Raw genomic sequence first — 54,489 nt, forward strand, 5'->3', positions numbered from 1 at the left:
GCGGTAATAGCGCTTGAGGATCGGCCGGCTGACTTCTGTCAGCCGGCGCGCCAAATCCACAAACTCCGCGGGTACGCTCTCGCGATGGCTCAAGATCTTACTGCGGCAGCGGAACCGGGCTGTCGCTCTGGTCCCTGAGCCAGCGAAGCAGATTGGCGCGGTCCTGCGGCTTGGGCAGGCCCGGGAAGGCCATCTTGGTGCCCGGCGCGAATTTCTTCGGCCCGGCGATGAACTTGTCCAGGTTGGCGAAGTCCCAGGTGATCTTCAGGTTCTTGATCGCGTCGTCGTAGTTGAAGTCTTCCTTATGCGCGCTCGGACCGCCGACCACGCCCCAGAGATTCGGGCCGACCTTGTTGGGCCCGCCCTTGCTGAAGTCGTGGCAGGCCTTGCACTTGGCGGCGACCTTCTCGCCCGCGGCCGGATCGGCCGCAGCGATCAGCGCGACGGCATCGGCGCCAGCCGCGGGGGCGGCGGCGGGCGCCGCAGCACCTTCGGCCGGGGCGGCAGCTTCCGCGGGGGCCGCAGCTTCCGCCGGCGCGGCGGCCTCGGGCTGAGCGGCTGCAGCCGCTTCGCCGGCAGGCGCGGCGCCTTCGGCCGGTGCTTCCGCCGACTTCCCGGCATCCTCCGCCGCTTTGATCTCGTCGGGCGTCGGCAAAGCCAGCGGGCTGTCGGCCTTGGTCCGCAGGAAGGCGATCACGTTGGCGCGGTCCTGGGCCTTGGGCAGGCCGGGGAAACTCATCTTGGTGCCCGGCGCGAAGCTTTTCGGGCTGGCGATGAAGTGATTGAGGTTCTCGTAGGTCCAGGTGGTCTTCAGGTCCTTGATCGCGGCGTCGTAGTTGAAGTCTTCCTTATGCGCGGTCGGGCCGCCGACCACGCCATAGAGGTTCGGGCCGACCTTGTTCGCCTCGCCCTTGCCGAAGGTGTGACAGGCCGCGCATTTCGCGGCGGTCTTCTCGCCGGCCGCGACGTCGGCACTGGCCAACAGGCCGCTGATCGGCTCGACCGCGGTCGGCTTGGCCGCGGGCGCGGGCGCGGCCGGGGCCGCCGCCTCGCCGCCGCCGGCGGCCGCGTGCTCTCCGCCGCCTTCATGGCCGCCGCCATAGATCATGTTGGCGATCAGTCCGCTGCTCAGCGTCAGCATGCCGCCAACCAGGATGGCGGCGGCGATCTTGTTGGCTTCCAAAGACATGCAGGCAACCCCTCGTGGCAGGACCGGGCACTGGCTTCGATGAGCCGGGCCGGCAATCGGCGCGGAATTTAGCGACTTCCGCCCGCCCTGTCCAACAGCCCGTCACAGCGGTTAACTGCCGTTCCCAACAGACATTTCCCTCCGCCTTTCCGGCTGGCCTTTACCTTTCGAGCGGCATAATGTCGCGGGCCTTTCGATCCAAAAGCCGAGATGATCGCCCGATGAACCCGGTGGTCCTGATTCCCGCCCGCCTCGCTTCCACGCGCTTACCCGACAAGCCTCTGGCCGACATCGCGGGCAAGCCGATGATCGTCCATGTTTGGAGCCGCGCCAGGGAGGCCGGGGTCGGCCCGGTCTATGTCGCCGCCGCCGAGCCCGAGATCTGCGAAGCAGTGAAGGCGGCGGGCGGCGAGGCGGTGCTGACCCGCCCGGACCACCCTTCAGGCTCGGACCGCATATTCGAGGCCCTGGGCAAGATCGATCCGGATAAGCGCTTCGACGTCATCGTCAACGTCCAGGGCGATCTCCCGACCCTGGACCCCAAGGTCGTCCGCCGCGCCCTGGAGCCGCTCGCCAATCCCAACGTGGATATCGCCACCCTCTGCGTCGAGATCAGCCGCGAGGCCGAGCGCCACGATCCCAATGTGGTGAAGGCGGTGGCGGCCCTGGCCCCGCACGAAGGCCGCTCCATCGCCCGCGCGCTCTATTTCAGCCGCGCCACCGTGCCGGCGAATGCCGGGCCGCATTACCATCATGTCGGCCTCTACGCCTATCGCCGCGCGGCGCTGGAGCGCTTCGTGTCGCTGCCGCCGGGCCTGCTCGAGCAGCGCGAGAAGCTGGAGCAGCTGCGCGCGCTCGAGGCCGGCATGCGGATCGACGTGGCGCTCGTTGACACTGTTCCGCTCGGTGTCGATACTCCGGCCGAACTCGAACGCGCCCGCGCCGCGCTCGCCTCCTGAATCGAGCCCCTCTTCGTGAGATCTGTCCCGTGAACAACGTCATCGCCTTCCAGGGCCGGCCCGGCGCCTATTCGAATCTCGCCTGCCGCGGCGCCTATCCCGAGATGCAGACCCTGCCCTGCGAATCCTTCGAGGACATGTTCGCGGCGGTACGCGACGACAAGGCTTCGCTGGCGATGGTGCCGATCGAGAACTCGGTCGCCGGCCGGGTCGCCGACATCCACCACCTGATGCCGGAATCCGGCCTGCACATCATCGCCGAGAAGTTCCAGCGGGTGAATCATCAGCTGATGGCGGTGAAGGGTGCGACCCTGAAGGACCTGAAGACCGTGCGCAGCCATGTGCAGGCGCTGGCGCAATGCCGCAACACGCTCCGCAACATGAACCTGACGCCGATCATCCGTCCCGATACTGCCGGCTCGGCGGCGGAGGTCGCGGAACTGGGCGACAAGTCGATCGGTGCGATCGCCTCTTCGCTGGCGGCGGAGATCTACGGCCTCGATATCCTGAAATCCGACATGGAGGACGCCGAGCACAACACGACGCGCTTCGTCGTGATGTCGCGCGAGCCGATCGACCCGGACCCGGCCGCCGGCACGGTGGTGACCAGCTTCGTCTTCAAGGTGCGCTCGGTACCGGCCGCGCTCTACAAGGCGCTCGGCGGCTTCGCCACCAACGGCATCAACATCACCAAGCTCGAAAGCTATATCCTCGACGGCGCCTTCACCAACGCGCAGTTCTATGCCGATATCGAAGGCCATCCCGACCAGCGCTCGGTGAAGCTGGCGCTGGAAGAGCTGTCGTTCTTCTCGCGCGAAGTCCGCATCCTCGGCGTCTACCCCGCCGACCCCTTCCGCCACAATCCGAAGTAACCTGTCCCAAGGCCCGTCACCCGTGGACTTGATCCGCGGGTCACGTGCCGAGTTCGCACGGCAGGCGACGGGCTCAGCGCCCGTTCACTTCGTAGATCCGGTAATGCGGCGAGAGGTCCATCGGCAGCTCGATGCGCGTGAGCCAGCTCGGCACATGCGCGCGGCCGAGATCGGCGTAGAAGTTGAAGTGGTCCGGCGTGTAGAGCCGCGGGATCACCACGTCGATGCAGCGGATCACCAGCGAGACCTGGCGCTTCTCCAGGATCGCCCGCGCGGTCTCGCCGCCTTGATCGCGCATCGCGTCCGCGGTGTCGAAGATCGCCTGCGGATTGCGGTGATAGGGCCCGGCGACGAAGCGATAGGGCGTGCGGAAGGCGAGCTCCGGCGCGTAGGAGATATCGTCGGTCATGATGATCGGCGCCCCGCCGCCGGCTGGCCACTTGCCGGGCCGCGCGCTGTTCAGCCATTCCGCCAGCATCGGCGTGGGACAGCCGGCGCCCTGCGGTACCGGGGGCAGGAATTGCGCGGCGAACAGCGGTCCGCAAGTCAGCCCGACCGCGACCAGCACCAGCGCCGGGGTGCGCAGGAGCCGCGGCGTTGCTCTCATCTTCGTCTCGGCCAGGAAGAAAAAGCCGGCACAGATGATGGCGACGCTCGGCGCCAGTTCCACGCCGAGCCGCGCATGCAGGAGCGCGCCGATCAGCATGAAGCCGAACGCCATGGTGAGCAGCAGCGCCGACCAGCGGCGCTGCTCGCCCCAAGCGCGGAAGGCGAAGGGCAGCAGCACGATTGCGATCACCGACTGCCCGACCAGCGGCAGGAAGTTGCGCAACCGGTCGATGCCGGTCGGCCAGAGCGGCTGCATCTCGTTGACGCTGTCGAGGAAGTCGGCCTTCAAGCGCGGATCGACGCCGAGCGGCCCGAGCAGCAGGTCCGGGTAGAGCAGCAGCAGCACCGCAAGACCGATGACGCCCAATCCCGCCCCGGCGAGGCTGCGCAGCACCACGCCGCCGCGCACCCTTTGCGCCAGCAGGAACACCGCCGCCCAGAGCAGCGGCAGCACCAGATAGGGGATCGAGACCTTGTCGTATTCAGGCGTCAGCCAGCGCGAGGGCGGATGCTCGATCGGGATCGACACCAGGATGACGGCGGCCATCGCCAGCGAGAAGGCGGCGCCGAGTGCCGCCCAGTCGCGCTCCGCCTCGCCGGCGAGCCGGTGCTTGTCCAGCGGCGCATCGAGCCAGAACAGGCCCAGAGTCACGATGACGGGCACGATCGGCACCATCATCTCCGGGCTGACCCAGACGCCGAACCCGGCATAGAGACCGGCGACCCCCGCCCAACGGCGTTCCCCGGGCTGCTGTTGCCGCGGGGTCATGCCCGCCAGCGCCGCGCGCAGCATCGCGCCCAGCATCAGGGCGGTCAGCAGCAGCAGCAAGGTGTGATGGTCGGGGCGGCCGACCATGCCGTAGCCGAAAGCGGCGGCGTTGGTCAGCAGGATCACGGCCGCGAAGCGATAGCCGGGCTTCGGCCAGAGCGGCTTCGCGGCCCAGGCCGCGGCAAAGCAGGCGGCGATGTGGCCGGCCGAGGAGAATCCGGCGCCGATCCAGTAGACCGCGCGATCGACCGGCGCGCCGAACAGATGGGCGAGCAGGGCCGGCAGCAGGATCAGAACGTCGACCGGCCGGGTCCAATGCAGCGACAGGCCTTCCGGCGCCCCCAGCCTGGCGGTCACGGTGTCGTACCAGCCGCCGCCGTTGTAGAGGTCCATGATCCGCAGCACGCGCATGTAGCCGTCGGTGTCGCCGAGCCCGTGCTCGCGCACCACCACGCCGTTCTTGAAGGCGAAGAGGATGTGCAGCCCGATGGCGAAGACCAGGAACAGACCGGCCAGGAACCAGCCGATCGCGCGTGACGAGGCCGTGGGCTTGGCCGCGATGGCGGTTTCCGCCCCGCTCATGACCCGGTCTTCCGCTCGAACACCATGGTCTTCGAGGTCCAGAAGTTGATCGCCATCCCGGCGATCGCGCCCAGGGCGACGCCGATCACCGGTTGCCGGTGCACGGGCTCGGACAATGCCACCGCCGCCGCATAGATCCCGTAATTCACCAGGCCTCCGATCACCATCAGCCCGAGATAGGCCAGCCATTCGCCGGCCGGGTGTTTGCCGGAAGGACTGTCGCGGCGAAAGGTGAAGGATCGGTTGAGAATCCAGGTCGCGGTCGCGGCTGCCAGGAAGGAAAAGACGCGGCCGCTGTAAGGGTCGAGGCTCCAGGCCAACATGAGGTAAAGAACACCGGTATCGACCAGGAAGCCGATGCCGCCGACGATGCCGAAGCGCAGCATCTGTCCCACGAGCTTGCCTTCGGGAGCCTTGCCGTCGGGCCGAGCGGCGCGCGCCATGTCAGAATTTCAACCGCAGCCAGTCTTCGATCAGCCGCCGCGAGATCGAATCCTTGCGCGGCAGCTTGAAGGTCTCGTCCTCCGGCGAGTCGAGCAGCTCCTGCCGCGTCATCCAGCGCGCGGATTCGAGCTCGTCCTGATCGACCCGGAACTGGTCGCTGGTCGCCTCGGCGCTGAAGCCGAGCATCAGCGACGAGGGAAACGGCCAGGGTTGGGAGCTGAAATACTTGATGCGGGTGAGCCGCAGGCCGACCTCTTCATAGACTTCGCGGGCGACCGCGTCCTCGAGGCTCTCGCCCGGCTCGACGAAGCCGGCCAGGACCGAATGCATGCCCTGGGGCCAGACCGCCTGGCGCGCCATCAGGATCTTGTCGCCATGGGTGATCCGCATGATGACCGCGGGATCGGTGCGGGGAAACTGTACCGCGCTGCAATCCGGGTTGGTGCATTGCCGCTGGTGCCCGGCGGATTTCGGCTCGGTCGGCGATCCGCAGACGCCGCAGAATTTGTGCCGGTCGTGCCAATAGGTCAGTCCGCGGGCATAGGCGAGCAGCGCGCCCTCGCGCTGCGGCATCAGCGCGCCGACCGCCCGCAGGTCGACCGCATGGCCGAGCGCCTGGGCCTCGGATTCCTCGAGATGGGAGATATCGATCAGGAAATGGGCGGTCTCCTCCTCGGTCCCGAGCAACACCACATTGCGGGCCGCTTCGATGAAGTCGGCGCGCAGCTTGGGGTCGAGGACCAGCGCCCGCGGCGCCTCCGGATCGGACACATAATTCCGCAGCCGCCATATGGGATATAGGCGGGAGGCCGGGTCTGCCAGCTTTTCCCGGATCCAGGCCACATCTTCCCGGCGCTCCACCGCCCGGTTGAATTCCCCGGTGGCGTAGAAATTGACGCGTCTAGCCATTACATTGAGGGCTGTTTTGAGAACAGTCTGAGTACGTCCATGCGTGAAGCGCCATCATGGTGACCGAATCGACCTCGCGGCAAGCCTCATTCTCGCTCCTCCTGAATCCCAGGGGGTGGGTTGTGCGTGCGGCGGGAGCCATCCTGCTGACGCTGGCGCTGGCTTTGCCTTTCGGCCGCGCCGCTCGGGCCGAGGGCGCCCCTGCCGGCATCTATATCTACACGATCATTCGCGAAGGCGAGCCGGTCGGGCAGCAGCGCATGGAGTTCGTCAACGACGGCGAGCGGCTGCGCGTGCTCAGCCACATGGAGCTCAGTGTGACCCTGTTGGGGATGACCCTTTATGCCTTCGACCAGCAAGTCGAGGAAGTGCATGAGGACGGTCGGATCACCTCGCTGACTTCGGAAGCCGATGACGACGGCAAGGATCGCAAGGTCAATCTCACGCTGCAGGGCGATCTCCTGAAGGGCGAATACAACGGCGGCGCGCGCGCGGTCGAGCCGACGCTGGTGACCAGCCTGTTCTGGCAGAAACCTGCACTGGGCCAGACGCAGGTACTCGACACGGTGCGCGGCAAGGTCCGCGACGTCACGGTGAAGGATCTCGGCGTCGAGACGCTGAGCCTGCCGGTCGGCCGGATCGAGACGCATCACTATCAGCTGAGCGGCGAGTGGAAGCGCGACCTCTGGTATGACGCGAACGGCATCCTGGTGGCCGGGCAGCGCAGCGATTCCCCCGACGGCAGCGTCGTGCGGCTCGAATTGCAGCAGCGGCCGTAGCAGCGGAAGATCCATGCACAAATCGCTCGCCCTCCTGGCCGCCTGCGGCCTGCTGCTGCTGAGCGCCGGCGCGGTCGCGGCGCAGGAGGTGCCGGCCTGGCCCGGCCGGCTCGGCGCCTATGTCTTCGAGGTCACGCGCGACGGCGATCCGATCGGCACCCAGACGGTGACGCTGAAACAGGACGGCGACCAGCTCATCGTCACCACCGAGAGCGCGATCGAGGTGAGGCTGCTGGGAATCACCGTCTACCGCATGCATCAGGTGCTGACCGACATTTATCAAGGCAACCGGCTGGTTGCCGTTGCGGCGGAAACCAAGGATCCCGACGGCCTGCGCGTGGGCAAGCTCACGCGCGAGGGTGATCGCTGGACCGGCAAGATCGGCAAGCAGAGCCGCGATTTCGAATGCGACTGCCAGTCCTCCAGCACGATGTGGCAGATGGCCGGCCTCAAGGGCACGGCGATCATCGAAGCCTCGCCGCTGCAGCTGCGCACTATCAGCATCGAGGACAAGGGGATCGAGACCTTGGATCTCCCGGAAGGCCGGGTCGAGGCCCGCCGCTTCGCGGTCAAGGGCGAGATCGAGCGCGAGGTCTGGTACGATTCCGCCGGTAACCTGGTCTCCGCGCGGCAGCGCGGCAGCGACGGATCCTTGATCCAGCAGAACCTGATCAGCGACCCGCAGGCCAGCCGCGAGGCCGGCTCCGAGGCCAGTGAATAGCCTTCGTTTCGTTGCGACAATCGCGTCTGACCGGGGGCTTGCCAGCGCGCTTCCGATCGCCGATATAGTGCCCCGGGAGGTTGGCGATGGACGGGCGTCTCGCCAACCCGGTCAGGTCCGGAAGGAAGCAGCCGTAACGAGTTTCCGCTCGGGTCGTTGTCCAGCCTCCCACCTCTCCCCGCATATCTTAAGTCTCTGATAGAGAAGCACTATCCGCGCACTGGTATTGCGCGTCGGGATTCGCTACCAAGGGCGCATGCCCAATGACAGTGCGCCTCGCGATTCTGCGGCAGCCGTTGCCCCCTACCGGGTGCTGGCCCGGAAATACCGGCCGAGCGACTTCGCCGGGCTGATCGGCCAGGAGGCGCTGGTGCGCACCCTGACCAATGCGATCGCGCAGGGCCGCCTGGCGCATGCCTTCATGCTGACCGGCGTGCGCGGCGTCGGCAAGACCACCACCGCCCGCATCCTGGCGCGCGCCTTCAACTGCATCGGCCCGGACGGCAAAGGCGGCCCGACCGCCAGCCCTTGCGGCCAATGCGAGCATTGCACCGCGATCGCCGAGGACCGCCATGTCGATGTGATCGAAATGGACGCGGCGAGCCGCACCGGCGTCAACGACATCCGCGAATTGATCGAAGGCGTGCGCTATCGCCCGGTCAGCGCGCGCTTCAAGATCTACATCATCGACGAAGTCCACATGCTCTCGTCCAGCGCCTTCAACGCGCTGCTGAAGACGCTGGAAGAGCCGCCCGAGCATGTGAAGTTCATCTTCGCCACCACCGAGATCCGCAAGGTGCCGGTGACCGTGCTCTCGCGCTGCCAGCGCTTCGACCTGCGGCGCATCGAGGCCGACAAGCTGGCGCAGCATCTGGGTTCGATCGCTGCGGCCGAAGGTGCCAAGCTCGCCGCGAACGCGCTGGCGCTGATCGCCCGCGCCGCCGACGGCTCGGCCCGCGACGGTCTCTCGCTCTTGGACCAGGCGATTACCCTGGCCGAGCCCGGCCAGGAAGTGAGCGAGGAGCAGGTCCGTGCGATGCTCGGCATCGCCGACCGGACGCAGCTCTTCGAGCTCTATGAATCGGTGATGGCGGGCAACGCGGCCGAGGCGCTGGGCCAGCTCCGCCGCATGTACGAGGCCGGCGCCGACCCGATCGTCGTGCTGCAGGATCTGCTCGACCTGACGCACTGGCTGACCCGCTGCAAGCTGACGCCGGACGTGCTCAACCAGCCGGCGGTGCCCGAAGCCGAGCGCAAGCGCGGCGGCGCGCTGGCGAAGGATCTCTCGCTCCCGGTCCTGGCCCGCGCCTGGCAGATGCTGCTGAAGGGTCTCGGCGAGGCACAATACGCGCCGCAGCCTTTGGCCGCGGTCGAGATGGCGCTCATTCGCCTGATGCATGTGGCCGATCTGCCGACGCCGGGCGATCTGGTGAAACAGCTGGTCGGTCAAGCCGGCGCATCGGCACCGGCGCCCACGCCATCGCCGCGCGGCTCGAGCAACGGCCCGACCAATTTCGGCGGCCCCGTCACCAGCGCGATCTCCACGCAGCAGGTGGCGCGCGATCCGGCCGCTCAAGCTGCGCCGGTACAGGCCGCGCTGCCGAAGATCGAGACTTTCGACGCCATGGTCGAGCTCTTCAAGGAGAAGAAGGAAGGCATCCTTCTCACCCATCTCATCAACGACGTGCATCTGGTGCGTTTCGAGGCGGGCCGGATCGAGCTCAGGCCGACACCCAGGGCGCCGGCCGATCTGCCGAACCGTGTCGCCGCCTGCTTGCTGAAATGGACCGGCGCCCGCTGGCTGATCAGCGTCTCCGGCGACCTCGGCGCGCCGACTTTGAAGGAGCAGGCCCAGGCCGTGGAGGCCGAGCTCCGCCGCCGCGCCGCCGAGCATCCGCTGGTGAAGGCGGTGCTCGACGCCTTCCCGGGCGCCACGATCGATGCCGTGCGCGATCTCAAAGTGACCGAAGAATCCGCTGCTGAAGACGAGGCGGCGCCATTACCTGAGGAAGACCAATGAAGAATCTCGGCCAGATGATGAAGCAGGCGCAGCAGATGCAGGCCAAGATGGCCGAGCTGCAGGCGGCGCTGGATCAGGCCGAAGTCACCGGCCAGTCGGGCGGCGGCATGGTCACGATCACGACCTCGGCCAAGGGCGACCCGAAGAGGGTCAAGATCGATCCGTCCTTGATCAATCCCAGCGAGGCCGAGGTGCTGGAAGACCTGATCGTCGCTGCGCTGCGCGACGCGCGCCAGAAGGGCGAGGCGATGGTCCAGGAGGAGATGGGCAAGCTGACCGGCGGCCTCTCCCTCCCGCCGGGCTTCAAGCTGCCGTTCTGATGCCGCTCTCCGAGATCGACAAGCTGATCCAGCTGCTCTCGAAGCTGCCCGGCCTGGGTCCCCGTTCCGGCCGGCGCGCCGCGCTCGCCCTGATGAAGCGCCGCGACGCCATGCTGCTGCCGCTGATCGACGCCTTGGAGCGGGTCGCCGACACGGTGCGGGCCTGCTCGATTTGCGGCAATCTCGATGACGCCGATCCCTGCGCGATCTGCCGCGACACGCGGCGCGATCCGGCTTCTGTCTGCGTGGTTGCCGATGTGGCCGATCTCTGGGCGCTCGAGCGCGCCAACGCCTTCAAGGGTCGCTACCACGTGCTGGGCGGCGTCCTCTCGGCGCTGGACGGCGTCGGGCCGGAGCAGCTCAGCATCGGCCCGCTGCTGCGCAGGGTCGAAGCCGGCGATGTCAAGGAGGTGATCCTGGCGCTCGGTGCCACGGTCGATGGCCAGACCACCGGCCACTATCTGGCCGACCGCCTGCATGATTTCGACGTGGCGATCTCGCGCCTCGCCCACGGTGTTCCGGTCGGGGGCGAACTCGACTATCTCGACGACGGCACGCTGATCCAGGCCCTGAAGGCGCGGCAGAAGGTGTGAGGTCATGAACGAGCTCAGCAAGACCCAGACCACGCATCTCTCGCCGCTCTCGCGCGACCACGCCTATATCCAGAAGAATCCGGCGCCGGCCTATTGGGCCCTGTCGCCCTATCTCCTGCATCAGCACACCGACTGCTCCTGCTCGCTGGCGACGGCGACCATGCTGCTCAATGGCGCCCGCGCCATGGAGGGGCATGCGCGGATCGGCGAGTTCATCAGCGAGCGCGGATTGCTCGCGCGCATGGCGGATGCGGAATGGGAGAAGGGCATCACGCCGCCGGATGGCGGCGGGGCCTCGCTGGCCGAGCTTCGTGACAAGCTGGAGCGCGCCCTCGCGCTCTACGCGCTTTCCGGCTGGTCGGTCGAGCATTGCGCCATCGCCGCCGACGATGCGGCGACCGCCGAAGCCTTCCGCAACCAGTTGGTCGCGATGGAACAGGCGGGGGACCGGCTGCTCGCAGGCAACTATCACCTCGCGACCACCTATGGTGATCAGTGGGACATCGGCCATTTTTCGCCGATCGGCGCCTATGACGCCGCGACCGATCGCGTCCTCCTGCTCGATGTCTGGAAGGCGGATTACGAGCCCTATTGGGTCGACCGGATGCGTCTCGTGAAGGGCATGGTGCCGATCTCGCCGATCAGCGGCAGCCCGCGCGGCTATCTCGTCCTCAGACGCGGCTGACATGCCGCCGCCGCGCCCGGTCTCGGCGGAAGATCTGGCGGCGGCGCATCTTTCCGATCTCCGGAAACCGCTGATCGTGTTCGACGGCATCTGCCATCTCTGCACCGGCTTCGTGCGCTTCGTGATCCGCCGGGACCGCGACGCGCTGTTCCAGTTCCTCCCCGCGCAATCGCCGCGCGGCGAAGCGCTCTATGCGCGCCTGGGCTTGAAGAGCGGCGATTGGGATTCCAACCTGCTGGTGCTGGAGGGAAGGGTCTACACCGAGCTCGACGCCTTCATCGAGATCGCGCGCCGCTTCTGCGGCCTGTGGCGCATGATGCCGATCCTCTACGCGATCCCGCGCCCGCTGCGCGACTGGCTCTACAACCGCCTTGCCCGCAACCGCTACAACTGGTTCGGCAAGCGCGATGTCTGCTATCTGCCGACGCCGGATCTCGCGCCGCGATTCCTCGATTGATCTCGCGCGGCCCCTGACGAAGATCATTGATCTTCGTCAGGCATGTCCCGGTTCCGCGGCGATACGCCACGTCGGGCTGTGAAGGCAAACCTATTCACCTTAAATAAAGCCCGGGTGCCTATCTTTCTGGAGATGGGGGCCCATGGTCGTTGTGAGGCAAGATAGTCGTGCTGATCCGGAACACACCGCTGCGCAACGCCATTCCGGCAGCACTCCTTCTTGTCGTCATCTCCGGTGCCGCGGCCTACGTGGCCGTGACCAAGCATCACGCCAGCATCACCCTCGAAGCACAGCATTATGCCGCCACGACCGACCAGGCCTTCCGGACCTTCGAGAGCCGGCTGGCGCAGCGCGTGAGCGGGCTGCAGCTCATCGCGAAGATGGCCCAGGACGGTGAGATCGACGACGAAGCGAGTTTCGACATTGCCGCCGCGGCGACGCATCAGAATGCTTCGGGATATCTGGCCATAAATCTCATCGATGCCGATCGTGTGATCGTTCGCGTCTGGCCGCGCGAGAGCAACGCCGCCTCGCTCGGCAAGATCGCCGGACAGAAGTCGGAGACGCGGGCGCTGATCCTGAGTGCACGGGCGACCAATCTGCCGCAGGCGACCGGTCTGGTCGATCTGTTCCAGGGCGGCAAGGGCGTTGCGACGTATTTTCCGATCTGGCGCGGCGGCAGCTTCAGAGGCTACATAAACGGCGTCTTCCGCATCGATGGCTTGCAGAGCCTGCTCGATGGCACCGAGCAAACCGGAATCGCCGCCAGCTTCGACGTCGTGGATGCCGATGATGAGCAGATGCGGGTCCGAAATCCCGCGGACCGTATGGTGCCCTTTCTCAACAAATGGGTCGTCGTCCGCTTTCCGGAGTTCACGCCGCACCATTCGAACGCCGATGAGTTCGTCATCTTCGGCATAGGCCTCGCGCTCGCTGTGGTTTCCTCGCTGATGCTCTTCGTCGGTCTTTCGGTCCGCAGCCGGTCGATGCGCAATGCAACCCTGCTTTCCAACATTCTGACGGCGGCGCCCGACGCGGTGCTGACCGTGGATGAGCGCGATCGCATCCGAGTCTTCAACCCCGCCGCAGAAGCAATGTTCGGCCACAAGGCGGAGGAGGTGCTCGGCAAGGAGATCAGCCTGCTCTTGCCTGCGATCTCTCTCGATGGTCGAGACCGCTCCGGCAACGCTCTGGCAAAGGCCGAGATCGGGGCCGGGATCGCCGCCAATCATCCCTACGTCCGGGGGCTCCGCGCCGATGGCAGCCAGTTTCCGGTCATGGCCTCGACCAGCAAATTCATGTTCGAGGGGAAGCGGCTCTTGACGGCGGTGCTGCGGGACATGACGGAAGTCGAGTTGATGAACGACGAGCTCATCCGCCTCGCCGAAGAGAGTGCCCGGGTCGCCAAGGAGGCCGAGAATGCCTCCCACGCGAAGTCCATGTTCCTTGCGAGCGTGAGCCACGAGCTGCGGACGCCGCTGAATGCGATCATTGGCTTCTCGCAGTTGATCTCAAGCGAGCCGTTGGGTCCGCTCGGACATGCCAAGTACCGCGAGTACCTCGAAGACATCCAGGGCAGTGGCGAGCATCTTCTGACGATCATCAACGACGTTCTCGACATCACCAAGATCGAGGTCGGCTCATACGACTTGGTGCCGGAGCTGTTTGATCTCGCCGATTTGATCCGGCAGACCGCTAGCACCGTATTTCCGCTGGCTTGCGAGAAGGGTCAGACTGTCAAGCAGGACGTCTTGCCGACGCTGGTGGCTTTTGCGGACAAGCGCGCAACCCGCCAGATCATTTTCAACCTGCTTTCCAACGCGATCAAGTTCACCGCCAAGGGCGGCGAGATCAGGATCGGCTGTCAACGCTCGAGCAGCGACCGCTCTGCCGTGTTCTGGATTGCCGACAACGGCCCCGGCATTCCAGGCCATATCCTGGAAAAGCTCGGCAGCCCATTCGTGCAGGAGCGGCATCCTCACCACTCCGGCGTCGCCGGCACCGGACTGGGCGTGTCGATCAGCAAAGCACTGGCGGCCGGCATGCGCGGAAGCCTGAATGTGACATCGTCCATCGGGATCGGCACCACCGTCACGGTAACCCTGCCGGGCGATGCCATCCGAGGGGCGGGCGAGCAGGAGAGCCTGGCGCTGGCCGGTTAGCTCCCAACAATCCGCATCGGCCAGACGCTACCGATGTCGATCGGTGGCCCAGCAGGCGTTGGGTCTGCTATCTATTCGGATCTCGATCTCCGATTCCGTGAGTGAGCGTGCGTCGCATCCTGATCCTCGGTGGCTATGGCACCTTCGGCAGCCGGATCGTTCGGTTGCTCGCCCGGCACAAGCGTTGGTCGCTTCTGGTCGCCGGCCGGTCCAGGGAAAGGGCGGAGGCCTTCGTCCATTCGCTCGATGACGGGAACATCGCCGCCGTCGCGCTCGACCGCGAGGCAATCACGGCGGCCAAGCTCAAGTCCCTCGGCCTCTGGCTGGTGATCGATGCCTCCGGCCCGTTCCAGGGCGACGAGTCGCTGGACTATCCGGTGGTGCGCGCCGCGCTCGAATCCGGCCTGCATTACATCGACCTCGCCGATGCGCGGCGCTTTGTCCACGACATCGGCCGCTTCGACGCCGAGGCGAAGACCCGCGGCCTCACCGTGATCGCCGGCGCCAGCAGCGTCCCGACCTTGTCCTCCGCCGTGGTCGCCGAACTGACCAAAGACCTGGTCGAGCCGCTCGAGGTCGAGATCGCGATCAGCTCCAGCAATCAGGCGACGCTTGGTCGCTCCGTGCATGCGGCCTTGCTCTCTTATGCCGGCCGGCCGATCCGGGTCCGCCGCTTCGGCGCGTGGCGCGAGATCGCCGGCCTGCAGAATTGGCATTCAACGGACATCGCCGTTCCCGGCCATGCGCCGCTGCGCCGGCTCGTCGCGCCCTGCGCGGTACCCGATCTCGACCTTCTGCCCGCGCGCTATCCCACTTTGCGCAAGGCGCTCTTCCGCGCCGGCACCGAGCTTGCGATTCTCAACCGCGGCGCCGGCCTGCTGTCCCGCCTGGTCTCGGCGCGGCTCCTGAAATCGTTGACGCCCTTTACCGCGCTCGCCGGCAGCGCCTTCGCCCTGCTGCGCGGCTTCGGCAGCACGCGTTCCGGCATGCTGGTGACGGTGACCGGCCGCAATGGCGCGACCTGGGAGCGCCGCCGTTGGAGCGTCATCGCCGAGGCGGGCGACGGCCTCTGGGTCCCGGCGCTCGCGGCCGCCCTGCTGGCCGAGAAGCTGGATCGCGGCGAGATCACCGCCGGCGCGCGGCCCGGGATCGACGTGCTGACTCTCGCCGAGTTCCGCAGCGCCTTCGCCGCCTTCAAGATCGAGGATGCCAGTGCGGCGGAACGCCTGCCGCCATCGCCCTTCCGCCGCTGGCTTGGCGCTGCCGTCGAGTCCCTCCCGCCGGCGATCCGCGCTATGCACGACGATCCGCTGGAGCGCAGCGCCTCCGGCACGGTCGCCGTCACCCGCGGCACTCACCCGCTCGCGGTCCTGATGTGCAAGCTCCTCGGCTTCCCGCCCAGCGGTGCGGACCTGCCGCTCACCGTCGAGTTCGAACCGCAGGGAGACGGCGAGATCTGGCGCCGCGTCTTCCCGACCAGCACCTTCAGAAGCCATCTCAAGCCCTGGCCCGGCCGCACCGGCGCAATGCGCGAATGCGTCGGTCCCTTGGCCTATGGCTTCCGCGTCGAGACCGGCGAGCAAGGCCTGCGCATGGTGTTCGAGCGCTGGTGGCTCTGCGGCTTGCCGCTGCCCCGCGCGCTCGGCCCGCGCGTCGCCGCGACGCAATGGCAGGAGGGCGAGGATTATGGCTTCTCGGTCGAGGTCTCGGCGCTCGGCCTGGGGCGCGTCATCGCCTATCGCGGCCGCCTGCGGCTCAACCAACCCGGCAGGTCAGTGGAGGGTCCTTGAGCCTTCGATCCAGGTCGAGCGCAGCAGCGTGCCGATGCGCTTGGCCTCGTCGTGACCGACCTGGAACAGCTGGCGGGCGATCATCTCGACATAATCGGCCAGGATGACCGGCTTCGTCATCTCTTCCGCGGCGCGTTGGCGCTCGTCGCCGATCTGATCGGGAAACATCAGGCCGCAGGCCGTGACGACGCAAATCGGAATGCCGTCCAGCTCCGGCTTCGATCCGATGATCGCGATCGTCTCCCATCCCGAGAGGAACGGCAGCTGGATGTCCATCTGGATGAGGTCGGGCCGGTTGGATTCCAGGAAGGCCAGCGCCGATTGCCCGTCCTTTGCAGCATGCACCCTGCAGCCGAATGCACCTTCGAGGACGGTCTTGAAGTACTTCCTGCAGAGCTCGTTGTCTTCAACAAGCAGGATGAGCTTGGGCTGATCCATCGCGGCGCCGGATTGTCGATTCCCCGGGCCAGTCCGCCATTGGTTGCAGATCTTGTCAATCGGCGCGGTCGGCCTTAACCACGCGGACGGTCCGCCCGGCGGGCTCGCGCCCCGGCCGCCTCAGGTCAGGGACTGCCCGCCATCGACCACGATCGTCTGTCCGGTGATCCAGGCGGCTAGATCGCTGGCGAGGAACAGGGCGACATGGGCGATCTCCTCGGGCGCCCCGAGCCGGCCCCAGGGAATACCGTCCAGGATGCTCTGGTAGAGCCCGGGGTCTGAGGTCTTGCGCTCTTCCCAGAGCCCCCCGGGAAACTCGATCGAGCCCGGCGCGATGCAATTGACCCGGATTCGCTTCGGCGCCAGCGCCAGCCCCTGGCTCATCGTATAGTTGATCAGCGCCGCCTTGACCGCGGCATAGGCAACGGAACGCGCCGAAGCCATCAGGCCCGAGATCGAGGAGATGTTGATGACGTTGCCTTTCGACTGTTCGAGGTAGGGAAGGGCGGTCCGCGTCGCACGGGCCGTGCCCAGGAGATCGACGTTGATGCTGGCCTGCCAGCCGCTCTCATCGTCCTTCAGGCCCAGGCCGGAGGCATTGTTGACCAGCACGTCAAGCCCGCCCAGCGCCGCGGCGGCCCCCTTCACCATGGCGGTCACCTGCTTCTCGTCGCCGAGATCGCAGGCCGTGCCGAAGACCTGGTTTCCATACCGCTTCAGCTCGGCTTCGGCGGCGCGCACACCGGTTTCACCCCGCGCGCAGATCGCCACATCGGCACCGCTCGCGGCGAAGGCCAGCGCGATCGACCTTCCGATCCCGCGGCTGCCCCCGGCAACCAGCACCTTCCTGCCCTTGAACGAAAGCTCCATGAGATTTCCCCGTATGATGCTTCTTCGGCGCGCTAGAGTGGCGCCGGCAGGGAGTCGTTGTAACAGCCCGGGGCGCAAGAATGAACACGGCATCGCCGCTCGCCGATATCGGTTTGTGGTCCTTGGTGCAGCGGCTGCGCGGGCAGCGCTGGGTCGATCTCACCCACACCTTCTCCTCCACCACGCCGCATCATCCCAGCTTTCCGCCGGCGGAGCTCAGGAAGACGGTCGACCACGAGGACCTGATCGATGGCCAGCGCGCCGGGTTCATGACCCATGAATACCGTTTCGCCGGGCAGTGGGGCACGCATGTCGATCCCCCGGTGCATTACCATGCCGGCCTCCGCTATCAGGACGAGATCCCGGTCGTGGAGATGCTGCTGCCGCTCGTGGTGCTCGATATCTCGCCCCGTGCCGCCGCCGACCCCGACAGCTGTGTGACGCTCGCCGACGTCGCGGCCTGGGAGGCGCGCTGGGGCCGGATTCCCGAGGGCGCTTTCGTCGCCTTGCGCAGCGACTGGTCGAAGCGCTGGCCGGACCAGGCGCGGATGATGAATCCCGACAGCGAAGGCATCAGCCATTTCCCCGGCTGGTCGCTGCCGGTCTTGAAGCTGCTGTTCGAGGAGCGCGCCATCTGCGCCTGCGGCCACGAGACCACCGACACCGATCCCGGCTTCGCCTCCAGCCGCGGCGACTATGCTCTGGAGCGCTACGTGCTCGGCCGCAACTGCTGGCAGATCGAGATGCTGGCCAACCTCGACCAGGTGCCGGCGGCCGGCGCCTTGGTCGTCGCGACCTGGCCCAAGGCCGAGCGAAGCTCCGGCTTCCCCGCCCGCGTCTTCGCGATCTGCCCGGCGGGGTGAACTAGCCGAGCCGGACCGAGAGCTCGACGTCGCCGCCGAATGGCGTGGACATGTAGCCTTTCGCCGCCGAGCGGACATGCGCCAGGTAATCCGGGCTGTAATCGGCATTGTCGGCGATGATGAAGGCGCCTGGCCGCAGCCGGCCTTCCACCAGGCCGAGGATCTCCGGGTAGAGCGCCTTGGCGCCGTCGAGCAGCAGCAGGTCGATAGCTTCGGGGAGGTCGCGGCCCAAAGTCTCGAGCGCATCGCCTTCGCGGATCTCCACCAGGTCGATGAGCCCGCCGGCGGTCAGGTTCTCGCGCGCCCGGGCCACCTTGGATGGCTCAAACTCGCTGGTGATCAGGTGCCCGCCGCCGTTGTCCCGCAGTGCCGCGGCGAGATGCAGGGTCGAAATCCCGAACGAGGTGCCGAACTCGACGATCGCGCAGGCGCGGCTGCTGCGCGCCAGCATGTAGAGCAGCCGCCCGGTCTCGCGCGAGACCGCGAGCGGGAAGTCCTTCAAGGCGCCGTAGAAGTCGCGGTACTCGGTCTTGCTGCGCATCAGTCTCCCGCGCTCCTCGGCGGGGACATGGGCGAAGGCGGGGCTGGTCGCCGGCGAGGAGGCCTCGGCCTCGTCGAACAAGCGGTCGAGGAGGAGGGCGAAGGGATAGCTGGTGAGCGTGGTCATGGCGATCTCCGGTGACGGATGGCGCGGTGTTGCGCTGCCGAAGAAATACGAATAACCCTTCATGTTTCCAATTCGCATTGGCCGAGGCCGTCATGCCCACCCGCCGAAACCCGCGGATTTCCTCGCGAAAGCAGCCGCAGCAGGCCCGCTCCGCAGACCTGGTCGCGGCGATCCTGGAAGCCGCGGTTCAGGTTCTGGCGAAGGAGGGAGCGGCCCGCTTCACCACCGTCCGGGTCGCGGAGAAGGCCGGTGTCAGCGTCGGCTCGCTCTACCAGTACTTCCCCAACAAGGCGGCGATCCTGTTCCGGCTGCAAAGCGACGAATGGCGCCAGACCACCGACCTGCTGCGCCGCATTCTCGAAGACGACAGCCGGCCGCCGCTGCAGCGGCTGCGCGTCCTGGTGCGCGAGTTCATCCGTTCGGAATGCGCGGAGGCAGCGGTGCGTGTGGCGCTCGACGACGCGGCGCCGCTTTACCGCGACGCGCCGGAAGCGAAAGCGGCGAAAGCTTCGGGCGAGCGGGCGATCCAGCTTTTCATGAAGGAAGCGGTGCCCAGGGCCTCCGCCGCCACGCGGGCGATGGCCGCGGAGCTGATCAAGACCACACTCAGCACGGTCGGCAAGGAGTTCTCGGAAACGCCGCGCAAGGCGGCGGAGATCGATGCCTATGCCGACGCCATGGCCGATATGTTCTGCGCCTATCTCGGTAGCCTCAAGCGCGCCGCTCGGGCGCGGCCGGCGCCACAAAAGAGTCAGGCGCCGGCTTGATCCGCCGGCGCCCCGCACGCCTTCAGTCGAGTGAAGAGCGTCCTCCCAGACTGCCCCGCTTCTTGACGGCGGGGCCTGCCGAAACTCCGGCCTAGTTGCTGGCCATGATCTTGGCTTCGAGCTCCTTGGCTTCGGTGCAGCTGCCGCAGGCCTTCTTCAGCACGGCGAGGCGCTCCTTGGCCTCGGCCGGCATCTTCATCTCCATATAGAGCTCGCCGAGATACTCGTTGGCGCCGAGATGGTCCGGCTCCATGGCGAGCGCCTGGTTGTAATAGTCGAGCGCGGTCTTCTGGTCGCCGCTCTTGCGATAGGAATAGCCGAGCAGGTTCAAGGCATCGGCATAGGCGCCCTTGTCCTTGATCAGCTTCTGCAGGATCGGGATCGCGTCCGAGTATTCCTCGTCGTCGATCAGCTCCTTCGCCTTCTTGTAGGGATCGGGCTGCGCGGCGTCGTCATCCGAGCTGCCCATCGCCCAAGCCTGTCCCAAATGGGCTGAGCCGGTAATCAGCAGAACGGCGGCGAAGCCGGCGATAGCCGTGATTATTTTGCGTGTCATGTCTTGCTCCTTCATTTGAAGATTCCCGATCTCGATTCAAATCACTTATCCGTAACGTTGCTCGGTCCACGGGTCGCCGTGATTGTGATAGCCGCGCTCTTCCCAGAAGCCCGGCCGGTCGGCGGCATGAAGCTCGACGCGCTTCACCCATTTGGCGCTTTTCCAGAAGTAGAGCTGCGGCACCACCGCCCGCATCGGCCCGCCATGCTCGATGGTCAATGGCGCATCGTTCCAATGGGTCGCCAGCAGCGTGTCTTCGCCCGCGAACGCGTCCAGCGGCAGGTTGGTCGTATAGGTATCGAAGCTGTGCAGGGTGACGAACCGCGCCTCGGGCTTCGGCTTCACCTGTGCCAGGAGATCACGGACCGCGACCCCGCGCCAGCGGTTGTCGAAGCGCGACCAGGAGGTCACGCAATGGATGTCGCTCTGGAAATCCGTCTGCGGCAGGCCCTGGAACGCGGCCCAGTCCAGCCGCATCGGCTGCTCGACCAGCCCATCGACCTGGAGCCGCCAGCGATCGAGCGGGATGTTCGGCTTCACGCCGAGATCGAGCACCGGCCAGTCGGCGGTCTTGCGCTGGCCCGGCGGCAGCCGGTCTTCCTCGCGTCTGGAGGGGCGCCCGGTCAGCAGCCGGCCTTCCTCGGCCCAGCGCTGCTTGGTCGCGATCAGCTTTTCCTTGATCCCGCCCTGGGTACCCTGGGGAGAGCCGCCGTCGTTCATGCTGTCGTCCATTCTGCTTGTCGAAGTATTTGGAATCCCGCTGCAAAGGCCAAGGCTTGCAACCTGACATCAAGTGGAATTGAGATACCCCCGGCCGGCGTGGTTTATACATACTCTTATTGTTATTTTAACTGCCGGACTTTCCTTGCCTTTCCGGAACTCAGCCGGTAGAATCGAATCGGACCGCAGCGGCTATTTACGCTCGCCTGCCTGTAATTAGTGACGTGGTTGTGATGTCCGAACTTCGCCTGGCGCACGGACTGCGCTTCGAGGATCTCTACGAGCCTGCCGGCCTCGCGGCGATCGACGGCCATTTTCTCTCCGGCCTGAAAGCCGGCGACGCGGGTCTCGCCGGCCGTCTGCTGGCGGCGCGCGCCGATCCGGGCGCGCTCGACCAGAAGGCGGAGTCCCAACTGATCCTCGACCTTGCCGGTCATGTCGAGGATTTCGTCGGCGAACTCTTCGGCATCCAGAGCGAGCTGAAGGAGCTGCAGGCGCGACACAACGACCTCGCGCCCTTATTCTCGGTGAAGCGACTGTTCGTGCAGCGCCGCGCCCTGAAGGCGCATCGCGAGGCGGAGGCCGAGGGCTTCGACGCCGACGCCTTGCGCGCCGCGCTGACCACGGCCTTCGGCGGCCAGTTCGACGAACTGACCTTCGCGCGTCATGTCGATCGCTGGCTGGCGAACGAAGCCGACCATGGGAAGGAACTCGACCTGGCGACCCGCTACGCCGCCTGGGCGGCGCAGAGCGAGGCGGGGAAGAAGCTCCACAAGAAGGGCGTCCTGTTCAAGGCGCCGCGCAAGATCGACCCCATGCACCTGGTGCATCTGGAGACCGAGCTCCGCCATGGCGTGCCGATGTACAAGCTGGCCGACGCGGATCTTCGCCGCCGCGAAGGCTTCGCTTTGACCGATATCGGCACCGATCTCAAAGGCGCGCTCGATCAGGCCAACTACTGCATCTGGTGCCACAACCAGGGCAAGGACAGCTGCTCGCGCGGCCTGACCGAGAAGGACGGCGCCTACAAGAAGAGCGTGTTCGGCGTGACCCTCGCCGGCTGCCCCTTGGACGAGAAGATCTCCGAGATGCACACCGCGAAGGCGAACGGCCAGCCCTTGGGCGCCGTCGCCATCATCGCCATCGACAACCCGATGATGGCGGCGACTGGGCATCGCATCTGCAACGACTGCATGAAGGCCTGCATCTACCAGAAGCAGGAACCGGTCGACATCCCGCAGGCGGAAACCCGCAGTTTGAAGGACGTGCTCAACCTGCCCTGGGGCTTCGAGATCTACGGCCTGCTGACCCGCTGGAATCCGCTCAACATCCGCCAGCCGGTCGCGAAGCCGGCCAGCGGCCGTCGTGTGCTGGTGGTGGGCCTCGGTCCTGCCGGCTACACCTTGGCGCATTACCTGCTGAACCAGGGCCATACCGTGGTGGCGATCGACGGGTTGAAGATCGAGCCGCTGCCGGTCGCGATCTCCGGCGTCGACGCGCATGGCAAGCGCGGGCCGTTTCAGCCGATCCGCAGCTTCTCCGATCTCCAGGAGGATCTCGGCAACCGCGTGATGGCGGGCTTCGGCGGCGTCGCCGAATATGGCATCACCGTCCGCTGGGACAAGAATTTCCTCAAGGTCGTCCGCCTGCTGCTGGAGCGGCGGAACAGCTTCTCGATGTTCGGCGGCGTGCGCTTCGGCGGTACCCTCACCCTCGACCAGGCCTTCGAGCTCGGCTTCGACCATGTGGCCTTGGCGCTCGGCGCGGGCAAGCCGACCCTGCTCGACCTGCCGAACGGCTTGGCGCGCGGCGTGCGCATGGCCTCGGACTTCCTGATGGCGCTGCAGCTGACCGGCGCGGCGAAGACCGATTCCATCGCCAACCTGCAGCTCCGCCTGCCCGCGGTGGTGATCGGCGGCGGCCTGACCGCGATCGACACCGCGACCGAGGCGATGGCCTATTACCCGATCCAGGTCGAGAAATTCCTGCATCGCTACGAGACTCTGACCGCCGAGATCGGCGAACCGGCTTTGCGCAGCGAATGGTCCAAGGCCGAGACCGAGATCGCCGACGAGTTCATCAACCATGCCCGCGCCATCCGCATGGAACGCGACCGCGCCAAGATGGCGGGCGAAAAGCCGAAGCTCTCCGATCTCATCAATGACTGGGGCGGCGTCACCCTGGCCTATCGCCGCCGCCTGATCGACTCGCCCTCCTACACCTTGAACCACGAGGAGGTGGAGAAGGCGCTGGAGGAGGGGATCCGCTTCGCCGAGACGCTGACCCCCAGCGTGATCGACGTCGACCAGATGGGCCATGTCGAGGCGATCCGCCTCAAGGATGCCGAGGGCAAGCTGCATGTGCTCCCGGCGCGCGCCGTGCTGGTCGCGGCCGGCACCAAGCCGAACACCGTGCTGGCGCGCGAGGACGCGGAGAACTTCCCGCTCGACGGCCAGTATTTCCAGGCCGTGAACGACGCGAACGAAGTGGTGAAGCCGGAACGCGTGGCCAAGCCCGACGAGGTCCGGGTCATCACCCGCTACCGCGACGACGGCCGCGCCATCAGCTTCTTCGGCGATCTCCATCCCTCCTTCGCCGGCAATGTGGTGAAGGCCATGGGCAGCGCCAAGCAGGGCTGGCCGGTGATCCAGGCGGCGCTGGAGCGCCTGCCCGCGGCGAAATCGGCCGATCATTCGGCCTTCCTCGCAGCGCTCAATCAGCGACTGCGTGCGAAGGTGCGCGCGGTCAACCGCCTGACGCCCACCATCGTCGAGATCGTGGTCGAGGCGCCGCAGGCCGCGGCCAATTTCGCGCCGGGCGAGTTCTATCGCCTGCAGAATTTCGAGACCCTGTCGCAGCGCACCGCGGACACCACCCTCACCATGGAGGGCCTGGCGTTGACCGGCGCCTGGACCGACATCGACCAGGGGCTGGTGGGCTTGATCGTGCTCGAGATGGGCGGCTCCTCGGATCTCTGCGCCTGGCTGAAGCCCGGCGAGCCGGTGATCCTGATGGGTCCGACCGGCACGCCGACCGAAACGCCGTCCGGCGAGACCGTGCTGCTCGCGGGTGGCGGCCTCGGCAACGCGGTGCTGTTCTCGATCGGCCGCGCGCTCCGTGCGGCGGGATCGAAGGTGCTCTACTTCGCCGGCTACAAGAAGCTGGTCGACCGCTACAAGGTGGCCGAGATCGAGGCCGCGGCGGACGTCGTGGTCTGGACCTGCGACGAGGCGCCGGGCTTCGCGCCGGCGCGGCCGCAGGACAAGATGTTCGTCGGCAACATCGTCGAGACCATGCTGGCCTACGCGGAAGGCCGGCTCGGCCCGACCGAGATCAAGATGCAGGATGTCGACCGCATCATCGCCATCGGCTCCGACGGCATGATGGCGGCGGTGGCGCGGGCGCGCCACGGCGTGCTGCAGGAATATTTGAAGCCGCATCACCACGCGGTCGGCTCGATCAACTCGCCGATGCAGTGCATGATGAAGGAAATCTGCGCCCAGTGCCTGCAGACCCACCGCGACCCGATGACCGGCAAGGAGACCGTGGTCTTCTCCTGCTTCAACCAGGACCAGAACCTGGACGCGGTCAACTTCGAGGCTTTGCGCTCCCGGCTGCAGCAGAACCGGGTGCAGGAAAAGCTGACCGTCGCCTGGATCCGCCATGCCTTGAAGGACGTCGCCAAGAGCGAGCGCAAGACCGCTTAGAGATCAGGTCCATCGGCATGGGGGACTCGCACCCCCACCCTAACCCGCCCCCGATTCGGGGGCGGGGACTGCACCGCGCTCCGTCATCTTCCCCCTCCCCCGAATCGGGGGAGGGCCGGGGTGGGGGTACGAAATACCGTCAATCGAGTGAAATCCCTCCATCGATCCGACTCGCCAACGTCGCTGCCATCAATCGACCCAGTCGATGACTATGTCCCAGAAAGCCCATTGGACCGCTTCGCTGCCGGGGCGCAGCATATCCCCAGGTTCAAACGCGGACTGCAAAGGGAGATTGTCATGGCGGCGGAACGGAAATGTCCGATGGGGCACGGCGCGCGTGCCCATACCAACACCGATTGGTGGCCGAACCAGCTGAAGCTCAACGTGCTGCATCAGCATTCCGCCCGGGCCAATCCGCTCGGCGAGGCCTTCGACTACGCGGCCGCGTTCAAGACCCTCGATCTCGATGCGCTGATCAAGGACCTGCACGCGCTGATGACCGACAGCCAGGATTGGTGGCCGGCGGATTTCGGGCACTATGGCCCCTTCTTCATCCGCATGGCCTGGCACAGCGCCGGCACCTATCGCGTCCAGGACGGCCGCGGCGGCGCCGGGGCCGGCGACCAGCGCTTCGCGCCGCTGAACTCCTGGCCCGACAACGTCAACCTCGACAAGGCGCGGCGCCTGCTCTGGCCGATCAAGCAGAAATACGGCCAGAAGATCTCCTGGGCCGACCTCCTGATCCTCACCGGCAACGTTGCGCTGGAATCGATGGGCTTCAAGACCTTCGGCTTCGCCGGCGGCCGGGTCGATACCTGGGAGCCGGGCGAGGACATCTATTGGGGTCCCGAGGGCAAGTGGCTGGCCGATGAGCGCTACAGCGGCGAGCGCTCGCTCGAGAATCCGCTGGCTGCGGTGCAGATGGGCCTCATCTACGTGAACCCGGAAGGCCCGAACGGCAATCCCGATCCGCTCGCCGCGGCCCGCGACATCCGCGACACCTTCGCCCGCATGGCGATGGACGACGAGGAGACCGTGGCGCTGATCGCCGGCGGCCACACCTTCGGCAAGACCCATGGCGCCGCCGATCCCGGCAAGTATGTCGGGCCGGAGCCCGAGGGCGCCGAGATCGAGCAGATGGGCCTCGGCTGGAAAAACACGTTCGGCAAGGGCCATGGCGCCGACACGATCGGCAGCGGCCTCGAAGTCACCTGGACCACGACGCCGACCAAGTGGAGCAACAACTTCTTCTGGAACCTGTTCGGCTATGAATGGGAGCTGACCAAGAGCCCGGCCGGTGCCCACCAGTGGAAGCCGAAGCATGACATGGGTGCCAACACGGTGCCGGATGCCCATGATGCGGCGAAGAAGCACGCGCCGCAGATGCTGACCACCGACTTGGCACTCCGCTTCGATCCCGCCTATGAGAAGATCTCACGGCGCTTCATGGAGAATCCCGACCAGTTCGCCGATGCCTTTGCCCGCGCTTGGTACAAGCTCACCCACCGCGACATGGGCCCGGTCGCGCTGCATCTCGGGCCGCTGAAGCCGAAGGAAGTGCTGATCTGGCAGGATCCGATCCCGGCCGCCGACCACCCGCTGATCGACGCCAAGGACATCGACTCCTTGAAGGCGAAGCTGCTGGGCTCCGGCCTCTCGATCGCGCAGCTCGCGACCACCGCTTGGGCTTCGGCCTCGACCTTCCGCGGCTCCGACAAGCGCGGCGGCGCCAATGGGGCGCGAATCCGCCTGGCCCCGCAGAAGGACTGGGCGGTCAACCAGCCGGCCGAGCTCCAGAAGGTGCTGGCAAAGCTGGAAGCGATCCGGAAGGAGTTCAACGCCGGTGCCGGCGGCGGCAAGAAGGTATCGCTGGCCGATTTGATCGTCCTCGGCGGCTCCGCCGCGGTCGAGGCGGCGGCGAAGAAGGGCGGCGTCAACGTGACGGTGCCGTTCACGCCGGGCCGGACCGATGCCTCGCAGGACCAGACCGACATCGACTCCTTCAAATGGCTGGAGCCGACTGCCGACGGCTTCCGCAACTATCTCCGCGGACCGCAGCGCACCTCGCCGGAAGAGCTGCTGGTCGATCGCGCGCAGCTCCTCACCCTCTCGGCGCCGGAAATGACGGTGCTGCTGGGCGGGCTGCGCGCGCTCAACGTCGGCCAGCCGGCACAAGGCATCTTCACCAGCCGCCCGGAGACCTTGAGCAACGACTTCTTCGTGAACCTGCTCGACATGGGCACCGAGTGGCAGAAGTCGTCGGTCGAGGGCATCTATGAAGGCCGCGACCGCAAGACCGGCGCGGTGAAATGGACGGGGACACGCGTCGATCTCATCTTCGGCTCGCATTCCCAGCTCCGCGCCTTGGCTGAGGTCTATGCCGCGTCCGACGCGAAGGAGAAGTTCGTGATGGATTTCGTCGCGGCCTGGGCCAAGGTCATGAACCTCGACCGCTTCGATCTGAAGCGATAGGTGCCGCTCCACCCGGCGGAGTGAACGTTGACCAATTGAGAAAAACGCCTAACCTCCGCGCAGACAGTGGAGGTTAGGCGATGCTCAAATTTTTCTTCGGCCCGCAATCCTGCGCCCTTGCTTCGCACATCGCGCTGGAGGAAGCCGGCGCCGACTATGAAGCCGTCAAACTCGATCTCCGGGCCGGCGATCAGCGCAAGCCGGAATACCTCAAGGTCAACCCCAAGGGCCGGGTGCCTGCGCTGGTCACCGATCGCGGCATCCTCACCGAAAATCCGGCGATCCTCGCCTATATCGCGCAGACCCATCCGGCGAAGCAGCTGGCGCCGCTCGGCGATGCCTTTGCCTTTGGGAAGATCCAGGCGTTCAACGCTTACCTCTGCGCCACCGTCCACGTCGCTCATGCCCATAAGCTCCGCGGTTATCGCTGGGCCGACCAGCAGTCCTCCTTCGACGACATGAAGCAGAAGGTGCCGGAAACCGTGGCCGCTTGCTTCGAGCTGATCGAGCACGAGATGCTGGAAGGTCCCTGGGTCGCGGGCGCCGATTTCTCGATCGCCGACCCCTATCTCTTCACCCTCTCGAGCTGGCTGGAAGGCGACGGCGTCGATCCCAAGCGCTTCCCCAAGGTGCTCGACCACCGCAACCGCATGGCCCAGCGCCCGGCGGTGCACAAGGTCCTGCCGCTGCACGCCTAATCAGTTGAAAAATATAGAAATATGTCGAAGCGGCGGGCCGGGGCCTTATAAGCATCCGTTATATCGCGATGCAAAAAGAATGGTTTGAATGCGACGCCCGAGCCCACATGATAAGCGCTGGAGTTAGCGGGGTTTAGGGCCGGTCGCGGATCGGCTAGGCCCCGTCGCGGGCGTCGCAGTCCGGACAATTGCGCGCCGCTAGCAATAGACCGCCTGAACCCGAGGATGCCGCCGTGGCCGAAGCCACCAAAAACCTGGGCGCCAAACCCAACCTGCTGATCGCCTGCGGCGCCCTCGCCCAGGAGATCGTGGCGTTGCAGCGGCTGAACCATTGGGAAAGCCGGCTCGAGGTCACCTGCCTGCCGGCAATCTGGCACAACACCCCGGACAAGATCCCCGAAGGCGTGCGGCAGAAGATCAAGGCCGGCAAGCAAAAGTACGAGCGCATCTTCGTCGCCTATGGCGACTGCGGCACCGGCGGCATGCTCGACGAGGTCCTCAAGGAAGAGGGCGCGGAGCGGATCGACGGCCCGCATTGCTACGAGTTCTATACCGGCAAGGCGGTGTTCGACCGGATGATGGACGAGGAGCTCGGCACCTTCTTCCTGACCGATTATCTCTGCCGGCATTTCGACCGGCTGATCTGGAAAGGCTTCGGCCTCGACCGCCGGCCCGACATGAAGGACATGGTATTCGAGCACTACAAGAAGCTGGTGTTTCTCGCGCAGATCGAAGACCCGGCTTTGACCGCGAAGGCGCAGGAAATCGCGCAGCGGCTGGGTCTCGCCTTCGAATATCGCCTGACCGGCTACGGCGAGCTGGCCACGTTCATGGCGGAAGCCGCCAAAGCCCACTGAGGATTGAGAGAATGGCGCAGTTGATTGTCGTCTACTGGCGGGACATCCCGGCCCAGGTGATCGTGAAGAAGGGCCGCGACGCCGCGAAGATCCAATTGAACGAGCGCTTCGAGAAGGCGATCGACCGCGCGGCCATGAAGGCCAACCTGCGCGACACCGACTCCTACCTCGGTGAGTGGCGTCGCGCGGCGCCGGTCGAGGTCGGAGACGATCTCCAGGCGATTGCGGATGCCAAGGCCAAGGAAATCGAGGCCGAGTTCGACGACGCGAAGCTGAACGCCCTCGTCAATGCCGGCGGCCTTGCTGCAGAGAAAGCGAGCTAACCTCCATGTATGCCGTCCGCCTCTGGTCGGTCCGCCACGCCCGTGGCCTCAACCGCTTCTACACCGCCTTCGAGAAGGCGCTGGTGGCGCTGCACCCGCTCTGGAACAAGATCGGCTACGACAAGCTCGAAGTCCCGTTCCAGAAGCTGGAGAAGGCCTCGAAGGGTTTCTTGTTCGACTGCCAGATGTGCGGGCAATGCGCGCTCTCCTCGACCGGGATGTCCTGCCCGATGAACTGCCCGAAGACCCTCAGGAACGGCCCCTGCGGCGGCGTCCGTCCGAACGGCCATTGCGAGGTGAAGCCCGAGATGAAATGCGTCTGGGTGCAGGGCTGGCAGGGCGCTGCCCGCATGGACGACGGCCTCGAAAAGATCCGTAACGTCCAGCACGCCGTCGATAACAGCATCAAGGGCAAGTCGGCCTGGCTCCGGGTCGTGCGCATGACCAAGAAGGTGGGCGAGTTCGCGCCGAAGCCGGTGAAGGCGCCGGCGGCGAAACCGGCGGCGCCGAAGACCGAAGCTCCCAAGGCGGAGAAAGCGGCATGAATCCCGATCTGCCGCCACATTACGATCCGGGTGCACCGCTCCCCAATCTGCCCGGGCATTCCTCTGGCGGCCGGCTGGAGCGCATCCTGCGTTCCGGCCGCTTCGCCGTGACCGCCGAATTGAACCCGCCGGATTCCGCCGATCCGCGCGACGTCTACGACCGCGCCCTGGTGCTCTCCGAAGTCTGCGACGCGATCAACGCCACCGATGCCAGCGGCGCCAACTGCCATATGTCCTCGGTCGGCATCTGCTCGCTGCTGACCCGCGCCGGCTACGCCGTGATCATGCAGATTTCCTGCCGCGACCGGAACCGGATCGCGATCCAGGGCGACGTGCTGGGCGCCGCCGCCATGGGGGTGCAGAACATCCTTTGCCTGACCGGCGACGGCGTGCAGGCGGGCGACCAGCCCCAGGCCAAGCCGGTCTTCGACTTCGATTCGACCTCGCTCCTGAACTGCATCACCACGATGCGGGACAAGGGCCAGTTCCTCTCGGGGCGCAAGCTCACCACAAGGCCGCAGGTTTTTTTGGGCGCCGCCGCCAACCCCTTCGTGCCGCCTTTCGAATGGCGCGGCGACCATATCGGCAAGAAGATTGCGGCCGGGGCGCAGTTTATCCAGACCCAGTATTGCTACGACGTGCCGCTCCTGCGCCAGTTCATGGAAAAAGTGCGCGAGAACAAATTGCACGAAAAAGCGTTCTTCCTGATCGGCGTCGGGCCTTTGCCATCGGCCAAGACCGGGCGCTGGATGAAGAACAACGTCCCGGGGGTGCATATTCCGGAACCCGTCCTGGAACGGATCGAGAAGGCCAAGGACCAGAAGGCCGAGGGCAAGCAGCTCTGCATCGATCTCATTCAGGAGATCTCCGAGATCGAGGGCGTCGCCGGGATCCACGTCATGGCCTACCGCCAGGAGGAGTTCGTGAACGAGATCATCCACGCCTCCGGCGTCATGAAGAATCGCAAGCCGCGGCGCGCCCCGCGGCCTGCCGAAAACGAATCGGCGCTTGTCGCCACCGCCAGTTAAGAGAGAAGGATTTCGACCCCATGACCGACACCGTCATCAGCTCGGCCACCAAGGAAGTGGTCATCGGCTTCGAGCGGCCGTTCTGCGTGATCGGCGAGCGCATCAACCCGACGGGCCGCAAGCTGCTGGCCGCGGAGATGGCCGCCGGCGATTACAGCCGCGTCAAGGCCGACACCATCGCCCAGGTGGAGGCCGGCGCGCATATGCTGGACGTCAATGCCGGCATTCCGCTGGCCGACGAGCCGAAGATCCTGGCCGAGACCATCCAGCTGGTGCAGTCGCTGACCGACGTCCCGCTCTCGATCGACTCCTCGATCGTCGCCGCCTTGGAAGCCGGCCTCGCGGTCTACAAGGGCAAGGCGCTGCTGAACTCGGTGACCGGCGAGGAGGAGCGGCTCGAGGTCGTGCTGCCGCTGGTGAAGAAATACGATTGCGCGGTGATCGCGATCTCCAACGACGAGACCGGCATCTCGGAAGATCCCGACGTGCGTTTCGAGGTGGCGAAGAAGATCGTCCACCGTGCCGCCGATTACGGCATCCACTATTCCAACATCGTGGTCGATCCGCTGGTGATGCCGATCGGCGCCCTTGGCAATGCTGGCCAGGCGGCCTTCAAGCTGATCCGCCGCCTGCATGACGAGCTCAAGGTCAACACCAGCTGCGGCGCCTCGAACATCAGCTTCGGCCTGCCGAACCGCCACGGCCTCAACCAGGCCTTCCTGGCGATGGCGATCGGCGCCGGCATGACCAGCGCTATCATGAACCCGCTGCATGCCGAGGAGATGACCGGCGTCATGGGCGCCGACACCCTGATGGGCCACGACGCCCACTGCGCCGCCTGGATCAAGAAGTTCCGCGAGCCGGCACCCGAAGGCGACGTCGCGGGCGCTCGCGGCCGCCGCGAACGCACCGGCCGCCGCGGCGGCGGCGGCGCCGCCCCGGCTTCCACTGAGGGCGCTTCGGCGTAGGACAGTTTGAGGTTGGCTGTGATACGTACCCCCACCCTAACCCGCCCCCGATTCGGGGGCGGGGACTAGACCGCGTTCTTTCTTCTCCCTCCCCCGAATCGGGGGAGGGTCGGGGAGGGGGTACGAAACACCGAGTGGGTATATGGAACAAGCGACGACCGAGAAGAACGGCACCACGAACGGCAACGGCAACGGCCAGGATCACCCGCTGATCGTTTTCATGCCGTCGGGCCGGCGCGGCCGCTTCGCGGTCGGGACGCCGATCCTGCAGGCGGCGCGTTCCCTCGGCGTCGATATCGATTCGGTCTGCGGCGGGCGCGGGATCTGCGGCCGCTGCCAGGTCGTGGTCTCCGAAGGCGAGTTCGCCAAGCTCGGCGTCACCTCGAAATCCGATCACATGTCCGACTTCTCCGCGGTCGAGCAGCGCTACGGCGACAAGCGCGGGCTGAAGCCCGGGCGGCGGCTCTCCTGCTCGGCTCAGGTGCTGGGCGATCTCGTCATCGACGTGCCCTCGGACAGCCAGGTGCACAAGCAGGTCGTGCGCAAGCGCGCCGAGATGCGCACCATTGAACTGGACCCGGTCGTCACCCTGCATTACGTCGAGGTCGCCGAGCCCGACATGCACGACCCGACCGGTGACCTGCAGCGCCTGATGCAGGCGCTGAAGGAACAATGGAAGCTCGAGAATCTCGATTGCGACATCCGCGCCATCCAGGGCCTGCAGCAGGCGCTGCGCAAGGGCGAGTGGAAGGTGACGGTCGCGGTCCATCTCGGCAAGCAGATCACCGCGGTCTGGCCGGGCTTTAACGACAAGGTCTACGGCCTGGCCGTGGACGTCGGCTCGACCACCATCGCCGGCCATCTCTGCGACCTGGCGACCGGTGATGTCGTGGCGTCTTCGGGCCTGATGAACCCGCAGATCCGCTTCGGCGAAGACCTGATGAGCCGGGTCTCTTATGTGATGATGAATCCCGGCGGCGACGTCGAGATGACCAAGGCGGTGCGCGAGGCGCTGAACGATCTCGCCGCCAACGTGGCGAAGGAGGCCGGCTGCTCGGTGGATTCGATCCTCGAATGCACCTTCGTCGGCAACCCGATCATGCACCATCTCTTGCTCGGCATTAACCCGATCGAGCTCGGCGGCGCGCCCTTTGCCTTGGCCACGGACGGGCCGGTGCAGATCTGGGCCAGCGAGATCGACCTCAAGATCCATCCCAACGCGCGGATCTATGTGCTGCCCTGCATCGCCGGCCATGTCGGCGCGGACACGGCGGGTGTGATCCTCTCCGAGAGCCCGCATGAATCCGACGAGATGACCTTGATCGTCGATGTCGGCACCAATGCCGAGATCGTGCTCGGCAACAAATCGAAGCTGCTGGCGGCTTCCTCGCCGACCGGCCCGGCTTTCGAAGGCGCGCAGATCTCCTGCGGCCAGCGCGCCGCGCCGGGTGCCATCGAGCGGGTCCGCGTCGACCGCGCCACCCTGGAGCCCCGCTTCAAGGTGATCGGCTGCGACCTCTGGTCCGACCATCCGGATTTCAAGGCCAAGACCGAGGGCCTCGGCGTCACCGGCGTCTGCGGCTCCGGCATCATCGAATGCCTCGCCGAGATGTATCTCTGCGGCATCATCACCCAGGACGGCGTGATCGACGGCGCCATGGCGGCGCAGTCGCCGCGGGTGCAGCAGGAAGGCCGCACCTTCAGCTACCTGCTGCATGACGGCGAGCCTCAGCTGAAGATCACCCAGAACGACGTCCGCGCCATCCAGCTGGCGAAAGCGGCACTCTATGCCGGCGCGCGGCTGCTGATGGACCGCATGGGCATCGACAAGTTGGACCGTATTACTTTGGCCGGAGCGTTCGGCAGCCATATCGACGTCAAATACGCGATGGTCCTCGGCATGATCCCGGATTGCGATCTTGCTAAGGTGACCTCCGCCGGCAACGCCGCCGGCACCGGCGCCCGCATCGCGCTGCTCAATCGCGCCTCGCGCGACGAGATCGCGCGGGTGGTGAAGCAGGTCGAGAAGGTCGAGACCGCGGTCGAGCCGAAGTTCCAGGAACACTTCGTCGGCGCCATGGCAATCCCGCACAAGACCGCGCCCTATCCGCATCTCGCCAAGGCGGTGAACCTGCCCGTGCCGAAGGAAGCGGCGCCGGTCGATGCCGGCGATGGCGCACGCCGCCGGAGACGGCGCGGGTAATTCTCCAAGGCGGCCTGCCTCCCGAAGCGCGCGGAGCGCAGGGAGGGCAACAAATTCCTATCGCGCCACGGCATGTCACTTGCGTTGCCGCAAGCGCGCACCGTGATCCCGGTCAATCACATTTTCGCCGGATGACAAGGGCTTGGCGCGTATCGGCCTTGGAGCCGTGCCGTTCGCTCTCCGACCCATGGGCAGATTCTGCCGCTGCCCGGCAGAATCTGCCCGATCATCGGGAGCCGCGGCCGATCACGCGTTGAAAGGATGCCGCCCGTGTCCACTGGTCCCGATCTCGCCGTCCCAACCCGCGCGAAAGGCATGGCGCATGCCTACCGGTTGATGGTCGATGCCGTGCAGGCGGGCGACCTCGCCGCCGCGAGCCAGGCCTATGGCAGCATGATGGAGGACTTGAGCCGCGTCGGCGTCGGTGCGGATGACACACTGGCGAAGATCGGTGTCTGCCTGCGCCAGGGCGATCTCGAAACCGCCAAGCAAGTGCTCGACCGCCTGGAGAGCCGGGCGCTGCGCGTGCTGCGGGGCTTGCGCGAGCATGCCGACTTCGCGCGCCAAGATGCGGCGCTGCAGCCGCTCGGCAAGCTGAACTGAAATCGATCAGTTGGGCGTGAAGGTCACGTGGAGCGACATCGGCGCCCGGAACTCCCAGCCGCGGAACACCGGTTCCTTGCCCGGTACCAGTTTCATATCCGGCAGTCGCTCCAGCAGCGGGCGCAGCAGCAATGGCATCAGGCGCTGCGCGAACCAGCGCCCGGCGCAGAAATGGCTGCCGAAGCCATAGGCGGCATGGCCGGTCGATCCGCGGCGGATGTCGAACGCATCCGGATCGGCATAGCGGCTCTCGTCGCGGCTGGCCGATGAGAGCACCGAGGCCACCGGCGAATCCGCGGGGATGGTGACGCCGCCCAGCGTGACCGGCTCGGTGGTCTGGCGCATCTGGGTGCCGATCGGCGCCACCCAGCGGATGCCTTCGTCCACGGCTTTCGGCAGCCAGCCGTCGAGATCGGCCTGCACGTCGCGCATCTGCGCGGGATGGGTCAGCAGCCCGACCAGCACCGACCCGGCACCATGCCCCGGCTCCTGCATGCCGCCCAGCAGCGCCACCTTGATCGAGGGCAGCAGGAAATCCCGCGCCCGCGTCTGCCCCGGCGGCATGCCGTCATGCAGCATATGCGAAAGCGCGGAGCCGTCCGGCGCGCGCTCCAGCCGCTCGAAGACCGGCAGGATCGCGGCATCGATCTCGGCACCGGCCAGGGCGGCGATCGCCTGTTTCTTCGGGTCGTTCTCGTAATTCGCGGCGCCGATCGAAAGCCCGTGGAACCAGCGCAGCAGGGTCGCGGGATCGGTCTCGCCGAAGCCGAGCGAGCGTGCCGTCGCGACGCTCGAGGCGGGCTCGAAATACTCCGACATCAGCTCGGCGCTGCCCTTGGCGGCGATGCGCTCGAGCTGCGCGGCGACGATCGGCTTGGCGAGGTCGTCGATATATTCGGCGACCGCGCGCGGCTTGTATTTCACGTCGAAGCCGCGCCTGAGCTCGCCATGGGCCGGGCCGTCGCAGGTGAGGATGGTGGGCGAGCCCATGGTGCGGTCGACCGGCGAGGTCGGCACCTCGGCCGCGAACAGCTTGGCGTTCTTGCTGACGAACTCGACGTCGGCCCAACGGGTCACGAACCAGACATTGGCCGCCGGCACAAAGGCGACCGGCGCCTCGCGCCGCAGCCGCGCATAGATCGGATAGGGATCCGCCTCCAGCGCCTCGACCGTGATCTCGTCGGCAAAAGCCATCGCATCCTCCCAGGCGGGCTCTTGCCGGCCCGTGGCGGAGAGCGTAGCAAATCGTTCGATTTAGAACAATTCCCCGCGGAACAATCGATCGGCTACTGCGGCCATTGCTTCAGCTTGTCTTGCAGGCTGGCCGGCCATTGCTCCTGGGCCGGATAGAGCCGCGGCGCCTCGCCGCCGTCCTGCATCGCCACAAACACTCTCTTGCTGGCGGGATCGATGCCGATCAGCAGGTTGGTGGAATCCTCGGCGGAATCATCGAAACAATCGCCGACAATGATGCCCTCCGGCGTCGCGTCCATCGGATCGCCCTTGCCGAAATAGCTGGTGAAGGTCTGGTAGTCCGGCCCCAGCAGCGTCTTGAAGGCGGCGAGGACATCGCCATTATCCAGCGCTTCCCAGGGATACTTGCCGATCAGCTCGTTTGCGTTCGCCCAGCTGGTGCCCGCCTTGGGCTGGAACGGCTCCGCCGCAGGCGGCTCCAGCCCCTTGGCGAAGGACCAGCGATAAACCGTGCCGTCGCGCCCGCCGATCGGCGGGAAACGCACGGTGATGATGCCCTGCTCGGCGCTGGTCTCGGCATTGTCCGAGCAAGTGCCGAAGGGTTCCGTTGCGGCTGCCTTTCCGTCGTCCACCGAAATCACCACGTAATTTCCGGGGCAGCCGTTGCCGCCGTCGGAAACCAGCAGCACGGCGGCGCCTCGGCTGCCGTCGTCGAAGGAAGTCTCGACGTCGATATAGGCATCCTCTTCCAGGATCTCGCCGTCGATCTTCGCCTGCATGCGCGATTCGCCGGTGGTCACCAGCTCCAACACCTTGCCGCCCAGGCTGGTCGTCGGCTGGTCTTGTTGCGCCAGCGCCGGCGCGGCGGCGAGCAGGCAGAGAAGCGGTGCGACTGAGATTGCACGCATGAAGGGCCCTTGGAAACAATCCATGGCCGATTCTCACCGAACCGCCGGTCCGGGACAACCGAGATAAAAGGTCTAGACGGCCCGGCTGTGACGGCCTCGTCCATCCATCGGCCCGGCCTGCAGATAGGCGTCGAAGGCCGCCGCGACCAGCCTGGCCAGGGACTGGCCGGCTTCGGTCACGCGCAGGCTGTTGCCGGAAAGCGCGGCGATCCCGTCGGCGATCAGCGGGGCGAGCCGCGCCCGCTCGGCCGGGAACTGCGCGTTCGGCAGGGCGAATTCCGCGGCCAGCGCGTCGAGATCGAGCTCGCCCGCGCACATGATCCGCTCGATCGCGGCACGGCGCCAACGATCCTCCGCCGTGAGCGCGAGCCCGCGCTGCGTCGCGAGATGGCCCGCATCGACCGCGCGGCGCCAGAGCGGAATGTCGGCGGCGTTCTGGGCATAGCCTTCCGCCGTTGCGCTGATAGCCGAGGGGCCGAGGCCGATCAGTGTCTCGCTGGCGTCGGTGGTGTAGCCCTGGAAGTTCCGCCGCAATGTCCCCTGGTCGAAGGCGATCGCGAGTGGATCCTCGGGCCGGGCGAAATGATCGAGCCCGACGCGGCGATAGCCGGCGGCCTCGATCTGCCGCGCGGCATTCGCGGCCAGCTCTGCGCGCAAGGCGGCATCGGGCAGGGCCTCTTCCACGATCAGCCCTTGATGCTTCTTCATCCAGGGCACGTGGGCATAGCCGAAGACGGCGAAGCGCTCGGGCTGCAGCGACAGCGCCTGCTCGATCGAACGCGCGAATCCCGCCCGGGTCTGATAGGGCAGGCCATAGATCATGTCGAAATTGATCCCGCCGACGCCGATCCCGCGCAGGTCGCGGACGACGTTGCGCACCAGCTCGAACGGCTGCTCGCGGTTGATCGCCCGCTGCACGATCGGATCGAAGTCCTGGATGCCGAGGCTGGCGCGCCGTAGGCCGTTTTCCTTCAGGGCCGCCAGCAACTCGCCGCTGACCCAGCGCGGGTCGAGCTCCATCGCGATTTCGGTCTCGGAATCGAAGCCGAACCGCTGCCGCAGCTCGCCCATCAGCCGCGCGAAATCCGCCGGCGCGAGCACATTCGGCGTGCCGCCGCCCCAGTGCAGCTGGCCGATGCGCCGCCGGCTCTGCAGGGCGGTCGCGACCAGTTCCATCTCACCGATGAGATGCGCGACGAAATCCTCGACCGGCGCATAGCGGGCGACGATCTTGGTGTGGCAGCCGCAATACCAGCACATCTGCCGGCAATAGGGCACATGGATGTAGAGCGAGATCGGCGCCGCGGGATCGCTCGCGGCGAGCCAGGCGCGCTGTTCATTCGGGCCGATGCCGGTGTGGAAATGCGGCGCCGTCGGATAGCTGGTGTAGCGCGGCACCGGTCGGTCATGCTTCAAGGCCAGGGCCTTGGCGGTCTCGGCGGAATCGGTCTCGGTCCTGATCTGGGTCTCGGTCACGGGGCGCCTCGCGGTAAGCCGTCGGCGCATGATCGCGGCGCGGCGCCGGCGCTTCCTTGACTTGAATCAATCCGCGGCGGATCGCCGCGCAACCTCGATTTCGAACAGCGGCAGCATGCGGTTCGGGACGACGCCGGAAGGCGCCTCGCCGCAGCGGCGGGCGCCCAGCTTCTGGTAGAAGGCGGCGGCGTTGGGATCCGACAGGATCGAGATATGGCGGGCGCCGCGTTCCGCCGCCAGCGCAAGCGCGGCGTCGAACAGCGCGCGACCGATGCCGCACCCGATGCTTTCCGGCGCCACGAAGAGATGACTGAGCTCGCACCAATGCCGCCTGCGCAGCGGCACGATCGTGGCGACGCCGCAAGGCTGCGCCGCCGCGAAAGCGGCCAGGACGCTGCCCGCCTCGATCTCCCGTTCGCGGATTTGAAGCAGCCGCGCCGCGGCGGCCATGAAGACGGAATCATAGCCCCAATGCGCCTTCGAGCGGACGCAGAGCGCCGTCAGGATCGTTGCCTCGCCCGCACGGGCGGGGCGTATGGTAAAATCGGTGACGGACATCGGCATGCAGTGCGGCTGGCAAGCGGTCAGTCGGCTCCCCATATACTCCCTTCGAGGAGATTTCCATGGCCAAAGCAGTCGGCGGCATCGGGTGTTGGCTGGTCGGCGCCGCGGCGGCGCTGCCGCTGCTCTGCGCCCTGCCGGCCGCGGCGCAGGAGGCGCCGGACCAGTTCGACGCTGCCAACGCCGAGACCCGTCGCTACTCCGAGATCCAGAACCAGTTGCGCAACCAGGCCCACGATCTGCGGAACGACCGGGCCAGGGGCCTGTTGCATTGCCAGGGCGCCGGCGCCGCGGCGGCGCAAAAGGCCTGCGCCGGCAATCTCGATCTCAACCTGCGCCGGCGCGGCCTCGATCTCTACAACCAGACGATCCAGCAGCGGAACAGCCACAACCTGATCCTCAAGGGCACGGGCGTGCACCGCGTGCCCTGAGGGACTCGTCCTGAGGCGCGCGGTCAGGGACAGGTGGACAGAATCGCGGGCGACTGCGCCGACCCCGGCGTCTCCGGCAGATCGCGGCAGGTTCCGGCGAAGCAGACCTGCCAGTCGCCACCGGTCATGCCCGAGCGGGCGAGCACCAGATTCGGCTGCACCGGCAGTTGCGGACGGTAGCGCCAATAGCGCCCGTCGAAGCGCGCATCGCCCGGAACCTCCATGCCGGCGCCGGATCCCTCGATCCGCGCCTCCACGATCTCCAGCCCCTCCGGCGTGATCCGCCAATCCTCTTCCCATCGGGTCTTCTCGACCGAGTGAGTCCAGGCCAAAGTGAAGGCGCTGGTCGCGTAGACGACCTGCGCGCCGCTCAGCAGCAGGCACAGGCTCACGCGGGCTTTCCCAGGCGCGCCCGTCGGCGCAGGCGCCAATAGTGCTGGGCCACGAAGATCGCCGAGAGGAGAAATCCGACTTCGTCGGTGAGCGGAACCGCGAGCACCAGGCTGAAGGCTGCGGCTGTCGCCAGCACGCGTTCCCACCAGGAGAGCGGCGCCGCCAGGAATCCGATCGCCGCACCGCCCCAGAGCGCGATCGCGATGCAGGCCTTGAAGACGATATAGGCGACGGCCAGCGGGAAGCCGATCTCCTGGGCCATGGCGCCGCCGTCCTGCAACATCAGCGCCGGCGCATAGACCGCCATGAAAGGCACGACGAAACCGGCGAGCGCGATCTTCACCGCCTGGATGCCGATCTTCAGTCCCGACTCTTTGGCGATCGGCGCCGCGGCGAAGGCGGCGAGCGCCACCGGGGGCGTCAGGTCGGCGAGGATGCCGAAGTAGAACACGAACATATGGCTGACGATCAGCGGCACGCCGAGATGCAGAAGGGCCGGCCCGGCCAGCGAGGAGGTGATGATGTAGTTCGGAATGGTCGGGATCCCCATGCCGAGGATGAGGCAGGTGATCATGGTCAGGATCAGCGAGAGGAACAGGCTCTTCTCGCCGATCGAGACCACGAAATCGCCGAAGGTGGTGGCGGCTCCGGTCAAAGTCATGGTGCCGACGATGATGCCGACCAGGGCGCAGGCGACGCCCACTGGGAGCGCGGTCTTGGCGCCCTCTGCCAGCGCGTCGCGGGCGAGCAGCAAGGTCGCCCGTCCGCCGCGCGTGACGACGTTCAAGGCGATCAGCATCGCCAGCACGGCGCCGATGATCCAGACGCCGTATCTCAGGAAGCTCGCCGCCGCCAGGCCGAGCACGATCCAGAACAGCACGCGCCAGGCCATCCGGGGCAGCGGCCGGGCGATTGCGCCGCCGAGCAGCAGAACCGCGGTCAGCGCGAGGCCGATGGTGCCGGAATAGAGCGGCGTGTAGCCATCGAACAGCAGATAAACCAGGGCGGCGAGCGGCAGGATGAGGTACCAGCCCTTGCGCAGCGCGGCGGTGGCGGAAGGACACTGGTCCCTGGGCAGCCCGAGCAGGCCGCTGCGTCCCGCCTCGAGATGCACCATCCAAAAGGCGGAACCGAAATAGAGCAGCGCCGGGATCACTGCGGCCTTGGCGATCTCGGCATAGGGCACGCCGATCGTCTCGGCCATGATGAAGGCGACGGCGCCCATCACCGGCGGCATGATCTGGCCGCCCATCGACGCGGTCGCCTCGACGCCGCCGGCGAAGGCGGGGCGGTAGCCGAAGCGCTTCATCAGCGGGATGGTGAACTGGCCGGTGGTCACGACATTGGCGACGCCCGAGCCCGAGATCGTGCCCATCAGCCCGGAAGCGATCACCGCCACCTTGGCGGCGCCGCCCTTGGCATGGCCCACCATGCCGAGCGAGACGTCGGTGAACAGCTGGATCATCCCGGTCCGTTCCAGGAAGACGCCGAACAGGATGAACAGGAAGATGTAGCTCGACGACACGTAGGTCGGGATGCCGTAGATGCCTTCGGTCCCGTAGGCCATCTGGTCGACGATCTGCGAAAAGTCGTAGGGCCGGTGATCGAGCGGCGCCGGCAGGTGCTCGCCCCAGAGCGCATAGGCGAGGAAGAGCCCGCTGATGATCGGCAGCGACGGCCCCATGATCCGCCAGGCGGCGACGAACAGCACCGCCAGCGCGGCGATTCCGGCCCACATGTCGGGCACAGTCGGATCGCCCGCGCGAACCACCAGGTCTTCGTAGAAGATCCACTGGTAGAGGCCGACGGCGAAGCCGAGCAGCCCGAGCCCCCAGGAAGCCGCCCGGACCGATCTTCCGGCCATGGCGGCCACGAAGGGCAGACCGAGCAGCATCAGGAACCCGACATGGAGCGCGCGCACCACCTGGCTCGGCAGGTTGAGGACATGCGCGGCGGTGGCAAGCTGATAGAGAGAGAAGGCGACCGCGATCCAGAACAGCAGCCGGCCTTCGAATGTCTTGCCGAATTCCGCCGCCAGCGGACCGGCGGGCCCTTCGGGCGATGCTGCCGTCGGGTGCGCCGGTGCCGCCGCCACCGCCGTCACATCACGCCCTTCTCCTTGTAGTACTTCTCGGCGCCGGGATGCAGCGGGACCGGCATGTCTTTGGCCGCGGTCTCGAGCTTGATGTCGGCGGCCGCCTTGTGCGCGGCGACCAGGTCCGGCAGGTTCTCGAACAGCTGCTTGGTCATCTGATAGGCCAGGTCCTCGGAGACGCCGTCATGCGTCACCAGGAAGTTGATCACCGCCGCGGTCGGCACGTCTTCCGCCTGGCCGTCATAGGTTCCGGCGGGGATCGTCTTGGCGACATAGGGGGCGCCGAGTTTGGCGATGATGTCGGCCGGCACCGCGACCATCTGGATCGGCACCGAGGTTGCAAGATCGCGGATCGACGCGACGCCGAGCCCCGCGGATTGCAGCGTCGCGTCGAGCTGGCGGTTCTTCATCAACTCGACCGACTCGCCGAACGGCAGGTACTCGGTCTTGCCGAGATCGTCGTAGGTCAAGCCGGCAGCACCCAGGATCGCACGGGCGTTGAGCTCGGTGCCGGATTTCGGTGCGCCGACCGAGAGGCCCTTGCCCTTCAGGTCGGCCAGCGTCTTGATGCCGGACTCCCTGGACGCGACGATCTGGATGTAGTTCGGATAGATGGCGGCGAGCCCGCGCAGCTTGTCGAGCTTGCCCTTGAATCCCGCATCCGCATTGCCGTCCCAGGCGAACTTCACTGAATCGCCCAGGGCGAACGCGATCTCGCCCTTGCCGGCCTGGAGCAGGTTGAGATTCTCCACCGAGGCCTTGGTCGCCTGGACTTGGGTCCGGGCCTCGGGAATCTTGTCGCCATAGATCTTGGCCAGGGCGGCGCCCAGTGGATAGTAGACCCCGCTGGTCCCGCCGGTCAGGATGTTGACGAACTGGCTGGCGAAGACCGACGGCGCTCTGGCGACGAGCGCGAGGCCGGCCGTGCCGGCGACAAATCCACGGCGGGTGATGACGGTCATCCTGTCCTCCCTGATGCGTTTTCCCTGCTGGGTTTTCTTTGGATCGGCGGTCGCGAAGAGACCGGCGTGATGGCGCTGATGCCCGGAACGGCCGCCGGAACGGAATTATTGCCGAGATCCTCCGGCGTGGCATCCCTTGATTTGGCTCAAGGGAGCATTTTCGGGTTGCGACTTTAGTCTAGATCGGAGCTTTGCCGGTCGGTCGCGAACCGCCTGGCGAAGCAGATGGATCAGCCGATCGCCGCGAGCGCCCGGCGCGAGAGCTTGGCCCATTCGCGCTCGTCGTCGTTGACGTTGAAGCGCTTGGCGTGGTCGAGGACGCGTTCGAGCTCGGTCTTGGCGCGGCTTTGCTGTCCGTCGCGCCAGAGAATCTCCGCATAGCGATAGCGCGCCTCGAGCCCGACCGAATGGCTGAGCAGGCCTTCGAGCTCGGCCAGGGCCGCGACCCGGTCGCCGCCGGCATCGGCGGCGCGCGCGCTCAGGATCGCGACCTCCTGGCGATAGTAGTCCGGATGGTGGCTCCGGAGCTCGCCGAGCGTCGCCCGCGCCTCGTTCGGCTGGTTGTTGAAATAGTAGGCGCGGGCGAGGCCGAGCAGCAGGTCCGGCGCGTTCTGGTACTGGCCTTCACGGGCGCCGCGATAGATCCGGATCGCCTCGTCGAACATGCCGCGCTCGGTGCATTCGGCGGCGAAGCTCACGCGGTTGGCGATGCTGCCGCAGACTTCCATCTCGGCGGCGCGGCGCTGCAGCTCCTTGTCGGGGGCGATCGCCTTGGCGATGTCGCTGCCGAACTTCATAACGCGGCGCTGCTCGCGGCTCCCCGGCACGATCTCGTAGAGGAAGTAGAACACCGACCCCAGCAGCGGGAACAGCAGGATGCAGAGGATCCACCATAACGGCCGACTGTGCCGCAGAACATGGATGATGGTGAAGATATCGAGTGCCAGAACGGCGATGCCAACAATCGGCATGGTCTTCCCCGAGGGCCGTACGCGCGTGTCATGAAACCGCAACCGGCGGTTCAGTGTTGGGCGTTCCTATACCATCGCGGCGGCAGTGTGAGAAGACCCCCTGCCAAAGCAGAAGGGCCCGCATCCTTCCGGATGCGAGCCCTTCGCTGTGACGAATGAGCTGTGCGCTTGGACTTAGAAGTCCATGTCGCCCATGCCGCCCATGCCGCCGCCCGGGCCGCCCATCGGGGCCGCCTTCTTCTCCGGACGCTCGGCGATCATCGCCTCGGTGGTGATCAGCAGGGCCGCGACCGAGGCCGCATCCTGCAGGGCGCAGCGCACGACCTTGGTCGGGTCGATGATGCCGGCCTTCACCATGTCCACATACTCACCGGACTGGGCGTCGTAGCCCCAGTTGGTGGACTTGGACTCGAGGAGCTTGCCCGAGACCACGGCGCCATCGACGCCGGCGTTCTCGGCAATGAGCTTCACCGGGGCGAGGATCGCGCGGCGGATGATGTCGACACCGACCTTCTGGTCGTTGTTGTCGTACTTCACCTTGTCGAGCGCCTTCACCGAGTAGAGCAGGGCCACGCCGCCGCCGGCGACGATGCCTTCCTCGACCGCGGCGCGGGTCGCGTGCATCGCGTCATCGACGCGATCCTTGCGCTCCTTCACCTCGACCTCCGAGCCGCCGCCGACGCGGATCACCGCGACGCCGCCGGCCAGCTTGGCCAGACGCTCGGCCAGCTTTTCCTTGTCGTACTCGCTGGTGGTCTCTTCGATCTGGGCGCGAATCTGGTTGCAGCGGCCCTCGATCTCCTTCTTCTTGCCGGAGCCGTCGACGATCGTGGTGTTCTCCTTCTCGATCACCACCTTCTTCGCCTTGCCCAGCATGTCGAGCGTGACGCTCTCCAGCTTGATGCCCAGGTCTTCAGAGATGACCTGGCCGCCGGTCAGGATCGCGATGTCTTCCAGCATCGCCTTCCGGCGATCGCCGAAGCCCGGCGCCTTCACGGCCGCGACCTTCAGGCCGCCGCGCAGCTTGTTGACCACCAGGGTCGCCAGCGCTTCGCCTTCCACGTCCTCGGAGATGATGAGGAGCGGACGGCCCGACTGCACCACCGCCTCGAGCACCGGCAGCATCGCCTGCAGCGACGAGAGCTTCTTCTCGTGCAGCAGGATGTACGGGTTCTCCAGCTCGGTGATCATCTTCTCGGCGTTGGTGATGAAGTACGGCGAGAGATAGCCACGGTCGAACTGCATGCCTTCGACGACTTCGAGCTCGGTCTCGAGGCCCTTCGCCTCTTCGACGGTGATGACACCCTCGTTGCCGACCTTCTGCATCGCCTTGGCGATCATGTCGCCGATCTCTTTTTCGCCGTTGGCGGAGATGGTGCCAACCTGGGCGATTTCCTCGGAGGTCGAGACCTTCTTGGAGCGCTTCTTCACGTCCTCGACCACGGCGTCAACCGCCGCGTCGATGCCGCGCTTCAGGTCCATCGGGTTCAAGCCCGCCGCGACGGCCTTGGCGCCTTCGCGAACGATCGCCTGCGCGAGCACGGTCGCGGTGGTGGTGCCGTCACCGGCGAGGTCGTTGGTCTTGGAAGCGACCTCGCGCAGCATCTGCGCGCCCATGTTCTCGAACTTGTCGGCGAGCTCGATCTCCTTGGCGACGGTGACGCCGTCCTTGGTGATGCGCGGCGCGCCGAACGACTTGTCGATGACGACATTGCGGCCCTTGGGACCCAGGGTCACCTTCACCGCGTTGGCGAGGATGTCGACGCCGCGGAGCATGCGCTCGCGGGCGTCGCCGGAAAAGCGAACGTCTTTAGCAGCCATTGTTCTCTATCCTTATTGTTGCGTTGAAGCGGCGCTTGGGTAACGACGGCGTCGTTACTCGGCGGCCTTCTTCTTGGAAGCCGCACCCTCGATGATGCCGAGGATGTCCGATTCCTTCATGATCAGCAGGTCTTCACCGTCGATCTTCACCTCGGTGCCCGACCACTTGCCGAACAGGATGCGGTCGCCGGCCTTGACGTCCAGCGGCGTCAGCTTGCCGTCTTCGCTCTTGGTGCCCGCGCCGGCGGCGATGACTTCGCCCTCTTGCGGCTTTTCCTTGGCGGTGTCGGGAATGATGATGCCCCCCGCGGTCTTCTCAACGCCTTCGATGCGGCGCACGAGAACGCGGTCGTGAAGCGGGCGGAACTTCATGGAGATCCTCCGTATGGATTGAAAGTGGCGTCCCTGGTTTCCGCCGGAGAGGGGGTGGCAGCCTTCTGATCCCAGCGGGCTGTTAGCACTCTCATCCGACGAGTGCCAGCGATGTAGGCCGATACCCCCGAGGCGTCAAGGGCTAAGAGTTCGGAAACGCTGGCAAATTTGTGAAATCTGAGCGGCGCGCTCATGCTGCTTAGCAGCAATCCACGACAGAGAGTGCTAAGTTGCTGAAAAATAAGCACTCTTCAAACATTTGTTAAGGAACGAAGACCATGCTTCCTGCTATGGTTAAATACGGGTCTGAGTCGCTGGCTTCGATCCCGAACGGACGAGCAGGCGCCTTGGGGACCCGGTCACAACAGACTGGAGGTTGCCTTGATCGCGCGTTCCGGACTGGCCTTGCAGCTCAACGACTACCGCCTGACCACCGCCCAGATCCTTTACCACATGCCGGATCATCCCGGCCTCCTACAGACCTTCGTCTGGCAGGACTACGACCTCGCCCCGAAATTCCCGAGCCTGCGCCGCTTCCTGGATTTCTGGAGCGCCAATCTCGACGGCAAGCTGCACTCGGTCCAGGTGGCCTCCGCCGAGCTGATCACGCCGCCGCAATGGCGCAATGCGCAGGCGCTGCTGACCGTGCACTGACTTCCCGGGACGCATGACAGGCCGGACCCGGCCTGTTAAAGCTTCGGCCCATCACGGGCGGCCGGAGTCGGAAAAGCGTGCTGCGTCGAGTTTACGATTGGGTGATGCGGCTCGCCCACCACCCGCGCGCCGCCTGGGCGCTGTTCGCGGTCAGCTTCACGGAAAGCTCCTTCTTCCCGATTCCGCCGGACGCCATGCTGATCCCCATGGTGCTGGCCGACCGGCGCAAGGCCTGGTTCTACGCCCTGGTCTGCACCATCGCCTCGGTCCTGGGCGCCCTGCTTGGCTACTGGATCGGCCACGCGCTCTATGAAGGCATCGGCAAGCCGATCATCGCCTTCTACCATCTCGAGCCGTCGATGCAGGGCTTCATCGACGATTTCAACGAATACGGCCTCTGGATCATCCTGATCAAAGGCCTGACCCCCATTCCCTATAAGCTGGTCACCATCGCCAGCGGGGTGGCCGGTTTCGCGCTCACCCCCTTCATCCTGGCCTCGATCGTCACCCGCGGATTCCGCTTTTTCCTGGTGGCGGGTTTGCTCTATTTTTTCGGGGAACCGATCCGGGACTTCATCGAACGCCGCCTGACCCTGGTCACCACCGCTTTCATCATCCTGGTGGTGGGCGGTTTCGTGGCTCTCAAATATCTCGGCTGAGGAAAATTTGGCCCGCACCTATTCGCAGTTTCAGCACCGCCGCGCCGCCGGCATCGATCCCCGCGATGTGCCGTGGATCGTGACCCTCATGGCCTTCGCCGCCCTCTGCGTCGCCTGGCTGGCGCAATACGGCGCCGGCCTTGCGCCTTGCGAGCTCTGCTATCTGGCGCGCTACGCCTACTGGGCCACGATCGCGCTCGGCATCGTGGCGATCTTCTTCAGCCGCAAGCCCAAGGCGCGGAAGTTCTGGCTTACCCTGGTTGGCCTGGCGCTCTTGGGCGTGGTCGGCATCTCGATCTTCCATGTCGGCGTCGAGCAGGGCTGGTGGCAAGGGAGCTCGGCCTGCGTCGGCGAAAGCACCGCCGGCATGAGCACCGAAGATCTGACAAACGCCATCATGAACGCGCCGGTCACCCGCTGCGACGAGCCCGCTTTCGTCTTCCTCGGCATCTCCATGGCCGGCTATGACGCGATCTATGCGGCCTTGCTCGCCTGGTTCACCTTCTGGGGCGCCACCCGGCGCGCGCATCGATGAGCGCTGCCGAGAAGCGCACCGCGGAAGACCGCCTGCCCGGCGATCCCACAAAGGCGCAGCTGATAGACCGCATCATCCGCGTCGATCACGCCGGCGAATATGGCGCCAAGCGGATCTACGAAGGCCAGCTCGCGATGCTGAAGGGCAAGCCCGAGGCCGCGGTGGTGCGCCACATGTATGAGCAGGAGCTCCAGCACCTGAAGGAATTCGAGCGCCTGATGGTCGAGCGCCGCGCGCGTCCCTCGGCGCTCACGCCGCTCTGGCACGTCGCCGGCTTCGCGCTGGGCGCGGCGACCGCGCTGATGGGCCCGAAGGCGGCGATGGCCTGCACCGTCGCGGTCGAAGAGGTGATCGACGAACACTACCGCGAGCAGGCGGAGAAGCTCGGCGCCGACGAGAAGCCGCTTCAAGCGACGATCGAGAAATTCCGCGCCGAGGAAGTGCAGCACCGCGACACCGGCTTGGCGCACGGCGCCGAGCAGGCCACGGCCTATCCGGTCCTGACCCAGGCGATCAAGGCCGGCTCCAGGCTCGCCATCTGGCTCGCGGAACGGGTCTAAAGGATCCCCCGCCCCCGAATCGGGGGAGGGCCGGGGTGGGGGTACGTGACACCGCTTCAGCGGGGCTTGCGCCTATGCACACAGTCCGCACCCAGTACAAAACGCTCAGCCGCGCGATCCGCCTCCGCGCGGAGATGACCGATGCTGAGAAGAAGCTCTGGCGCCATCTTCGCGGCCGTCAGCTGGACAGTCGCCAATTTCGCAAACAAGTAGAGATCGGCGACTATGTCGTCGACTTCTGTTGTTTGAAAGCGCGGTTGGTCATTGAAGTCGATGGGGGCCAGCACGATGCGCGGGCGGCGCAGGATGAAGCCCGAACAAAGTGGCTGAACGCTCAGGGGTATCGCGTCATCCGCTTCTGGAACAACGAAGTGCTCCAGAACATTGAGGGTGTGTTGCAGGAGATCGTGCGCGTGTTGGAACTCCCGCGCCTACGCGATGTTTCGCACCCCCACCCCAACCCTCCCCCGATTCGGGGGAGGGGGTAGGAGAGTCACAGCTCTCGCAACGTCTCGCTGCGGTCCCCGCCCCCGAATCGGGGGCGGGTTAGGGTGGGGGTACGAGACACCCTCACCCCACCAGCCCGAGCTTCTTCTCCAGATCCAGCATCCAGTGCACCAGCGGGCCGATCAGGAACGCGAAAGCCAGCGTGCCCAAGCCGACCGAACCGCCGAGCCACCAGCCGATCCCCAGCACCGAGACCTCGATGATGGTGCGCGCGACGCGGATCGAGAGGCCGAGCTTCTGGTGCAGCCCCAGCATCAGCCCGTCGCGCGGGCCGGCGCCGAGCTTGGTCGGGAGATAGAGCGCGCTGCCGATGCTGATCACCAGGATCCCGCCCAGCATCAGCGCCCATTGCTCGATGGGACCCTGCGGCGCCGGCACATAGTCGAGCGCCACATTGGTCATGGGGCCGATGCAGAGCACGTTCAGGACGGTGCCGATGCCCGGCTTCTGCTTCAGCGGCAGCCAGAACAGCATCACCGCCGCGCCGACGATCACCGCCGCGGTGCCGATCTTCATGTCCAGCTGCAGCGCCACACCCTGGTGGAATGCGTCCCACGGCCCGAGGCCCAGGTCGGCCCGCACCATCATGGCGATGGCGAGGCCGTAGCAGGCAAAGCCCAAGAACAGGAAGATCCAGCGCTTCAGGTCACGCATGCGAATGGCAGCTTCAGACGAACTGCTTCGCCAGCTTCAGCCCCTGGTTCTGGTAGTTCGAGCCGATGCCCTGGCCATAGAGCTTGTCGGGCCGGGTCGCCATCCGCTCATAGCGCAGCATGGCGACGGTCTGGCCATGCTCCAGCATGAAGGGCACGTCATGCGAGCGCACTTCGAGCACCGCCCGGCTGCCGCCGGTCGAGAGGTCCCAGCCGAAGCCGGGATCGAAGAAGCCGGCATAATGGACGCGGAACTCGCCGACCGCGGTGTCGTAGGGGATCATCTCGGCCGCGAAATCCGGCGGCACGCGCACCGCCTCGCGGGTGGCGAGGATATAGAACTCGTCGGGATCGAGAATGAGCCGCGGCGCGCCATAGCGGTGGATCGGCTCCCAGAAATCGGCGGTGTCGTAGATCCCGACCTTGTCGACGTCGATCCGGTCGGTGTGCTTCTTGGCGCGATAGCCGATCAGCGTCGAATCCGGGCTGCCGACGAGGTCGATGGTGACGGCGACATTCTTGCCGCGCAAAGGCTTCGGCGTGCCGTCGATCTTCACCAGGTCGCCGGCATCATGCATGCGCTGCAATTCACTCGCCGCCAGCGCAGGCGAGCCGCGGCGGAAGCGGATCTGGTTCAGCCGCGATCCCTGCCTAGCCACGATGCTGAAGGTCTTCGGCGTGATCTCGGCGTAGAGCGGTCCGCAATAGCCGTTCTCGACCTCGTCGAAAACCTGGGCGCGGTCGGCGATCATCCGCGTCAGGATGTCGAGCCGTCCGGTCGAGCTCTTCGGGTTGGTGACCGCGGTGATCCCGCTCTTCAATTCCAGATGTTCGAGCAGCGGCACCACATAGACGCAGCCCTTCTCCAGCACCGCGCCTTCGGTGAGGTCGATCGCGTAGCCGTCGAGCTCCTTCACCCGGTCGAGTACCGTCGAATCCGGCCCGGGCAGGAAGCTCGCCCGCACCCGATAGGCGACCGGTCCCAGGCGGAGGTCCATGCTGGCCGGCTGCAGCTGCGCCGGGTTGATCTCCTCGGTCGCCCAGATCTCCTTTTCGCGGATCATGGTCTGCAGCGCCTGATAGGGCAGCACGCCGGTGCGCACGTCGCGGCTCACCGCCGCGATCGCGGTCTCGACAAAAAGGCTGCTGGTCGCTTCCGACATACCGACTCCAAGGTGGCGATGGGCGCCGCGGAGGGCCAAATGAGCGCAAATCGCGCAGGGAAGCAACTAAGCGTTCATCCCCGATTTTCCGAAGTTATCCACGACTCGGTGCACAAAGGCCGCGGCTGATACTCCGCCGTCATCCCGCGGCTAGGCCGCTGGATCCGCGCCTCGGGAGGCGCGCAGATGAAAAGGCGTGGATCCCGTGACCAAGTCGCGGGATGACGGAGTTCGGGGATGCGGAAAACCTTATCCACAGACAGCGCGTGCTGTGGACAAAAGCGCGCGCAGCCTCAGCCGATTTCCAGCTCGGAATCCCAGTAAAGAAAATCCCGCCAACTCTGGTGGAGGTAGTTCGGCGGGAAGGCGCGGCCATTCTCCTGGAGCTCGAAGGTGCTCGGTTGGAATGGTCGCCTCTTCGGGTGCATATGCGCCTGGTGGGGCAGGGCGTTGCCCTTGCGCAAGTTGCAGGTCTGGCAGGCGGTGACCACGTTCTCCCAGTTGGTCCGGCCGCCGCGCGAGCGCGGAATCACATGGTCGAAGGTCAGCTCCGGCGCCGGCGAGCCTTCGCCGCAATACTGGCAGCGGAAGCGGTCGCGCAGGAAGACGTTGAACCGGGTGAAGGCCGGCCGCCGCTCCTGGGGAATGAATTCTTTCAGCGCGATGACCGAAGGCAGCTTCATCGAGAAGCTGGGGCTGTGCACCACGCGGTCATATTCCGAGAGGATGCTGACCCGGTCCAGGAACACCGCTTTCACGGTTTCCTGCCAAGGCCATAGGGACAGCGGGAAGTAGCTCAACGGCCGGAAATCGGCGTTGAGGACGAGAGCCGGGCAGGACTCGGGCGATGCCATCATCGTCTGCATTCTCGCTTCCGCCCCTAGAAATAGTCAACTTATCCACAAAGCACAAGATGTTGACATATCCCGGCGGCATTCTTCACGATCTTGAAATCAAGCTTCCGACCGCCTGAGCTGGGGAAATAGACATGACGCAGAGCGATGGCGGCCCTGGTGTGCCTGCGCGTCCCGGCTGGGCCATTGCGCTCGAAATCCTGGGTTGGCTGATCATCGCTTTGAGCGCGGTAGGCGCATTCCAGTACGTGCAGCCTCTCTATATCGCTTTGACATCGGCTACGGTCCTGGCGATGGCGGGCGCTCCCTTCATCTTTGGATCAGCGATCGGGCTTGCCATGATCATTGTCGGTCGCCACCGCAGGCCGAGGGCACGGCGCAGTCTTTTCTCGCTCTGGGCGAAGCTAGTCATGCTCTTCGGCGCGACACTCTGGATTGGTTGGCCGACCATGGCCTACGGGCTGCTCATGTTCATTGCGTCAAACGATGGCTCTGGAGGGGTTTGGGAGACGGATGACCTCGTTATCTTTCCGCTCCTCTATCGTGCGATCCTGATGAGCGCGCTGCCGCTTGCGATCGGCAGTGTCGCGATCCTCATTGCGCTGATCTGGGGGAGGCGAAAGCCCGAGCCGGACATCCCGGCGGTGTTCAGTTGAACGCAGGCCAGCAGCCATGAGCGTGCACCTTATCTTCGACCTGGTCGCCTGGGCCTCCGGCGTGCTCGCCGGATATGTTGTGCGTCGCCGCTATCTCGCCGACGGCACGCCCTCCGGCTTCAAGCTCTCACAGCACCCGGGCTACATCATCGCAGTCGCTCTCTGCGCCGGTGTCGGCGCACTGATCGCGGGCGGCGGCAACATGGCGCTGGCCGATCTGCCGCCGCTCGGCCACAGCGTTGCCGGCGCCATCGCCGGCGGCATCGTCGGGGCCGAGGGCTACAAGCTCGCCCGCGGCATCAAGGGCTCGACCGGTCTTATCTTCGTGGCGCCGCTTGCCGCCGGCATCGCCATCGGGCGCTGGGGCTGCTTCCTCTCCGGCCTCCCGGATTACACCTATGGCACGCCCACGGGCCTGCCCTGGGGCGTCGATTTCGGCGACGGCATCCCGCGGCATCCGGTTCAGCTCTATGAGAGCTTCGCCATGCTCGGGTTCCTGGCCTGGTTCCTCGTCACCCTGGAGCGGAACCGCCGAAGTGAATCGCCTTCACTGATGTTGCGTGCCAGCTTCTACGCTCTGGTCGGCTTCTACGCAGTCCAGCGCTTCGTCTGGGAATTCCTGAAGCCCTATCCGAAGGTCCTGGGACCCTTCGACATGTTCCATTTCCTGATGCTCGGTCTTTTCGCATACAGTCTCTGCATGCTGTGGGGAGAACAGCGCCGCCATGAACAAGCCTGTCGCGCCCAAGCCTTATCCGCGTGAGATCAAGAATCATCTCTTCTTCGGGCAGACCACATCGCTCTGCGAGACCTGTCTTGCGCTTGTGCCGACCAAGATCCTGATCGAAGGCGACCTGGTCTGGTTCCAGAAGCGCTGCCTGGAACACGGCGTGCAGAAGACTCTGGTCTCGACCGACGCCGCCTGCTATCGCAAATGCCACGACTACCTGAAGCCGCCCGACCGGCCGCAGATGCTGCACAGCCGCACCGAATACGGCTGCCCCTACGACTGCGGCCTCTGCCCCGACCACGAGCAGCATTCCTGCCTCGCGCTCCTCGAGGTGAACGAGGCCTGCAACCTCAACTGCCCGGTCTGCTTCGCCGAATCCTCGACCGCGCGCACCACGCACCGCTCGCTGGAGGAGATCGAGCGGATGATGGACCTGCTGGTCGAGGCCGAGGGCGAACCAGACCTGCTGCAGATCAGCGGCGGCGAGCCCACCATCCATCCGCAGATCCTTGAGATCCTGAAGCTCGCCAAAAGCAAGCCGATCCGCCACGTCATGCTGAACACCAACGGCGTGCGGATCGCCAAGGACAAGGACTTCGTAAAGGCGCTGGCCGACCTTCGGCCCGGCTTCGAAGTCTATCTGCAGTTCGACTCCCTGAAGGCCTCGGCGCTGGAAGCGATCCGTGGTGCCGACCTCCGCCGCATCCGCGACCAGGCGCTGGCGAACTTGGAAGAGGCCGGCATCTCCACGACCCTGGTCTGCGTCATCAAGAAAGGCGTCAACGACGACGAACTCGGCGCCGTGATCGACCATGCGCTGAGCTATGCCTGCGTGCGCGGCGTCACCTTCCAGCCGATCCAGGATGCCGGCCGCAATCTCGGCTTCGACAAGAACCGCGACCGCGTGCTGCTCTCCGATATCCGCAGCGGCATTATCGCCCAGTCGCCGCATTTCGGCGCCGACGACATGATGCCCTTGCCCTGCAATCCGGATGCGATCGCCATCGGGTACGGCCTCAGGCACGGTCGCGAGATCACGCCGATCACCCGGTTCTTCGACCAGAAGACCCTGCTGGACGTGGCGCCCAATGCCATCACTTTCGAAAAGAACCCGGAGCTCCGGCAGCGCCTGTTCGAGCTGATGTCGCTCTCCTGCACCGGCGAGAGCACCAAGCCGACCCTCGCCAACTTCCTCTGCTGCCTGCCGCAATTCGAGGTGCCGAAGGAGCTTGGCTACGACAAGGTGTTCCGCGTGGTGATCGTACAGTTCCTCGACCGCTTCAACTTCTGCATCGCCTCGGTCAAGCGCTCCTGCATCCACTTCGTGACGCCGGAACTGCAGCTCATTCCCTTCGACACCTACAACCTCTTCTACCGCAACCGCCTGGTGGACAAGTTCCGCCCGGGCCTGGGGGCGCGAAGCACCGCCGGCAACATGAGTTCGATTCATGCACGAGCCTAACCCCGCATCCACGCCGCCCGGCACCTACGCCGTCTGGGCCATCGTCGTGATGGTGCTCGGCTGGCTGATCGCGATTGCGACCGGGCTCTGCGGCGGCGCCTTCGTGATCTCCGGCATCGCCGACAACTCGGGCTATAGCAGTGCGGTCATCATGGCCGGGCTGATCCTCGGCGGAGTGCCTTGCCTCATCGGCATCGGCATGATCCTCGCGGCGCGAAAATGGGGCCGCAGGAGTCCGCCGGCGCCGAAGCCAGACGTCTTCACGTGAGAGCCTATCCGGTCTGGGCCCTCGTCATCCTGCTGCTCGGCTGGACCATCGTCGCCGCGACCCTGGCATTCTCGGTGGACCTGCTGCGCCCCGCCCTGACCGGTGATGTCTATGGCCGCGGGGTCATGGTCGCGACGACCGGCGCCGTCGCCACGGTCGGCATCGCCCTCGGTCTCGCGCTGATCGCGATCGCCGGTTCCGGCCGGCGCGACGCAATGACCGGAGGCTGGAAGCTCTGGGCCAAGCTGCTGCTGGTGCTGGGCGGGGCGCTCTGCGTCTCCATTTCCCTGCTCATGGTCGCGGCCGGCCAATTCGGTTCCGTGTTCGCGGGCATATTGCTGTTCTATGGCTGGATTCCGATCCTGTTCGGCGCGCTGCTGATCCTGGCGGGCGTGATCTGGGGCCGTCGCCGATGACGGCCGATCCAGCGCCCTCGAGCGGTGGCCGCGGCTGCTGGGG

Annotated in this window: 58 protein-coding genes and 1 other RNA gene (2 of these 59 only partly in view); 36 read left to right on the forward strand and 23 right to left on the reverse strand. The window is 66.1% G+C overall.

Going from position 1 to position 54,489, the window contains the following annotated elements; all coding sequences use genetic code 11:
- On the reverse strand, nucleotides 1-60 hold the start of the coding sequence (hisN, locus tag ACYQ4T_RS18420) for a histidinol-phosphatase (protein ID WP_459857210.1). 693 nt of this gene lie to the left of the window's left edge; the window shows 60 of its 753 coding nt (coding positions 1-60); its start codon is at nucleotides 58-60; the stop codon falls past the left edge of the window.
- Between the two features lie 37 nt (nucleotides 61-97).
- Nucleotides 98-1,189 carry a c-type cytochrome gene (locus ACYQ4T_RS18425; RefSeq protein ID WP_459857213.1) on the reverse strand — a complete coding sequence of 364 codons (1,092 nt, stop codon included), beginning with the start codon at nucleotides 1,187-1,189 and terminating at the stop codon, nucleotides 98-100.
- A gap of 221 nt (nucleotides 1,190-1,410) precedes the next feature.
- Between ACYQ4T_RS18425 and ACYQ4T_RS18430 the strand changes: the two genes are divergently transcribed.
- Nucleotides 1,411-2,148: a 3-deoxy-manno-octulosonate cytidylyltransferase gene (locus ACYQ4T_RS18430; RefSeq protein ID WP_459857215.1), complete on the forward strand. Its 738-nt coding sequence runs from the start codon at nucleotides 1,411-1,413 to the stop codon at nucleotides 2,146-2,148.
- A gap of 29 nt (nucleotides 2,149-2,177) precedes the next feature.
- Entirely contained in the window at nucleotides 2,178-3,020 is an 843-nt protein-coding gene (locus ACYQ4T_RS18435) for a prephenate dehydratase (RefSeq protein ID WP_459857218.1), read from the forward strand.
- Nucleotides 3,021-3,093: 73 nt separating this feature from the next.
- Here ACYQ4T_RS18435 and ACYQ4T_RS18440 read toward each other — a convergent pair whose 3' ends face one another.
- The 3 genes from ACYQ4T_RS18440 to nudC are packed head-to-tail and all read right to left on the reverse strand — an operon-like array spanning nucleotide 3,094 to nucleotide 6,333.
- A complete protein-coding gene (locus ACYQ4T_RS18440) occupies nucleotides 3,094-4,980 on the reverse strand; it encodes a hypothetical protein (protein ID WP_459857220.1) in 1,887 nt (628 codons plus the stop codon).
- A complete protein-coding gene (locus ACYQ4T_RS18445; RefSeq protein ID WP_459857223.1) occupies nucleotides 4,977-5,423 on the reverse strand; it encodes a GtrA family protein in 447 nt (148 codons plus the stop codon). The genes ACYQ4T_RS18440 and ACYQ4T_RS18445 overlap by 4 nt, the downstream gene beginning before the upstream one ends.
- 1 nt (nucleotide 5,424) lies before the next feature.
- On the reverse strand, nucleotides 5,425-6,333 hold the full coding sequence (nudC, locus tag ACYQ4T_RS18450; protein WP_459857225.1) for an NAD(+) diphosphatase: 909 nt from the start codon (nucleotides 6,331-6,333) through the stop codon (nucleotides 5,425-5,427).
- Nucleotides 6,334-6,455: 122 nt separating this feature from the next.
- Here nudC and ACYQ4T_RS18455 point away from each other — a divergent pair, with 122 nt between their 5' ends.
- The 10 genes from ACYQ4T_RS18455 to ACYQ4T_RS18500 all read left to right on the forward strand — a co-directional run bounded on the left by ACYQ4T_RS18455 (nucleotide 6,456) and on the right by ACYQ4T_RS18500 (nucleotide 15,860).
- Complete coding sequence (locus ACYQ4T_RS18455) at nucleotides 6,456-7,112, forward strand: DUF6134 family protein (protein ID WP_459857227.1); 657 nt, start codon at nucleotides 6,456-6,458, stop codon at nucleotides 7,110-7,112.
- Between the two features lie 13 nt (nucleotides 7,113-7,125).
- Complete coding sequence (locus ACYQ4T_RS18460) at nucleotides 7,126-7,833, forward strand: DUF6134 family protein (protein WP_459857230.1); 708 nt, start codon at nucleotides 7,126-7,128, stop codon at nucleotides 7,831-7,833.
- A gap of 74 nt (nucleotides 7,834-7,907) precedes the next feature.
- Nucleotides 7,908-8,006, forward strand: an RNA gene (ffs, locus tag ACYQ4T_RS18465) — signal recognition particle sRNA small type.
- An 83-nt stretch (nucleotides 8,007-8,089) separates the two neighbouring features.
- Nucleotides 8,090-9,853: a DNA polymerase III subunit gamma/tau gene (locus tag ACYQ4T_RS18470; RefSeq protein WP_459857234.1), complete on the forward strand. Its 1,764-nt coding sequence runs from the start codon at nucleotides 8,090-8,092 to the stop codon at nucleotides 9,851-9,853.
- Complete coding sequence (locus ACYQ4T_RS18475) at nucleotides 9,850-10,173, forward strand: YbaB/EbfC family nucleoid-associated protein (protein ID WP_459857236.1); 324 nt, start codon at nucleotides 9,850-9,852, stop codon at nucleotides 10,171-10,173. The genes ACYQ4T_RS18470 and ACYQ4T_RS18475 overlap by 4 nt, the downstream gene beginning before the upstream one ends.
- The gene (recR, locus tag ACYQ4T_RS18480) at nucleotides 10,173-10,766 is read left to right on the forward strand and encodes a recombination mediator RecR (RefSeq protein WP_459857240.1); all 594 of its coding nucleotides are present in this window, start codon (nucleotides 10,173-10,175) and stop codon (nucleotides 10,764-10,766) included. Before ACYQ4T_RS18475 ends, recR begins: the two co-directional genes overlap by 1 nt.
- A gap of 4 nt (nucleotides 10,767-10,770) precedes the next feature.
- Nucleotides 10,771-11,451: a phytochelatin synthase family protein gene (locus tag ACYQ4T_RS18485; RefSeq protein WP_459857243.1), complete on the forward strand. Its 681-nt coding sequence runs from the start codon at nucleotides 10,771-10,773 to the stop codon at nucleotides 11,449-11,451.
- A 1-nt stretch (nucleotide 11,452) separates the two neighbouring features.
- A complete protein-coding gene (locus tag ACYQ4T_RS18490) occupies nucleotides 11,453-11,908 on the forward strand; it encodes a thiol-disulfide oxidoreductase DCC family protein (protein ID WP_459857246.1) in 456 nt (151 codons plus the stop codon).
- A 167-nt stretch (nucleotides 11,909-12,075) separates the two neighbouring features.
- The gene (locus ACYQ4T_RS18495; RefSeq protein ID WP_459857248.1) at nucleotides 12,076-14,070 is read left to right on the forward strand and encodes a sensor histidine kinase; all 1,995 of its coding nucleotides are present in this window, start codon (nucleotides 12,076-12,078) and stop codon (nucleotides 14,068-14,070) included.
- Between the two features lie 101 nt (nucleotides 14,071-14,171).
- A complete protein-coding gene (locus ACYQ4T_RS18500) occupies nucleotides 14,172-15,860 on the forward strand; it encodes a DUF4166 domain-containing protein (RefSeq protein WP_459857250.1) in 1,689 nt (562 codons plus the stop codon).
- On the opposite strand, the gene ACYQ4T_RS18505 is transcribed toward ACYQ4T_RS18500, so the two are convergent.
- Together ACYQ4T_RS18505 and ACYQ4T_RS18510 are read right to left on the reverse strand one after the other, a co-directional pair.
- Nucleotides 15,843-16,298, reverse strand: a complete 456-nt coding sequence (locus ACYQ4T_RS18505) for a response regulator (protein WP_459857252.1) — start codon at nucleotides 16,296-16,298, stop codon at nucleotides 15,843-15,845. The two genes, ACYQ4T_RS18500 and ACYQ4T_RS18505, sit on opposite strands and share 18 nt — an antisense overlap.
- A gap of 120 nt (nucleotides 16,299-16,418) precedes the next feature.
- The gene (locus tag ACYQ4T_RS18510; protein WP_459857254.1) at nucleotides 16,419-17,168 is read right to left on the reverse strand and encodes an SDR family NAD(P)-dependent oxidoreductase; all 750 of its coding nucleotides are present in this window, start codon (nucleotides 17,166-17,168) and stop codon (nucleotides 16,419-16,421) included.
- A gap of 80 nt (nucleotides 17,169-17,248) precedes the next feature.
- Between ACYQ4T_RS18510 and ACYQ4T_RS18515 the strand changes: the two genes are divergently transcribed.
- Nucleotides 17,249-18,031, forward strand: coding sequence for a cyclase family protein (locus tag ACYQ4T_RS18515; protein WP_459857256.1), 783 nt, complete (start codon nucleotides 17,249-17,251; stop codon nucleotides 18,029-18,031).
- A gap of 1 nt (nucleotide 18,032) precedes the next feature.
- Here ACYQ4T_RS18515 and ACYQ4T_RS18520 read toward each other — a convergent pair whose 3' ends face one another.
- A complete protein-coding gene (locus tag ACYQ4T_RS18520) occupies nucleotides 18,033-18,761 on the reverse strand; it encodes an O-methyltransferase (RefSeq protein ID WP_459857258.1) in 729 nt (242 codons plus the stop codon).
- 29 nt (nucleotides 18,762-18,790) lie between these two features.
- Here ACYQ4T_RS18520 and ACYQ4T_RS18525 point away from each other — a divergent pair, with 29 nt between their 5' ends.
- A complete protein-coding gene (locus ACYQ4T_RS18525; protein WP_459857260.1) occupies nucleotides 18,791-19,465 on the forward strand; it encodes a TetR family transcriptional regulator in 675 nt (224 codons plus the stop codon).
- 91 nt (nucleotides 19,466-19,556) lie between these two features.
- Here the strand turns inward: ACYQ4T_RS18525 and ACYQ4T_RS18530 are convergent, their stop codons facing one another.
- Together ACYQ4T_RS18530 and ACYQ4T_RS18535 are read right to left on the reverse strand one after the other, a co-directional pair.
- Entirely contained in the window at nucleotides 19,557-20,021 is a 465-nt protein-coding gene (locus tag ACYQ4T_RS18530) for a tetratricopeptide repeat protein (protein ID WP_459857262.1), read from the reverse strand.
- 45 nt (nucleotides 20,022-20,066) lie between these two features.
- A complete protein-coding gene (locus ACYQ4T_RS18535; protein ID WP_459857264.1) occupies nucleotides 20,067-20,753 on the reverse strand; it encodes a sulfite oxidase-like oxidoreductase in 687 nt (228 codons plus the stop codon).
- Between the two features lie 221 nt (nucleotides 20,754-20,974).
- On the opposite strand from ACYQ4T_RS18535, the gene ACYQ4T_RS18540 reads away from it, so the two are divergent.
- From ACYQ4T_RS18540 to ACYQ4T_RS18585, 10 genes are all read left to right on the forward strand, one after another.
- Complete coding sequence (locus ACYQ4T_RS18540; RefSeq protein ID WP_459857266.1) at nucleotides 20,975-24,448, forward strand: FAD-dependent oxidoreductase; 3,474 nt, start codon at nucleotides 20,975-20,977, stop codon at nucleotides 24,446-24,448.
- Between the two features lie 297 nt (nucleotides 24,449-24,745).
- A complete protein-coding gene (gene katG, locus ACYQ4T_RS18545) occupies nucleotides 24,746-26,920 on the forward strand; it encodes a catalase/peroxidase HPI (protein WP_459857268.1) in 2,175 nt (724 codons plus the stop codon).
- A gap of 80 nt (nucleotides 26,921-27,000) precedes the next feature.
- On the forward strand, nucleotides 27,001-27,618 hold the full coding sequence (locus ACYQ4T_RS18550; RefSeq protein ID WP_459857270.1) for a glutathione S-transferase family protein: 618 nt from the start codon (nucleotides 27,001-27,003) through the stop codon (nucleotides 27,616-27,618).
- 233 nt (nucleotides 27,619-27,851) lie between these two features.
- On the forward strand, nucleotides 27,852-28,475 hold the full coding sequence (locus ACYQ4T_RS18555; RefSeq protein WP_459857272.1) for a DUF1638 domain-containing protein: 624 nt from the start codon (nucleotides 27,852-27,854) through the stop codon (nucleotides 28,473-28,475).
- A gap of 11 nt (nucleotides 28,476-28,486) precedes the next feature.
- Entirely contained in the window at nucleotides 28,487-28,798 is a 312-nt protein-coding gene (locus tag ACYQ4T_RS18560) for a virulence factor (RefSeq protein WP_459857274.1), read from the forward strand.
- Nucleotides 28,799-28,803: 5 nt separating this feature from the next.
- Nucleotides 28,804-29,343 carry a methylenetetrahydrofolate reductase C-terminal domain-containing protein gene (locus ACYQ4T_RS18565; RefSeq protein ID WP_459857276.1) on the forward strand — a complete coding sequence of 180 codons (540 nt, stop codon included), beginning with the start codon at nucleotides 28,804-28,806 and terminating at the stop codon, nucleotides 29,341-29,343.
- A complete protein-coding gene (locus ACYQ4T_RS18570; RefSeq protein WP_459857278.1) occupies nucleotides 29,340-30,371 on the forward strand; it encodes a methylenetetrahydrofolate reductase in 1,032 nt (343 codons plus the stop codon). The genes ACYQ4T_RS18565 and ACYQ4T_RS18570 overlap by 4 nt, the downstream gene beginning before the upstream one ends.
- A gap of 20 nt (nucleotides 30,372-30,391) precedes the next feature.
- Nucleotides 30,392-31,339: a methyltetrahydrofolate cobalamin methyltransferase gene (locus ACYQ4T_RS18575; RefSeq protein WP_459857280.1), complete on the forward strand. Its 948-nt coding sequence runs from the start codon at nucleotides 30,392-30,394 to the stop codon at nucleotides 31,337-31,339.
- Between the two features lie 142 nt (nucleotides 31,340-31,481).
- Nucleotides 31,482-33,542, forward strand: coding sequence for an ASKHA domain-containing protein (locus ACYQ4T_RS18580; protein ID WP_459857282.1), 2,061 nt, complete (start codon nucleotides 31,482-31,484; stop codon nucleotides 33,540-33,542).
- 270 nt (nucleotides 33,543-33,812) lie between these two features.
- On the forward strand, nucleotides 33,813-34,145 hold the full coding sequence (locus ACYQ4T_RS18585) for a hypothetical protein (protein ID WP_459857284.1): 333 nt from the start codon (nucleotides 33,813-33,815) through the stop codon (nucleotides 34,143-34,145).
- A 6-nt stretch (nucleotides 34,146-34,151) separates the two neighbouring features.
- Here ACYQ4T_RS18585 and ACYQ4T_RS18590 read toward each other — a convergent pair whose 3' ends face one another.
- The 4 genes from ACYQ4T_RS18590 to ACYQ4T_RS18605 all read right to left on the reverse strand — a co-directional run bounded on the left by ACYQ4T_RS18590 (nucleotide 34,152) and on the right by ACYQ4T_RS18605 (nucleotide 38,287).
- Nucleotides 34,152-35,339: a cytochrome P450 gene (locus ACYQ4T_RS18590; protein WP_459857286.1), complete on the reverse strand. Its 1,188-nt coding sequence runs from the start codon at nucleotides 35,337-35,339 to the stop codon at nucleotides 34,152-34,154.
- Nucleotides 35,340-35,431: 92 nt separating this feature from the next.
- Nucleotides 35,432-36,247: a hypothetical protein gene (locus ACYQ4T_RS18595; RefSeq protein ID WP_459857287.1), complete on the reverse strand. Its 816-nt coding sequence runs from the start codon at nucleotides 36,245-36,247 to the stop codon at nucleotides 35,432-35,434.
- A gap of 72 nt (nucleotides 36,248-36,319) precedes the next feature.
- Nucleotides 36,320-37,723: an oxygen-independent coproporphyrinogen III oxidase gene (gene hemN, locus ACYQ4T_RS18600; RefSeq protein ID WP_459857289.1), complete on the reverse strand. Its 1,404-nt coding sequence runs from the start codon at nucleotides 37,721-37,723 to the stop codon at nucleotides 36,320-36,322.
- A 66-nt stretch (nucleotides 37,724-37,789) separates the two neighbouring features.
- Nucleotides 37,790-38,287 carry a GNAT family N-acetyltransferase gene (locus tag ACYQ4T_RS18605; RefSeq protein ID WP_459857291.1) on the reverse strand — a complete coding sequence of 166 codons (498 nt, stop codon included), beginning with the start codon at nucleotides 38,285-38,287 and terminating at the stop codon, nucleotides 37,790-37,792.
- Between the two features lie 59 nt (nucleotides 38,288-38,346).
- Between ACYQ4T_RS18605 and ACYQ4T_RS18610 the strand changes: the two genes are divergently transcribed.
- Complete coding sequence (locus ACYQ4T_RS18610) at nucleotides 38,347-38,715, forward strand: hypothetical protein (RefSeq protein WP_459857293.1); 369 nt, start codon at nucleotides 38,347-38,349, stop codon at nucleotides 38,713-38,715.
- A 23-nt stretch (nucleotides 38,716-38,738) separates the two neighbouring features.
- Here ACYQ4T_RS18610 and ACYQ4T_RS18615 read toward each other — a convergent pair whose 3' ends face one another.
- From ACYQ4T_RS18615 to groES, 6 genes are all read right to left on the reverse strand, one after another.
- Nucleotides 38,739-39,107, reverse strand: coding sequence for a DUF1850 domain-containing protein (locus ACYQ4T_RS18615; protein WP_459857295.1), 369 nt, complete (start codon nucleotides 39,105-39,107; stop codon nucleotides 38,739-38,741).
- Complete coding sequence (locus ACYQ4T_RS18620) at nucleotides 39,104-41,212, reverse strand: TRAP transporter permease (protein WP_459857298.1); 2,109 nt, start codon at nucleotides 41,210-41,212, stop codon at nucleotides 39,104-39,106. The genes ACYQ4T_RS18615 and ACYQ4T_RS18620 overlap by 4 nt, the downstream gene beginning before the upstream one ends.
- Nucleotides 41,209-42,165: a TAXI family TRAP transporter solute-binding subunit gene (locus ACYQ4T_RS18625; protein WP_459857301.1), complete on the reverse strand. Its 957-nt coding sequence runs from the start codon at nucleotides 42,163-42,165 to the stop codon at nucleotides 41,209-41,211. The genes ACYQ4T_RS18620 and ACYQ4T_RS18625 overlap by 4 nt, the downstream gene beginning before the upstream one ends.
- Before the next feature lie 230 nt (nucleotides 42,166-42,395).
- Nucleotides 42,396-43,136 carry a tetratricopeptide repeat protein gene (locus ACYQ4T_RS18630; protein ID WP_459857303.1) on the reverse strand — a complete coding sequence of 247 codons (741 nt, stop codon included), beginning with the start codon at nucleotides 43,134-43,136 and terminating at the stop codon, nucleotides 42,396-42,398.
- A 174-nt stretch (nucleotides 43,137-43,310) separates the two neighbouring features.
- A complete protein-coding gene (gene groL, locus ACYQ4T_RS18635) occupies nucleotides 43,311-44,957 on the reverse strand; it encodes a chaperonin GroEL (protein WP_459857305.1) in 1,647 nt (548 codons plus the stop codon).
- A gap of 54 nt (nucleotides 44,958-45,011) precedes the next feature.
- Nucleotides 45,012-45,329: a co-chaperone GroES gene (groES, locus tag ACYQ4T_RS18640; RefSeq protein ID WP_459857309.1), complete on the reverse strand. Its 318-nt coding sequence runs from the start codon at nucleotides 45,327-45,329 to the stop codon at nucleotides 45,012-45,014.
- Nucleotides 45,330-45,710: 381 nt separating this feature from the next.
- Here groES and ACYQ4T_RS18645 point away from each other — a divergent pair, with 381 nt between their 5' ends.
- From ACYQ4T_RS18645 to ACYQ4T_RS18665, 5 genes are all read left to right on the forward strand, one after another.
- Nucleotides 45,711-45,983, forward strand: coding sequence for an usg protein (locus tag ACYQ4T_RS18645; protein WP_459857311.1), 273 nt, complete (start codon nucleotides 45,711-45,713; stop codon nucleotides 45,981-45,983).
- 77 nt (nucleotides 45,984-46,060) lie between these two features.
- Nucleotides 46,061-46,642 (forward strand): YqaA family protein, encoded by a 582-nt coding sequence (locus tag ACYQ4T_RS18650; protein ID WP_459857314.1) that lies wholly within the window; start codon nucleotides 46,061-46,063, stop codon nucleotides 46,640-46,642.
- A gap of 7 nt (nucleotides 46,643-46,649) precedes the next feature.
- On the forward strand, nucleotides 46,650-47,177 hold the full coding sequence (locus ACYQ4T_RS18655; protein ID WP_459857317.1) for a disulfide bond formation protein B: 528 nt from the start codon (nucleotides 46,650-46,652) through the stop codon (nucleotides 47,175-47,177).
- On the forward strand, nucleotides 47,174-47,737 hold the full coding sequence (locus ACYQ4T_RS18660; RefSeq protein WP_459857319.1) for a demethoxyubiquinone hydroxylase family protein: 564 nt from the start codon (nucleotides 47,174-47,176) through the stop codon (nucleotides 47,735-47,737). Before ACYQ4T_RS18655 ends, ACYQ4T_RS18660 begins: the two co-directional genes overlap by 4 nt.
- A gap of 74 nt (nucleotides 47,738-47,811) precedes the next feature.
- Entirely contained in the window at nucleotides 47,812-48,225 is a 414-nt protein-coding gene (locus tag ACYQ4T_RS18665) for an endonuclease domain-containing protein (RefSeq protein WP_459857321.1), read from the forward strand.
- A gap of 82 nt (nucleotides 48,226-48,307) precedes the next feature.
- Here the strand turns inward: ACYQ4T_RS18665 and yczE are convergent, their stop codons facing one another.
- The 3 genes from yczE to ACYQ4T_RS18680 all read right to left on the reverse strand — a co-directional run bounded on the left by yczE (nucleotide 48,308) and on the right by ACYQ4T_RS18680 (nucleotide 50,917).
- Entirely contained in the window at nucleotides 48,308-48,898 is a 591-nt protein-coding gene (gene yczE, locus ACYQ4T_RS18670) for a membrane protein YczE (protein WP_459857323.1), read from the reverse strand.
- Between the two features lie 13 nt (nucleotides 48,899-48,911).
- Nucleotides 48,912-50,060 (reverse strand): 2'-deoxycytidine 5'-triphosphate deaminase, encoded by a 1,149-nt coding sequence (locus ACYQ4T_RS18675; RefSeq protein ID WP_459857325.1) that lies wholly within the window; start codon nucleotides 50,058-50,060, stop codon nucleotides 48,912-48,914.
- A gap of 293 nt (nucleotides 50,061-50,353) precedes the next feature.
- Nucleotides 50,354-50,917 (reverse strand): HNH endonuclease, encoded by a 564-nt coding sequence (locus ACYQ4T_RS18680; RefSeq protein WP_459858063.1) that lies wholly within the window; start codon nucleotides 50,915-50,917, stop codon nucleotides 50,354-50,356.
- Between the two features lie 131 nt (nucleotides 50,918-51,048).
- Here ACYQ4T_RS18680 and ACYQ4T_RS18685 point away from each other — a divergent pair, with 131 nt between their 5' ends.
- The 6 genes in view from ACYQ4T_RS18685 to ACYQ4T_RS18710 are tightly spaced (at most 16 nt apart) and all read left to right on the forward strand, a layout consistent with a single transcriptional unit that may run on beyond the window.
- The gene (locus ACYQ4T_RS18685) at nucleotides 51,049-51,570 is read left to right on the forward strand and encodes a hypothetical protein (RefSeq protein WP_459857328.1); all 522 of its coding nucleotides are present in this window, start codon (nucleotides 51,049-51,051) and stop codon (nucleotides 51,568-51,570) included.
- A 16-nt stretch (nucleotides 51,571-51,586) separates the two neighbouring features.
- Entirely contained in the window at nucleotides 51,587-52,333 is a 747-nt protein-coding gene (locus ACYQ4T_RS18690) for a prolipoprotein diacylglyceryl transferase (protein WP_459857330.1), read from the forward strand.
- The gene (locus ACYQ4T_RS18695) at nucleotides 52,296-53,762 is read left to right on the forward strand and encodes a radical SAM protein (RefSeq protein WP_459857333.1); all 1,467 of its coding nucleotides are present in this window, start codon (nucleotides 52,296-52,298) and stop codon (nucleotides 53,760-53,762) included. Before ACYQ4T_RS18690 ends, ACYQ4T_RS18695 begins: the two co-directional genes overlap by 38 nt.
- Nucleotides 53,749-54,030: a hypothetical protein gene (locus tag ACYQ4T_RS18700; RefSeq protein WP_459857335.1), complete on the forward strand. Its 282-nt coding sequence runs from the start codon at nucleotides 53,749-53,751 to the stop codon at nucleotides 54,028-54,030. The genes ACYQ4T_RS18695 and ACYQ4T_RS18700 overlap by 14 nt, the downstream gene beginning before the upstream one ends.
- A complete protein-coding gene (locus ACYQ4T_RS18705; RefSeq protein ID WP_459857337.1) occupies nucleotides 54,027-54,446 on the forward strand; it encodes a hypothetical protein in 420 nt (139 codons plus the stop codon). Before ACYQ4T_RS18700 ends, ACYQ4T_RS18705 begins: the two co-directional genes overlap by 4 nt.
- Nucleotides 54,443-54,489, forward strand: partial view of a hypothetical protein gene (locus ACYQ4T_RS18710; protein WP_459857340.1) — the beginning only. 217 nt of this gene lie beyond the right edge of the window; 47 of the gene's 264 nt are visible here — the first part of the coding sequence; its start codon is at nucleotides 54,443-54,445; its stop codon lies off the right edge, out of view. Before ACYQ4T_RS18705 ends, ACYQ4T_RS18710 begins: the two co-directional genes overlap by 4 nt.

The organism is Dongia sp. agr-C8 (assembly GCF_054658695.1).

Coding starts and splice junctions, on each gene's coding strand:
- ACYQ4T_RS18425 (WP_459857213.1), bottom strand. CDS start 1,189: ATGTCTTTGGAAGCCAACAAGATCGCCGCCGCCATCCTGGTTGGCGGC.
- ACYQ4T_RS18430 (WP_459857215.1), top strand. CDS start 1,411: ATGAACCCGGTGGTCCTGATTCCCGCCCGCCTCGCTTCCACGCGCTTA.
- ACYQ4T_RS18440 (WP_459857220.1), bottom strand. CDS start 4,980: ATGAGCGGGGCGGAAACCGCCATCGCGGCCAAGCCCACGGCCTCGTCA.
- ACYQ4T_RS18445 (WP_459857223.1), bottom strand. CDS start 5,423: ATGGCGCGCGCCGCTCGGCCCGACGGCAAGGCTCCCGAAGGCAAGCTC.
- nudC (WP_459857225.1), bottom strand. CDS start 6,333: ATGGCTAGACGCGTCAATTTCTACGCCACCGGGGAATTCAACCGGGCG.
- ACYQ4T_RS18460 (WP_459857230.1), top strand. CDS start 7,126: ATGCACAAATCGCTCGCCCTCCTGGCCGCCTGCGGCCTGCTGCTGCTG.
- ACYQ4T_RS18470 (WP_459857234.1), top strand. CDS start 8,090: ATGCCCAATGACAGTGCGCCTCGCGATTCTGCGGCAGCCGTTGCCCCC.
- ACYQ4T_RS18475 (WP_459857236.1), top strand. CDS start 9,850: ATGAAGAATCTCGGCCAGATGATGAAGCAGGCGCAGCAGATGCAGGCC.
- recR (WP_459857240.1), top strand. CDS start 10,173: ATGCCGCTCTCCGAGATCGACAAGCTGATCCAGCTGCTCTCGAAGCTG.
- ACYQ4T_RS18485 (WP_459857243.1), top strand. CDS start 10,771: ATGAACGAGCTCAGCAAGACCCAGACCACGCATCTCTCGCCGCTCTCG.
- ACYQ4T_RS18490 (WP_459857246.1), top strand. CDS start 11,453: ATGCCGCCGCCGCGCCCGGTCTCGGCGGAAGATCTGGCGGCGGCGCAT.
- ACYQ4T_RS18505 (WP_459857252.1), bottom strand. CDS start 16,298: ATGGATCAGCCCAAGCTCATCCTGCTTGTTGAAGACAACGAGCTCTGC.
- ACYQ4T_RS18510 (WP_459857254.1), bottom strand. CDS start 17,168: ATGGAGCTTTCGTTCAAGGGCAGGAAGGTGCTGGTTGCCGGGGGCAGC.
- ACYQ4T_RS18515 (WP_459857256.1), top strand. CDS start 17,249: ATGAACACGGCATCGCCGCTCGCCGATATCGGTTTGTGGTCCTTGGTG.
- ACYQ4T_RS18520 (WP_459857258.1), bottom strand. CDS start 18,761: ATGAAGGGTTATTCGTATTTCTTCGGCAGCGCAACACCGCGCCATCCG.
- ACYQ4T_RS18525 (WP_459857260.1), top strand. CDS start 18,791: ATGCCCACCCGCCGAAACCCGCGGATTTCCTCGCGAAAGCAGCCGCAG.
- ACYQ4T_RS18530 (WP_459857262.1), bottom strand. CDS start 20,021: ATGACACGCAAAATAATCACGGCTATCGCCGGCTTCGCCGCCGTTCTG.
- ACYQ4T_RS18535 (WP_459857264.1), bottom strand. CDS start 20,753: ATGGACGACAGCATGAACGACGGCGGCTCTCCCCAGGGTACCCAGGGC.
- ACYQ4T_RS18540 (WP_459857266.1), top strand. CDS start 20,975: ATGTCCGAACTTCGCCTGGCGCACGGACTGCGCTTCGAGGATCTCTAC.
- katG (WP_459857268.1), top strand. CDS start 24,746: ATGGCGGCGGAACGGAAATGTCCGATGGGGCACGGCGCGCGTGCCCAT.
- ACYQ4T_RS18550 (WP_459857270.1), top strand. CDS start 27,001: ATGCTCAAATTTTTCTTCGGCCCGCAATCCTGCGCCCTTGCTTCGCAC.
- ACYQ4T_RS18560 (WP_459857274.1), top strand. CDS start 28,487: ATGGCGCAGTTGATTGTCGTCTACTGGCGGGACATCCCGGCCCAGGTG.
- ACYQ4T_RS18565 (WP_459857276.1), top strand. CDS start 28,804: ATGTATGCCGTCCGCCTCTGGTCGGTCCGCCACGCCCGTGGCCTCAAC.
- ACYQ4T_RS18570 (WP_459857278.1), top strand. CDS start 29,340: ATGAATCCCGATCTGCCGCCACATTACGATCCGGGTGCACCGCTCCCC.
- ACYQ4T_RS18575 (WP_459857280.1), top strand. CDS start 30,392: ATGACCGACACCGTCATCAGCTCGGCCACCAAGGAAGTGGTCATCGGC.
- ACYQ4T_RS18580 (WP_459857282.1), top strand. CDS start 31,482: ATGGAACAAGCGACGACCGAGAAGAACGGCACCACGAACGGCAACGGC.
- ACYQ4T_RS18590 (WP_459857286.1), bottom strand. CDS start 35,339: ATGGCTTTTGCCGACGAGATCACGGTCGAGGCGCTGGAGGCGGATCCC.
- ACYQ4T_RS18595 (WP_459857287.1), bottom strand. CDS start 36,247: ATGCGTGCAATCTCAGTCGCACCGCTTCTCTGCCTGCTCGCCGCCGCG.
- ACYQ4T_RS18605 (WP_459857291.1), bottom strand. CDS start 38,287: ATGCCGATGTCCGTCACCGATTTTACCATACGCCCCGCCCGTGCGGGC.
- ACYQ4T_RS18610 (WP_459857293.1), top strand. CDS start 38,347: ATGGCCAAAGCAGTCGGCGGCATCGGGTGTTGGCTGGTCGGCGCCGCG.
- ACYQ4T_RS18625 (WP_459857301.1), bottom strand. CDS start 42,165: ATGACCGTCATCACCCGCCGTGGATTTGTCGCCGGCACGGCCGGCCTC.
- ACYQ4T_RS18630 (WP_459857303.1), bottom strand. CDS start 43,136: ATGCCGATTGTTGGCATCGCCGTTCTGGCACTCGATATCTTCACCATC.
- groL (WP_459857305.1), bottom strand. CDS start 44,957: ATGGCTGCTAAAGACGTTCGCTTTTCCGGCGACGCCCGCGAGCGCATG.
- groES (WP_459857309.1), bottom strand. CDS start 45,329: ATGAAGTTCCGCCCGCTTCACGACCGCGTTCTCGTGCGCCGCATCGAA.
- ACYQ4T_RS18660 (WP_459857319.1), top strand. CDS start 47,174: ATGAGCGCTGCCGAGAAGCGCACCGCGGAAGACCGCCTGCCCGGCGAT.
- ACYQ4T_RS18665 (WP_459857321.1), top strand. CDS start 47,812: ATGCACACAGTCCGCACCCAGTACAAAACGCTCAGCCGCGCGATCCGC.
- yczE (WP_459857323.1), bottom strand. CDS start 48,898: ATGCGTGACCTGAAGCGCTGGATCTTCCTGTTCTTGGGCTTTGCCTGC.
- ACYQ4T_RS18675 (WP_459857325.1), bottom strand. CDS start 50,060: ATGTCGGAAGCGACCAGCAGCCTTTTTGTCGAGACCGCGATCGCGGCG.
- ACYQ4T_RS18680 (WP_459858063.1), bottom strand. CDS start 50,917: ATGATGGCATCGCCCGAGTCCTGCCCGGCTCTCGTCCTCAACGCCGAT.
- ACYQ4T_RS18685 (WP_459857328.1), top strand. CDS start 51,049: ATGACGCAGAGCGATGGCGGCCCTGGTGTGCCTGCGCGTCCCGGCTGG.
- ACYQ4T_RS18690 (WP_459857330.1), top strand. CDS start 51,587: ATGAGCGTGCACCTTATCTTCGACCTGGTCGCCTGGGCCTCCGGCGTG.
- ACYQ4T_RS18695 (WP_459857333.1), top strand. CDS start 52,296: ATGAACAAGCCTGTCGCGCCCAAGCCTTATCCGCGTGAGATCAAGAAT.
- ACYQ4T_RS18700 (WP_459857335.1), top strand. CDS start 53,749: ATGCACGAGCCTAACCCCGCATCCACGCCGCCCGGCACCTACGCCGTC.